At 64.1% G+C, this 56,611-nt stretch carries 51 protein-coding genes and 1 tRNA gene (1 of these 52 only partly in view); 28 read left to right on the top strand and 24 right to left on the bottom strand.

Annotation, left to right across the window (positions count from 1 at the left end):
* Positions 1–220, bottom strand: partial view of a response regulator gene (locus tag ASD45_RS17395; RefSeq protein WP_056912959.1) — the 5' portion only. Its footprint begins 161 nt before the window's first position; the window shows 220 of its 381 coding nt (coding positions 1–220); its start codon is at positions 218–220; its stop codon lies beyond the left edge, outside the window.
* Between the two features lie 153 nt (positions 221–373).
* Here ASD45_RS17395 and ASD45_RS17390 point away from each other — a divergent pair, with 153 nt between their 5' ends.
* The 3 genes from ASD45_RS17390 (at position 374) to ASD45_RS17380 (ending at position 2,526) form a co-directional block, all read left to right on the top strand.
* Positions 374–1,135: a Crp/Fnr family transcriptional regulator gene (locus ASD45_RS17390; RefSeq protein ID WP_056912958.1), complete on the top strand. Its 762-nt coding sequence runs from the start codon at positions 374–376 to the stop codon at positions 1,133–1,135.
* 93 nt (positions 1,136–1,228) lie between these two features.
* Positions 1,229–1,915, top strand: a complete 687-nt coding sequence (locus ASD45_RS17385; protein WP_056912957.1) for a YggS family pyridoxal phosphate-dependent enzyme — start codon at positions 1,229–1,231, stop codon at positions 1,913–1,915.
* Positions 1,912–2,526: a class I SAM-dependent methyltransferase gene (locus tag ASD45_RS17380; RefSeq protein WP_056912956.1), complete on the top strand. Its 615-nt coding sequence runs from the start codon at positions 1,912–1,914 to the stop codon at positions 2,524–2,526. Before ASD45_RS17385 ends, ASD45_RS17380 begins: the two co-directional genes overlap by 4 nt.
* Before the next feature lie 8 nt (positions 2,527–2,534).
* Here the strand turns inward: ASD45_RS17380 and ASD45_RS17375 are convergent, their stop codons facing one another.
* A complete protein-coding gene (locus ASD45_RS17375; RefSeq protein ID WP_244485515.1) occupies positions 2,535–4,484 on the bottom strand; it encodes an ATP-binding protein in 1,950 nt (649 codons plus the stop codon).
* Between the two features lie 157 nt (positions 4,485–4,641).
* On the bottom strand, positions 4,642–5,172 hold the full coding sequence (locus ASD45_RS17370; protein WP_082541079.1) for a L,D-transpeptidase family protein: 531 nt from the start codon (positions 5,170–5,172) through the stop codon (positions 4,642–4,644).
* 260 nt (positions 5,173–5,432) lie between these two features.
* Here ASD45_RS17370 and ASD45_RS17365 point away from each other — a divergent pair, with 260 nt between their 5' ends.
* Together ASD45_RS17365 and ASD45_RS17360 are read left to right on the top strand one after the other, a co-directional pair.
* Positions 5,433–6,119: a response regulator transcription factor gene (locus ASD45_RS17365; RefSeq protein WP_056912954.1), complete on the top strand. Its 687-nt coding sequence runs from the start codon at positions 5,433–5,435 to the stop codon at positions 6,117–6,119.
* A gap of 141 nt (positions 6,120–6,260) precedes the next feature.
* Positions 6,261–6,722: a Crp/Fnr family transcriptional regulator gene (locus tag ASD45_RS17360; RefSeq protein WP_056912953.1), complete on the top strand. Its 462-nt coding sequence runs from the start codon at positions 6,261–6,263 to the stop codon at positions 6,720–6,722.
* 6 nt (positions 6,723–6,728) lie between these two features.
* Here ASD45_RS17360 and xth read toward each other — a convergent pair whose 3' ends face one another.
* From xth to ASD45_RS17340, 4 genes are all read right to left on the bottom strand, one after another.
* Positions 6,729–7,547 carry an exodeoxyribonuclease III gene (xth, locus tag ASD45_RS17355; protein WP_056912952.1) on the bottom strand — a complete coding sequence of 273 codons (819 nt, stop codon included), beginning with the start codon at positions 7,545–7,547 and terminating at the stop codon, positions 6,729–6,731.
* Between the two features lie 118 nt (positions 7,548–7,665).
* Entirely contained in the window at positions 7,666–8,475 is an 810-nt protein-coding gene (locus ASD45_RS17350; protein WP_056912951.1) for an outer membrane lipoprotein carrier protein LolA, read from the bottom strand.
* Between the two features lie 179 nt (positions 8,476–8,654).
* Complete coding sequence (locus ASD45_RS17345) at positions 8,655–11,123, bottom strand: DNA translocase FtsK (RefSeq protein WP_056912950.1); 2,469 nt, start codon at positions 11,121–11,123, stop codon at positions 8,655–8,657.
* Between the two features lie 61 nt (positions 11,124–11,184).
* Positions 11,185–12,405: an aminotransferase class I/II-fold pyridoxal phosphate-dependent enzyme gene (locus ASD45_RS17340; RefSeq protein ID WP_156380963.1), complete on the bottom strand. Its 1,221-nt coding sequence runs from the start codon at positions 12,403–12,405 to the stop codon at positions 11,185–11,187.
* 428 nt (positions 12,406–12,833) lie between these two features.
* On the opposite strand from ASD45_RS17340, the gene ASD45_RS17335 reads away from it, so the two are divergent.
* Complete coding sequence (locus tag ASD45_RS17335; protein ID WP_056912949.1) at positions 12,834–13,250, top strand: DUF1236 domain-containing protein; 417 nt, start codon at positions 12,834–12,836, stop codon at positions 13,248–13,250.
* Between the two features lie 20 nt (positions 13,251–13,270).
* Positions 13,271–13,561: a hypothetical protein gene (locus ASD45_RS17330; RefSeq protein ID WP_056912948.1), complete on the top strand. Its 291-nt coding sequence runs from the start codon at positions 13,271–13,273 to the stop codon at positions 13,559–13,561.
* A 190-nt stretch (positions 13,562–13,751) separates the two neighbouring features.
* Here ASD45_RS17330 and ASD45_RS17325 read toward each other — a convergent pair whose 3' ends face one another.
* Together ASD45_RS17325 and ASD45_RS17320 are read right to left on the bottom strand one after the other, a co-directional pair.
* On the bottom strand, positions 13,752–14,597 hold the full coding sequence (locus ASD45_RS17325; RefSeq protein ID WP_056912947.1) for a methyltransferase domain-containing protein: 846 nt from the start codon (positions 14,595–14,597) through the stop codon (positions 13,752–13,754).
* 46 nt (positions 14,598–14,643) lie between these two features.
* Entirely contained in the window at positions 14,644–15,606 is a 963-nt protein-coding gene (locus ASD45_RS17320) for a tripartite tricarboxylate transporter substrate binding protein (protein ID WP_056912946.1), read from the bottom strand.
* 741 nt (positions 15,607–16,347) lie between these two features.
* Between ASD45_RS17320 and ASD45_RS17315 the strand changes: the two genes are divergently transcribed.
* The 12 genes from ASD45_RS17315 (at position 16,348) to ASD45_RS17260 (ending at position 28,533) form a co-directional block, all read left to right on the top strand.
* Positions 16,348–17,052 carry a GntR family transcriptional regulator gene (locus ASD45_RS17315; RefSeq protein ID WP_056912945.1) on the top strand — a complete coding sequence of 235 codons (705 nt, stop codon included), beginning with the start codon at positions 16,348–16,350 and terminating at the stop codon, positions 17,050–17,052.
* 417 nt (positions 17,053–17,469) lie between these two features.
* A complete protein-coding gene (locus tag ASD45_RS17310) occupies positions 17,470–18,651 on the top strand; it encodes an extracellular solute-binding protein (protein ID WP_056912944.1) in 1,182 nt (393 codons plus the stop codon).
* Between the two features lie 113 nt (positions 18,652–18,764).
* A complete protein-coding gene (locus ASD45_RS17305; RefSeq protein ID WP_056912943.1) occupies positions 18,765–19,826 on the top strand; it encodes an ABC transporter ATP-binding protein in 1,062 nt (353 codons plus the stop codon).
* Positions 19,826–20,728, top strand: a complete 903-nt coding sequence (locus tag ASD45_RS17300; RefSeq protein WP_244485513.1) for a sugar ABC transporter permease — start codon at positions 19,826–19,828, stop codon at positions 20,726–20,728. Before ASD45_RS17305 ends, ASD45_RS17300 begins: the two co-directional genes overlap by 1 nt.
* Positions 20,729–20,731: 3 nt before the next feature.
* Positions 20,732–21,589, top strand: a complete 858-nt coding sequence (locus ASD45_RS17295) for an ABC transporter permease (RefSeq protein WP_056912942.1) — start codon at positions 20,732–20,734, stop codon at positions 21,587–21,589.
* Positions 21,590–21,652: 63 nt separating this feature from the next.
* Complete coding sequence (gene hpaR / locus ASD45_RS17290) at positions 21,653–22,201, top strand: homoprotocatechuate degradation operon regulator HpaR (RefSeq protein ID WP_056912941.1); 549 nt, start codon at positions 21,653–21,655, stop codon at positions 22,199–22,201.
* A gap of 111 nt (positions 22,202–22,312) precedes the next feature.
* Positions 22,313–22,699, top strand: coding sequence for a 5-carboxymethyl-2-hydroxymuconate Delta-isomerase (locus ASD45_RS17285; protein ID WP_056912940.1), 387 nt, complete (start codon positions 22,313–22,315; stop codon positions 22,697–22,699).
* A 16-nt stretch (positions 22,700–22,715) separates the two neighbouring features.
* A complete protein-coding gene (hpaE, locus tag ASD45_RS17280; protein ID WP_056912939.1) occupies positions 22,716–24,233 on the top strand; it encodes a 5-carboxymethyl-2-hydroxymuconate semialdehyde dehydrogenase in 1,518 nt (505 codons plus the stop codon).
* 29 nt (positions 24,234–24,262) lie between these two features.
* Entirely contained in the window at positions 24,263–25,243 is a 981-nt protein-coding gene (hpaD, locus tag ASD45_RS17275; protein WP_056913572.1) for a 3,4-dihydroxyphenylacetate 2,3-dioxygenase, read from the top strand.
* A gap of 22 nt (positions 25,244–25,265) precedes the next feature.
* Entirely contained in the window at positions 25,266–26,129 is an 864-nt protein-coding gene (locus ASD45_RS17270) for a fumarylacetoacetate hydrolase family protein (protein ID WP_056912938.1), read from the top strand.
* A gap of 4 nt (positions 26,130–26,133) precedes the next feature.
* The gene (hpaH, locus tag ASD45_RS17265; RefSeq protein WP_056913571.1) at positions 26,134–26,937 is read left to right on the top strand and encodes a 2-oxo-hept-4-ene-1,7-dioate hydratase; all 804 of its coding nucleotides are present in this window, start codon (positions 26,134–26,136) and stop codon (positions 26,935–26,937) included.
* Positions 26,938–26,970: 33 nt separating this feature from the next.
* Positions 26,971–28,533 (top strand): 4-hydroxyphenylacetate 3-hydroxylase N-terminal domain-containing protein, encoded by a 1,563-nt coding sequence (locus tag ASD45_RS17260; RefSeq protein WP_056912937.1) that lies wholly within the window; start codon positions 26,971–26,973, stop codon positions 28,531–28,533.
* Positions 28,534–28,594: 61 nt separating this feature from the next.
* On the opposite strand, the gene ASD45_RS17255 is transcribed toward ASD45_RS17260, so the two are convergent.
* A complete protein-coding gene (locus ASD45_RS17255) occupies positions 28,595–29,065 on the bottom strand; it encodes a MarR family transcriptional regulator (RefSeq protein WP_056912936.1) in 471 nt (156 codons plus the stop codon).
* Between the two features lie 171 nt (positions 29,066–29,236).
* On the opposite strand from ASD45_RS17255, the gene ASD45_RS17250 reads away from it, so the two are divergent.
* The 6 genes from ASD45_RS17250 (at position 29,237) to ASD45_RS17225 (ending at position 37,826) form a co-directional block, all read left to right on the top strand.
* Positions 29,237–30,271, top strand: coding sequence for a TRAP transporter substrate-binding protein (locus ASD45_RS17250; protein ID WP_056912935.1), 1,035 nt, complete (start codon positions 29,237–29,239; stop codon positions 30,269–30,271).
* An 11-nt stretch (positions 30,272–30,282) separates the two neighbouring features.
* Positions 30,283–30,795 (top strand): TRAP transporter small permease, encoded by a 513-nt coding sequence (locus ASD45_RS17245; protein WP_200949734.1) that lies wholly within the window; start codon positions 30,283–30,285, stop codon positions 30,793–30,795.
* A 7-nt stretch (positions 30,796–30,802) separates the two neighbouring features.
* On the top strand, positions 30,803–32,104 hold the full coding sequence (locus ASD45_RS17240; protein ID WP_056913570.1) for a TRAP transporter large permease: 1,302 nt from the start codon (positions 30,803–30,805) through the stop codon (positions 32,102–32,104).
* Between the two features lie 51 nt (positions 32,105–32,155).
* The gene (locus ASD45_RS17235) at positions 32,156–34,300 is read left to right on the top strand and encodes an indolepyruvate ferredoxin oxidoreductase subunit alpha (protein WP_056912933.1); all 2,145 of its coding nucleotides are present in this window, start codon (positions 32,156–32,158) and stop codon (positions 34,298–34,300) included.
* The gene (locus ASD45_RS17230) at positions 34,297–35,814 is read left to right on the top strand and encodes an indolepyruvate oxidoreductase subunit beta family protein (RefSeq protein ID WP_082540999.1); all 1,518 of its coding nucleotides are present in this window, start codon (positions 34,297–34,299) and stop codon (positions 35,812–35,814) included. The genes ASD45_RS17235 and ASD45_RS17230 overlap by 4 nt, the downstream gene beginning before the upstream one ends.
* Before the next feature lie 269 nt (positions 35,815–36,083).
* Positions 36,084–37,826 (top strand): methyl-accepting chemotaxis protein, encoded by a 1,743-nt coding sequence (locus ASD45_RS17225; protein ID WP_056912932.1) that lies wholly within the window; start codon positions 36,084–36,086, stop codon positions 37,824–37,826.
* 172 nt (positions 37,827–37,998) lie between these two features.
* Here the strand turns inward: ASD45_RS17225 and ASD45_RS17220 are convergent, their stop codons facing one another.
* The 5 genes from ASD45_RS17220 to tesB all read right to left on the bottom strand — a co-directional run bounded on the left by ASD45_RS17220 (position 37,999) and on the right by tesB (position 42,724).
* Positions 37,999–39,174 (bottom strand): ammonium transporter, encoded by a 1,176-nt coding sequence (locus tag ASD45_RS17220; protein WP_244485559.1) that lies wholly within the window; start codon positions 39,172–39,174, stop codon positions 37,999–38,001.
* Between the two features lie 208 nt (positions 39,175–39,382).
* A complete protein-coding gene (locus ASD45_RS17215) occupies positions 39,383–39,721 on the bottom strand; it encodes a P-II family nitrogen regulator (RefSeq protein ID WP_056912930.1) in 339 nt (112 codons plus the stop codon).
* Between the two features lie 305 nt (positions 39,722–40,026).
* Positions 40,027–41,355: an ammonium transporter gene (locus tag ASD45_RS17210; protein WP_056912929.1), complete on the bottom strand. Its 1,329-nt coding sequence runs from the start codon at positions 41,353–41,355 to the stop codon at positions 40,027–40,029.
* A gap of 63 nt (positions 41,356–41,418) precedes the next feature.
* Positions 41,419–41,757 (bottom strand): P-II family nitrogen regulator, encoded by a 339-nt coding sequence (locus tag ASD45_RS17205; protein ID WP_056912928.1) that lies wholly within the window; start codon positions 41,755–41,757, stop codon positions 41,419–41,421.
* 97 nt (positions 41,758–41,854) lie between these two features.
* Entirely contained in the window at positions 41,855–42,724 is an 870-nt protein-coding gene (gene tesB / locus ASD45_RS17200) for an acyl-CoA thioesterase II (protein WP_056912927.1), read from the bottom strand.
* Positions 42,725–42,826: 102 nt separating this feature from the next.
* Here tesB and ASD45_RS17195 point away from each other — a divergent pair, with 102 nt between their 5' ends.
* The gene (locus tag ASD45_RS17195) at positions 42,827–44,059 is read left to right on the top strand and encodes a ubiquinone biosynthesis hydroxylase (RefSeq protein ID WP_056912926.1); all 1,233 of its coding nucleotides are present in this window, start codon (positions 42,827–42,829) and stop codon (positions 44,057–44,059) included.
* A gap of 65 nt (positions 44,060–44,124) precedes the next feature.
* Here the strand turns inward: ASD45_RS17195 and ASD45_RS17190 are convergent, their stop codons facing one another.
* The 5 genes from ASD45_RS17190 to ASD45_RS17170 form a co-directional block, all read right to left on the bottom strand.
* The gene (locus ASD45_RS17190) at positions 44,125–44,754 is read right to left on the bottom strand and encodes a glutathione S-transferase family protein (protein ID WP_056912925.1); all 630 of its coding nucleotides are present in this window, start codon (positions 44,752–44,754) and stop codon (positions 44,125–44,127) included.
* 128 nt (positions 44,755–44,882) lie between these two features.
* Positions 44,883–45,086 (bottom strand): Trm112 family protein, encoded by a 204-nt coding sequence (locus ASD45_RS17185; protein WP_056912924.1) that lies wholly within the window; start codon positions 45,084–45,086, stop codon positions 44,883–44,885.
* A gap of 54 nt (positions 45,087–45,140) precedes the next feature.
* Positions 45,141–45,809 carry an LON peptidase substrate-binding domain-containing protein gene (locus ASD45_RS17180; protein WP_056912923.1) on the bottom strand — a complete coding sequence of 223 codons (669 nt, stop codon included), beginning with the start codon at positions 45,807–45,809 and terminating at the stop codon, positions 45,141–45,143.
* A 56-nt stretch (positions 45,810–45,865) separates the two neighbouring features.
* On the bottom strand, positions 45,866–46,774 hold the full coding sequence (gene trxA / locus ASD45_RS17175) for a thioredoxin (RefSeq protein WP_056912922.1): 909 nt from the start codon (positions 46,772–46,774) through the stop codon (positions 45,866–45,868).
* Positions 46,775–46,874: 100 nt separating this feature from the next.
* On the bottom strand, positions 46,875–47,396 hold the full coding sequence (locus ASD45_RS17170) for a prolyl-tRNA synthetase associated domain-containing protein (RefSeq protein ID WP_056912921.1): 522 nt from the start codon (positions 47,394–47,396) through the stop codon (positions 46,875–46,877).
* 168 nt (positions 47,397–47,564) lie between these two features.
* On the opposite strand from ASD45_RS17170, the gene ASD45_RS17165 reads away from it, so the two are divergent.
* Positions 47,565–47,639, top strand: a tRNA-Gly gene (locus tag ASD45_RS17165).
* Between the two features lie 83 nt (positions 47,640–47,722).
* Here ASD45_RS17165 and ASD45_RS17160 read toward each other — a convergent pair.
* The 4 genes from ASD45_RS17160 to ASD45_RS17145 all read right to left on the bottom strand — a co-directional run bounded on the left by ASD45_RS17160 (position 47,723) and on the right by ASD45_RS17145 (position 51,383).
* Positions 47,723–48,313, bottom strand: coding sequence for a biotin transporter BioY (locus tag ASD45_RS17160; protein WP_056912920.1), 591 nt, complete (start codon positions 48,311–48,313; stop codon positions 47,723–47,725).
* A 70-nt stretch (positions 48,314–48,383) separates the two neighbouring features.
* On the bottom strand, positions 48,384–48,860 hold the full coding sequence (locus ASD45_RS17155) for a YbaK/EbsC family protein (protein ID WP_056912919.1): 477 nt from the start codon (positions 48,858–48,860) through the stop codon (positions 48,384–48,386).
* Positions 48,861–48,882: 22 nt separating this feature from the next.
* The gene (gene ggt / locus ASD45_RS17150) at positions 48,883–50,649 is read right to left on the bottom strand and encodes a gamma-glutamyltransferase (RefSeq protein ID WP_244485511.1); all 1,767 of its coding nucleotides are present in this window, start codon (positions 50,647–50,649) and stop codon (positions 48,883–48,885) included.
* Between the two features lie 92 nt (positions 50,650–50,741).
* Entirely contained in the window at positions 50,742–51,383 is a 642-nt protein-coding gene (locus ASD45_RS17145) for a peroxidase-related enzyme (protein ID WP_082540998.1), read from the bottom strand.
* Positions 51,384–51,680: 297 nt separating this feature from the next.
* Between ASD45_RS17145 and ASD45_RS17140 the strand changes: the two genes are divergently transcribed.
* The gene (locus ASD45_RS17140) at positions 51,681–56,492 is read left to right on the top strand and encodes an NAD-glutamate dehydrogenase (RefSeq protein ID WP_244485509.1); all 4,812 of its coding nucleotides are present in this window, start codon (positions 51,681–51,683) and stop codon (positions 56,490–56,492) included.
* The last annotated feature ends 119 nt before the right edge of the window (positions 56,493–56,611 follow it).

Raw genomic sequence — 56,611 nt, 5'->3', positions numbered from 1 at the left:
CCACGCTCGCGCTGGTGGTGCTGCCGAGGTGCCGATCGAGAACCGCGAAATCGAAATGGCCGCCATCGCGCAGAGTGTCGAGCGCCTGCTCGATGCGCGAGACGCTGACGATCTCGGCGCCGGCGCCCTGCAGCAGCTCCTCAAGGTCGAGTGCGATGAGGAATTCATCTTCAAGCACCAGGCCTCTTTTGCCGGCGAGCGGGTGGTCCGCGTCTGACACGATCGAATTAACCTCTGTTTCCGGAACGGAACCCGAGGCTTCTCCCACCAGTTATTGGCGCGGCGCATTTAAAAAAGACACACCGCCCCGGGTATTTGGCCGCGGCGTGGATTTGTCATGGCTGGTTTGCAGAAGACGTGCTGAAAGTTACTGATGATCGCCGTAAACGCGAAGCCTAACGGCTATGTCACGCCCTGCCAGCAGTGTCCGCTGCGGCGTTTGCCGTGCCTGCGCGAGTTCGCGCCGGACGAGCTCGAATTCGTCCAGCGGTTCAAGAGCGACGAGCTGCATTTCGAGGCGGGCGCCACCTTCCTGCGCGAGGGCTCGAAGAGCGACCACCTGTTCACCGTGCTGTCCGGCTGGGCCTTCCGCTACAAGGTGCTCGACGACGGCCGTCGCCAGATCCTCAACTTTGCGTTGCCAGCCGACATGGTCGGCCTGCAGGGCGCGGTCATGGACGAGATGGAGCATTCGGTCGAGGCGTTGACGCCGGTAAGGCTCTGCGTATTTCCGCGGGCGCGGCTTTACGAATTGTATTCGCAGTTTCCCACGCTGGCTTTCGATGTCACCTGGCTGGCGGCCCGCGAAGAGCAGCTCATCGACGAACATCTGGTGAGTGTCGGCAGGCGCACGGCGCTCGAACGCGTAGCCTATCTGCTGTTGTTTCTCTACGATCGCGCGGACGAACTGAAGCTGACGAAGGACGGCAAGATCCAGCTTCCCATCACCCAGCAGCATCTCGCCGATGCGCTCGGCCTGTCGCTCGTTCATACCAACAAGACGCTCAAACGCTTGCTGGTGACCAAGTCCATTCGCTGGCAGGCGCGGACCTTCGAAATGCTCGACCGCGCCGCGCTGGCCGATCTGGCGGGCGGCGATACGCCGCCGACACGCAAGCGGCGGCCGTTTATCTGAGATTTTGGCAGGGCTTGTCGGGGTGGCCGCACTTGGCTAGTCCAGACCGAACAGCGCAGTGGAGCGCCGGGGTTCTCGCCCCGGCGGCATCAGATGGATACGGCGGCATCCGGCCTCTCGCACGTCAGGGCTGACATCGCGCGCGCTTGCAGGGATGCGGCGCGCGACCCGGCCGGCGTCACGCTGGTCGCGGTGTCGAAGACTTTTCCGGCCGAGGCGATCGAGCCGGTGATCGAAGCCGGCCAGCGCGTGTTCGGCGAGAACCGCGTGCAGGAAGCCAAGGGCAAATGGCCGGCGCTGACCGAAAAATATTCCGGCATCGAGCTGCACCTGATCGGGCCGCTGCAATCGAACAAGGCCAGGGAAGCGGTGGCATTGTTCGACGCCATTCATTCGGTCGATCGCGCCAGCCTGTGCGAAGCGCTGGCCAGGGAAGTCGAGAAGCTCGGCAAGTCGCCGACTTTGTTCGTCCAGGTGAACACCGGCGCCGAGGCGCAAAAGGCCGGCGTGTTGCCGCAGGATGCCGATGCTTTCATCAAGGCCTGCAGCGCGACCTACGGCCTGACGATTTCCGGACTGATGTGCATTCCGCCGGTCGATGAGGCGCCGGCTCCGCATTTCGCGCTCACCGCCAAGATCGCGCAGCGCAACGGTTTGAAATTGCTGTCGATGGGCATGAGCGCCGACTTCGCCGATGCCATCGCACTCGGTGCAACGCATGTCCGCATCGGCAGCGCGATCTTCGGCACGCGGCCGCCATTCAAGGGAGCGGAAGCATGAGCAGCTCGCCCGAGTTCGAACGCTGGCAGCAGCGGTTCGCCGCGCCCGGCTATCTGTTCGGCACGGCGCCGAACGCGTTTCTCAAAGCCCACGCGCATTTGCTGCACAAAGGCCAGCGCGCGCTGTCGATTGCCGACGGCGAAGGCCGCAACGGCGTGTTTCTCGCCGAGCAGGGGCTCGATGTGCTGTCGCTCGATTTCTCGCCGGTGGCGCAGGAAAAAGCACGCAAGCTCGCCGCCGAACGCGGCGTGACGCTGCGCGTCGAGCAGGCGGACCTCACGACCTGGGCGTGGCCGGCCGCGCAATTCGACGTCGTCGTCGGCATTTTCTTTCAGTTCGCGACGCCGGCCGAACGCGTCCACATCTTCGCCGGCATCAAGCAGGCGCTGAAGCCGGGCGGCTTGCTGCTGCTCGAAGGCTATCGGCCCAAGCAGCTCGAGTACAAGACCGGCGGTCCGTCGAAGATCGAGAATCTCTATACGCGCGAATTGCTGGAAGCGGCTTTCGCCGACTTTGCCGCGATCGACATCCGCGAATACGACGCCGAGATCCAGGAAGGCGCCGGCCACGGCGGCATGTCGGCGCTGATCGATCTGGTCGGCCGGAAATAGCCGTCCGCTTAGCGGAAGCGCGACGGCAGGATCGGTTTGCCCGGCGTGCCGCTGCTGCCGCTGCCGAGACTCGAATCGAGCGGTTTCTTCAGAAGGCTCGAGCGCAGTCCTTCGCGCGGCGCCGCGGTCGGCGTCGCGGGAGGCGGCGGCGCGTAATTGGCGGCGGGCGCTGCCGGGCGCGCATATTGCGGCGGATAAGCCGCCGGCGAAGCCTGCGGCTGCGCCGGCTGCAGCGACGGCGAATCGAGCGGCGACGGCGTGTCGTCGTACATGTCGTCCGACATGCGATGGCTCATGCTGGCGTTGCGCCAGCGCTCGATCACCGACGTCAGGAAGTCGCGGTTGACGCTCAGGCCGGCGTCGGAGCGCGTCGAGCCCGAGGCTTCGCTGTTCGGCCGCTTCTCCGGCGGCAGTTCGAGGAAGCGCATGCGCGTCGGCAGCGCGACGCCGGCGCCGAAGGCGAACACTTCGCGGGTGCCGAGCGACGGGATGAAATCCAGCAGGCTCGCCGCCGCATCCGACACCGCGGAACGGATCAGCTTCTGGTCGCCTTCGCTCGACAGGCGCATGACGAACAAAGTCGAGCACTGCGAGATGATGGTGGTGTCGATTTCGGCCGGGCGCTGCGTGACCAGGCCGAGGAACACCCCGTATTTGCGGCCTTCCTTGGCGATGCGCGACAGCGCGCGTTTGGTCGGGCCGAAGCCGATCTTGCGGTCGGCCGGCGCGTAGCGGTGCGCCTCTTCGCAGACGAACAGCAGCGGCGCGGCGCCGTCGCTCCACAGGCCGAAGTCGAAGGCCATGCGGCACAGCACCGACACGACCGAGTCGACCACCTCGGCGGGGAAGCCGGCGAGCTGCATCACGGTCATCGGCTTGCCGTTCGGCGGCAGCCGGAACAGCGAGCCGATAATTTCCGCCATCGTGTCGCCGCCGATATTGGCGTTCTCGAACATGAAGGCGTAGCGCGGGTGATTGCGGAACGTCTGGATGCGGCCGATCAGCCGATTATAGACGAAGGCGCGCGACCGGTTTTCCAGCTTGCCCATGCGCTCATCGAGAACGCTGATCAGATCCTCGATGCGGTAAGGCACCGGCGTGTCGGCGGTGAAGCCGGCGTCGCGCGTTTCCTTCTTCTTGCTGAGCAGGCTGCCGCCGCTCGCAGCGGCGCTGCCGCCATTGCGAAGCTGCAGGTAGGCGCTCTTGGCCAGCGGGATCACCTCGGAGAGGATCTCGACTTCTTCCTCGACGCCGGGCCGGCCGCCGAAGAAAGCGTCGATCGTCTCCTCGAAATTGAAAAGCCAGAACGGCAGACGCAGGTTGCGCGGGTTCAGCACATTGGCCTTGTCGCCGAAGCAGCGGCCGTATTCGTTGTGCGGATCGACCAGAAAGATGCGCAGGTTTGGGCGCGTATCGAGAATCTTCTGCAGGATGATGGCGACGCCGCTCGATTTGCCGACGCCGGTGGTGCCGAGAATGGCGAAGTGGCGGCTGACCAGGCTGTCGATGTCGATGTGAACGCCGATCTTCGCGTTCTGCTGCAGGTCGCCGATATTGGCGTGATCGCCGTCCGCATTGCCGTAGACCTGGCGCAGCTCGCGTTCGGCCAGCATGGCGGCGGCATCGCCGATATTCGGATATTCGGTGACGCCGCGCTGAAAGCCCGGGGCGCCGCCGCCCGTCTTGATTTCACCGATGAGGTCGAGCTGCGCGATCTTGCGGAACGCGGCGCTGCCGGTGGCGCCGGGCACCGGTTGTTCGCCGACATCGGTGATCAGCGCGACGATGACGGCCTTGGCCGAGGTCAGCGCCATGAACTTGCCGACGGTCGGGATCTCGCCGCCCGGCGGACGCCCGGTCAGATCGACGCTCGCCTGCGAGCCGGTCACGGCAATGACGCGGCCGATCGTTGGCGAGGCGGCGGACATGGCGCCGGGAGTCGGGAGAACGCTGTCCATATCGGATCTCGACGCACTTCAACTGGGAAGGCCGACGGTTCGGCCGAAACAACGTGAATAACAAAGCATTATGTGGTGATTATTAACTCGGCAGGGCCCGCGGCGTTCGAGCGTCGCCATGCTTAAGGGAAAGTGACCCTGTCGAGGTCGTTAATACTTACTCAACCATGATGCGCGTCCGCGGCCCCACCCGCGTCAGCAGCCGGCGCAGGGCGCGGAGGTCGAGGCCGACGCAGCCGGCGGTCGGCGCGAACTGAGGTCGCGCAGCATGGATGAACACGGCGCTGCCGCGGCCGGCGATGCGCGGCCGCGTGTTGTGGTCGAGCTCGATGATGAAATCGTAGAGGTGATCGGCGCGGGCCAGCCGATCGGCCGCCGAGCCGGGCGGCACCTTCACGGGACGGTTGTAGTGCCGCGAGCCGGGGTCTTCGCACCAGCCGTCGTCGCTGCCGATGCGCCGCGACGGCAATTGCGTTGCCGGCCGTTGCTGGCGGTCGGCGCGCCACCATAGCCGCTTCAGCCTGAAAGTGCCGCGCGGCGTGCCGCCGTCGCCTTCGCGTTTATTTGCCTTGATGCCGCCGCGGCCGAGCGACACCGGCAGAGTGAAGGGCCCGGCGACCAGCCAGCCCTGGCGCGGATTGCCGGGGCGGTGGCGGACCACGAGACGGGTCAGCGTTTTGCTGCGCATGAGAGCCATTATGTCGCCGGAGCGTAGCCGAGATTCGGGCCTAAACGCCAGTTCTTGCTTGCCTTTTCTCGCCCGGATGTCTACGCCCCCGCCCCGGGCCGATCGGCCCGCCCGAGGTCCTGACGAGGAAAAGCCGGCGGCTCCGAATTTTCCAAAAGACCCCGTGCCGATAAGATGTCAGAACGTTCAAAGGCCGAAGCGGCGCGCTGACCCGGCGACGGGGGGCGTGGCCAAAGGGCGCGTCGAGGGATGTGCGAGCAATGGCGAGTAAGCGGACGATCCTCATCGTCGATGACGATACCGAACTGCGCGAGGCGCTGGTCGAGCAACTGGCGCTGCACGACGAGTTCGAAGCGATTTCCGCCGACAACGGCACCAAGGGCGTTCAGGTCGCCAAGAACGATCAGGTCGACCTGGTGCTGATGGATGTCGGCCTGCCGGATATCGACGGGCGCGAGGCGGTGAAGCTGCTGCGCAAGAGCGGCTTCAAGTCGCCGATCATCATGCTGACCGGGCACGACACCGACAGCGATACCATCCTTGGTCTCGAATCCGGCGCCAACGATTATGTCGTCAAGCCGTTCCGCTTCGCCGTGCTGCTGGCGCGCATCCGCGCGCAACTGCGTCAGCATGAAGCGAGCGAAGATGCGGTGTTCAACATCGGGCCCTACTCGTTCCGGCCGAGCTCCAAACTTCTGCTCAGCCCGAAAGGCAGCAAGGTGCGGCTGACGGAAAAGGAGACGGCGATCCTGCGTTATCTCTATCGCGCCGGACAGAAGCCGGTGTCGCGCGAGACGCTGCTGCAGGAAGTCTGGGGTTACAACTCCGGTGTCACGACGCATACGCTGGAGACGCACATTTACCGGCTGCGGCAGAAGGTCGAGAAGGATGCGGCGGTGCCGGCGATCCTGGTGACCGAGGCCGGCGGCTACAAGCTGGTGCCGTGAGCGCATTTCTCGACGTCATTCCGGGACGCGAGCGCAGCGAGCGGACCCGGAATCCGGACATAGACTCGGTCTGTTTGTCTGGATTCCGGGTTCGCGCTTTCAGCGCGCCCCGGAATGACAGCGAATGGATTTGCTGAGCGTATGTCCCTCGACGATGACATAGCTTTCTTCCGGCGGGTGCCGTTGTTTTCGGCGCTCGACAAGGAAGCGTTGCGCATCCTCGCCATCGGCGCCGAGACGCGAATAGTGCAGACAGGCTCCGTGCTGTTCTATGCCGGCGAACTGGCCGATGGCGGCTATCTGGTCGCCGAAGGCACGGTGCTGCTCGAGCCGGGCAGTTTCGCTGAAGGCAAGGATGTCAGGGTCGGCGTCGGCACGCTGATCGGCGAAATGGCGCTGCTCACCGATATGGTGTGGCAGGCAACCGCGATCGCCCAGGAGCCGGTGACAGTCTTGCGGCTGCCGCGCAGCCTGTTCCGCAAGATGCTGGAAGGCTATCCGGCTGCGGCGGTGGCGCTGCGCGATCTGATCGCCAAGAGGCTCAACTCGTTCCAGCGCGAACTGAGCACCGTGAAAAAGAAGATGGAAAAGGGCGGAAGCTGACCGCCGCTACATCTCCACTGTCGCCGTGACCGGCACGTGGTCGGACGGTTTTTCGTAGCCGCGGAAATCCTTGGCGATCTTGATCTTGGACACCTGTCCGGCGAGCGCGTCGGAGGTCCAGATATGATCGAGGCGACGGCCGCGATTGGACGTGAGCCAATTCTCCATCGCGCGGTAGCTCCACCACGTGAACAGCTTCTCCGGCTCGGGCGTGAGCACGCGCATGGAATCGATCCATTCGCCGGCTTTCCGGGCCGCGGTAAGCTTCTCGCATTCAATCGGCGTGTGCGACACCACCTTGAGCATTTGCTTGTGGCTCCACACGTCGTGCTCGAGCGGGGCGACGTTGAGGTCGCCGACGAGAATGGCGCGCTGGCCCTTGGCCGGGCGCAGTGACGGCAGCACGGTCATCTCGTCGAGGAAGTCGAGCTTGTGTTTGAATTTGACGTTGATCTCGGGATCCGGCTCGTCGCCGCCGGCCGGCACATAGAAATTATGCAGCGTCAGCGGATCCTTCAGCCCGGCGCGTTCGCCGAGCACAATCGAGATGTGACGGCAGTCGGTCTTGCCGCAGAAATTCTCGACGCTCCAGCTTTCGAACGGCAGGCGCGAGACGATGGCGACGCCGTGATAGCCCTTCTGCCCGCTCAAGGCGGTATATTCGTAACCGAGCCTGTGAAAGCGCTTGAGCGGAAAGGCGTCGTCCGGGCACTTGGTTTCCTGCAGGCACAGCACGTCGGGACGTGCGCTCTTCAGAAACTTGGCGACGAGGTCGATGCGGAGGCGGACGGAATTGATATTCCAGGTGGTGACTTTGAGGGCCATGGCGCCGCTAATTTAGGGGCGCGGCGCGGCTATTGCCACGGCAGGGCGGCATTTGTCCCCGGCGCCGTCACGCCAGGGGCGTCACGCTCCCTTTCGCTCGCGTCCCGGAACGAGCGGATTAGCGGTACCGCGTATAATCGATACGGAAGAGGCCCGGATCCGGCGTTTTCGTCGTGTCGAGGTTATAGACCGCGACGGTGGTGTCATATCCTTGCGGATCGGTGACGGTCCACTGCTTGAGCTGCATGTCCTTGGCATCGAACATGATCATTAGCCGGCTGGTGCCGACGATGCCGTTATGCTCCTCGACCACCGCGGTGACGAACACGTCGTCGGCATAAACCGCCTTCAGGTTGGCATCACGCACGAGATCGACACGGTTGGACAGCAGGAAGCGCAGCGGCGTTTGCGACAGAGGATAGACATCCTGCGTCGCCAGCTTGCGGTCGCGCACCACCACCGACTCGCCATCGGCGATCATTTCGATCGGACTCGGATCGTCGTATTCGAAGCGCACGCGACCCGGCTTCGACATATAGAACTCGCCTTCGGTCTTGCGACCGTCGGGGCCGACCTGGACGAAGCGGCCGGTCAGTTTCTGGGTATTGGAGAGATAGGCATTGATCTTGTCGATCAGCGCTTTCTGCTCGGGCGTCAGTTGCGACGACGCGCCTTGGGTCTTGCCGAGCAACCCGGCGAACGGATTGCTGATCGGACCCGGCGCCTGCGCCTGGGCGACAAGGGCGCTGGCCGGAATGTTCCGCGGCCTGGCAAAGGTGACGTCGTCCGCGGCCGCCATTTTGGTCGCCGGGGGCTTGGCATAGGGCCGCGACTTCGGCAGCGGCACGCTTTGCGCCAGCACCGGCGCAGCCGTCGACAGGGCCGCGATGGTCAGAATTACCGCTCGCAATGTTTGTGCACGCGCCATCAAGGTCTCTGCCTCGCGCTTTCCATGTCGGCCGCCCGATTGTGACTGAACTTAGGGGCTCGCTGTGGCTATTTCACGACCCCGGCGAATCGGGAGATCGTGGCTGATTCGGGTTAAACCGGAGCAACCGGCGTCGAACGGGCGGCCATTTGGCGGAGCGACGCCCGCCAGGTGAACGCTCAAAACCGGTCGCTGTTCGGGTCCTCCGGAATGAGAATCTCACGTTTTCCGGCGTGGTTGGCCTGCCCGATGATGCCTTCGTTTTCCATGCGCTCCATCAGCGAGGCGGCGCGGTTGTAGCCGATCTGCAGACGGCGCTGGATGTAGGAGGTCGAGGCCTTGCGGTCGCGCTTCACCACGGCGACGGCCTGGCTGTAGAGATCGCCGCCGCCATCCGCGCCCATGCTCGTATTGTCGAATACGGCACCGTCTTCGCCTTCCTCGAGTTCGTCCGAGGCGGTGACTTCTTCGAGATATTCCGGCGCGCCCTGCGACTTGAGATGGTTCACGATCTTTTCGACTTCGGCGTCCGAAACGAAAGGTCCGTGGACGCGGCTGATGCGGCCGCCGCCGGCCATGTACAGCATGTCGCCCTGGCCGAGCAGTTGCTCGGCGCCCATCTCGCCGAGAATGGTGCGCGAGTCGATCTTCGACGTGACCTGGAAGGATATGCGGGTCGGGAAGTTGGCTTTGATCGTGCCGGTGATGACGTCCACCGACGGACGTTGCGTGGCGAGAACGACGTGAATGCCGGCGGCGCGCGCCATCTGCGCCAGGCGCTGGATCGCGCCTTCGATGTCCTTGCCGGCGACCATCATCAGGTCGGCCATTTCGTCGACGATGACGACGATGAAAGGCAGCGGTTCGAGAGTGAGCTCTTCCTTCTCGTAGATCGCCTGGCCGGATTCCTTGTCGTAACCGGTCTGGACCGTACGCGTCAGCATCTCGCCCTTGGCCTTGGCTTCGGCGACGCGCTGGTTATAGCCGTCGATGTTGCGCACGCCGAGCTTGGCCATGTTCTTGTAGCGGCCTTCCATCTCGCGCACCGCCCATTTGAGCGCGACCACCGCCTTCTTCGGATCGGTGACGACCGGCGTCAGCAAATGCGGGATGCCGTCGTAGACGGAAAGTTCGAGCATCTTGGGATCGACCATGATCAGCCGGCACTGATCCGGCGTCAGCCGGTACAGCAACGACAGGATCATGGTGTTGATGGCAACCGATTTGCCCGAGCCGGTGGTGCCGGCGATGAGCAAATGCGGCATGCGCGCCAGATCGACGATGACGCTTTCGCCGCCGATGGTCTTGCCGAGGCAGAGCGGCAGCTTGGCCGAGGATTCGTTGTAATCCTTGGTCGAGAGCAGTTCGCGGAAATAGACCTTTTCGCGCACCGGGTTCGGCAGCTCGATGCCGATGGCGTTGCGGCCGGCGACCACCGCGACGCGCGCGGATACCGCGCTCATCGACCGGGCGATATCGTCGGCGAGGCCGATGACGCGCGAGGACTTGATGCCGGGGGCCGGCTCGAGTTCGTACAACGTGACGACCGGGCCGGGGCGCGCATTGACGATCTCGCCGCGCACGCCGAAATCGCCGAGCACGCTCTCCAGAGATTGCGCGGCGGCGTCGATGACCTCCTTCGGCATTGACGAGCGTTCGCCCGGCTTCTGCGCCGACAGCAGGTTGAGCGAAGGCAACTGGAAGCGGCCGTTGCGCTTCTTCGCCGGCGCGGTGGTGCGCTTGGCGCGCGGCGCTTCCTCTTCCTCCTCCTCGTCTTCTTCCTCGTATTCCTCTTCGTCTTCGGCGTGGCTGGGCGCCATGCTCGGTGCGACGACGCGGCCGAGCCCATCGAAACGCGGCTCCTGGCGAGGTCCTTTCGGCGCCACCGCCTTCGGCTCCAGCGAGCGCTTCACCTGGCCGTAGAGCCAGCGGCCGATGCGCGCCTTCCAGCTCAGCAGCGCGTGCACGATCATGCCGAGCATCGGCGAGGCGCGATCGGCTTCTTCGTCCTCGTCGGCGTCTTCCTCGGCGTCCTCGTCATAGGTCTTTTCGACGGCAGCAGCCTGGTCGGCGCGGCGTTTCCAGCCCACGCCGGCCGCGACGGCGACGGCGACGACGGCGGCGGCGGCGAACACACCCGCCACACCCACCAGCGGCAACCCGCCGAAGGCGCGGCCGAGGATGAGCGCCGGCAGAATCAGCATGGCATCGCCGCAGGCGCCGCCGAGACCGGTCGGCAACGGCCATGTACCAATGCGCGGAAGTGTCGAGGCAAAACCGGCAGCGAGAAATGCGGCGACGATCCAGATCAGCGTGCGCCAGCTCTCGCCCAGCGGCTTGTGCGACAACAGCCGCCAGCCGAGCAGCGCTTCCGGCAACAACAGCATCACACTGGCGAGGCCGAGCAGCTGCATCGCCAGATCGGAGAAGATCGCGCCCGGCAGACCAAGCAGATTGTTGATTGGTTTCTGAGTGGCGTGGCTGAGCGAGGGATCCTGCACCGACCAGGTCGCCAGCGCGATGGCGCCGAGCAGGGCGCAGATCAACAGCGTCAGGCCGCAGAGCTCGCGCAAGCGGCGGCGCAAAATGTCGCGGAAATGATCCGCGACAAACGCGACGACATCGAGGTTGCGGTCGGTGGCTGCCATTCTGCTCTCTATTGCCTCTTCACGTCACCCTTTTGAGCCAGCGCCGGTGAACAATTCATTGTCACCCCAGGACATCCACAATGCGATGAAGTGCTTCGGCGGTCGCCTCGGCATTCTGCACCATGGCGATCCGGATGAAGTTGGCGCCGGGGTTGGAGCCGTCCTTCTGCTCTCGCGCCAGATACTTGCCGGGAACGACCCGCACGCCAGCCTCGGCCCACAGTTTCTTGGTCGCGGCCTCGCTGCCGCCGTGCTTCGAGACATCGAGCCACAGGAAGAAGCCGCCGGCGGGGCGCTTGTAGCCATAGCGATCGCCGATGATCTGGTCGGCCAGGTCGAACTTGGCGTTGTACAGCTCGCGGTTCCGGACCACATGCGTCTCGTCGTTATAGGCGGCGATGGCGACATGCTGCAGCGGTACCGGCACCTGCGGCGCGGCGACATTGCGCAGTTCGAGGAAGGCGGCGAGGAAGTTCCGATCGCCGGCGACGAAGCCCATGCGCAGGCCGGGCAGGTTCGAACGCTTCGACAGCGAGTGGAAGACGATGGTGTTGGCGAAGCCCGCACCCGCGGCTTCCAGCATGCCGGCTGGCTTGTCCTTGGAATAAATCTCGCAATAGCACTCGTCGGCGAAGATCATGAAGCCGTAGCGCCGCGCCAGCGCCACCAGGCGCTCCAGATAGGTGCGATCCGCCACCGCGCCTTGCGGATTGGAGGGTGAGGCGAAATAGAAGGCGACGGTGCGCTTGAGCAGCGCGTCATCGAGCGCATCGAGGTCGGGCAGGAAGCCATGCTCGCGCGTGCACGGCAGATAGACCGGTTCGCATTCGGCGGCGGCCGCGCCCGCGGCATAGGCGGCGTAGAACGGATTGGGGATCAGGATCGCCGGCGGACCGACGCGGTTGCCGACATAACGCTTGGCGGCAATGGCGCCGAGAAACAGGCCCTCACGCGTGCCGCTCAGCACCAGCACTTCATGTTCCGGATCGACCGGCTTGGCCAGATCGTAACGGCGGCCGAGCCATTGCGCGACCGACTGCCGGAATTGTTCGGCGCCCTTGTTGGCCGGATAGCGGCCGAACTCGGCGACATGCTGGGCGAGCACCGGCCCGACGAAATCCGGAATAGCGTGTTGCGGTTCACCGACCGACAGGTTGATCGCCGGCTTGCCCGGAGCGATGCCCGCAATCAGATCGGTCAGCCGCACGAAGGGCGAGCGGCTGTTCTCGGCGGCCGCTGCGGCAGGACTGAGGGTTTCGCGCTGAGCCAACGTCATCGACATAACGAACACATTGCCGGGGAGGGTTAGGGCGCGATCACACCAGTTGCCGGCTTCCGGCAGTCGGGATCGCGCGGGGCACCCCGCGGCCAAAGGGTGAAGCACAATAGGAGGGGCGAGGTTAAGACCCGATTAACCATCGACGATTTCGCGAGGAGTTCATTGCCGCGCGTCGCATAACTTAAGTTGTTGATATATATCGAGTATTAGGTGTGCTCGTTCATTCCTTTCCGGCGCAATTGCGACCCGATCGTTCGCGCATATTCAGGTTGAGAACTTCGGCAAGCGACGAGAGTCGAGCTGCGTCGAGCCGATCAACGCCAGGTGCATTCTCGAAGATAGTCGTCGAGCCGGGAACTAATGAGGGCCCCGGGGGCTTGGTGATCGTCCAGCCTCAGACGGTTTGGATTTCCAAACAAAATGGAGCTGACATGCAAACCAAGATTCTTGGTTCGATCATTCTTATTGCTTCGCTGTCGATCCCGCTCACCGCACAAGCACAAGGCACCTTACGCGGCGCCGAACGCGGCGCGGCGCAGGGTAATCACGACGCCGGCCCGGTCGGCGCGGTAGTCGGCGGCGCACTCGGCGCTGTGGCTGGCACCGTTGGCGGTATTCTCGGCGTCGAGGACCGTCCGCGCTTTCGTACCTATGTCATGAACGAGCGGCACCCATCCTATCGCTACGAACGCGAGTTGGGCGTCGGCGCAGTGCTGCCCGAAACAGGTGTCGTCTACTACGACGTACCGGCCGAGTATCACGTGACCGGTTATCGCTACACCTACGTCAACGATCGCGCCGTGCTGGTCGACCCGCGAACGCGCACCGTTGTGCAGATCATAGAATAAGCCCTGAAAGGCATCATAACATGTTGAATATCATTAAAGCTGCGACCGTTGCGGCCGTCGCATTGACCGTCGTCGTCGCGTCCAACTCAGCGCAGGCGCGAGATGGCGAAATCGGCGCCGGCGTTATCGGCGGCATTGCGGCTGGCGCCATCGTCGGTTCGCAGATGAATAGGAATGACGGCTATCGCGACGACAATGGCTACCGCCGTTATCGTGGTCATGCCGGGTATCGCGACTGCCACACCGAGCGGCGCGAATTTGAAGATCGCTACGGCCGGCTTCATGTTCGTCGCGTTCGCGTCTGCGATTAAGTCTCGGATGGTCGACTAAGTCCGGCCGGCGGCGTGTTCATGCGCATGCCCGTCTGACGCTCGACATCTCTGCGAAACGGCCATTTGGCCCGTGCATCTAAGGAGGCCTCGCCGGAAACGGCGGGGCCTTTCGAAATTCGCCCCCCGGCAACAAGACGGCTCGATAACTTCCGGACCGAGGCGGCCGAAATCAGCGCTTCCAGCCGACGCCAACGAGGATCTGGGCCGGGAAAGTTCCTTTGTTGCCGACGACGAATTGCTTCATCGACGCCAACGCTGCGGCCTCCGCTTCAGCGCGATGCTCGTCAGGGACTTTATCCAGCGCGCGGCGAATGGCGGCTCCGCCGGCCTTCTGCGCCGTCCAGTAGTTGTCGAAATCATCGACGACAATGGTCGCGTCATGAAAATGAACTGTAACGTCGAAGAAACCAGCGCCTTTCATCGCGGCTTCGAGGGAGCCTGGCTCGGATAGCGCAAACGGTCCCCGCTCCGTGATCGGCGACGGCTCCCTGTGAAATTTGGTGAGCGCGGCGATCGGTCCGCCGAAATAGGGATTGCGATCGGCGGCGCCATGCATGGCCGCAACCAATCTTCCTCCGCGCCGCAGAACCCGAAACGTTTCCGTCAAGGCAAGACGTGCATTCGTGAAGTGGGGATATGCATAACGCGAAATGGCGGCATCGAATGTGTCGTCGGGGAAGCTGAGGTGTTCGGCTTCCATTTCCATGAATTCGGCATTGTCGGTGCCGAGTTCAGCGGCTCGTTTCCGTGCGGCGGCAATCATCGAGGGTGCGAAGTCAATGCCGGTCACCCGGCCGCCTGGCGAAATAGAGGGGACCGCTTCGAGGGCGGGGCTACCGGGACCGGTCCCCACGTCGAGAACCGTTTCGCCGCGTCGCAACTTGGCGATCTTGAGGACCTTTGCGGCAGCTTGCGCCGACAGATCCGCCAAGGCGCCGGTTGCCAGCTTGTCGTAGCGCTTGCCGGCCTCATCCCATTCCTGCCTGCGCTTCAGGCGATAGTCTTCGTCCGACATTTCCACGTCACGCACTCGCGTCGTTAAGTCCACCGATCTTCATGATTCAGAACTTGATGTTGGCGCCCTTGATAATCGGCTCCCACTTGGCGGCTTCATCGGTGATGTACTTCTTCGCCTCGGCCGGAGTGCTTTGACTGGCCTGGATGCCGTTGCTGCCGAGCACCTTGATCGCCGTTTCGGTCTTCAGATAATCATTAGTCGTCTTGTTGAGGCGGCTCACGATGTCGGCCGGCGTGCCACGCGGCACCAACAGCGTATAGAACACACTGGCTTCGAGAGCGGGGTATCCCGCCTCCGCCGTCGTCGGCACGTCGGGCAATCCCTCAAACCGCTTGCGGCTGCCGAGCGCAAGCGCTCTCAGCTTTCCTTCCTTCACCTGGGCGACGTAAGGCGCAATCGAGTCCATCGCGAGGTCGATCTGGCCGCCAATGAGATCAACGACGATCTCGCTGGAGCCCTTGTACTGGATGGTGCCGAACTTGAGCCCTTGCCGCGCCTTGATGAGTTCGCCGGTGATGTGGCCGAGCGAGCCGTTGCCGGGATAGCCGGCGTTGAGCTTGTCCGGATTGGCCTTGGCGTATTCGACCATCTCTTTCAGGGTCTTGAACGGCGCATCCGCGCGCGTCGCAATGATGATCGGCGCTGTTCCAAGTAGCGCGACGGGTTCGAAATCCTTGTCCGGATCGAACGCCATCTCCTTGTACATAAACTTGTTGTTGGCGGCGGGTCCGGTGGTCGCCATCAGCAGTGTATAGCCATCGGCTTGCGCATGGGCGACGGATGTCGCGCCGATGTTGCCGCCGGCACCGGGCCGATTGAAGACGACAACGGGCTGGCCGAGTTCGGTGCGGAAATGCTGCGCCAACGCGCGCGAGACGATGTCGACCGACGATCCGACGCCGAACGGTACGACGATCGTTACAGGGCGTGTCGGATAAGCCTGTTGTGCATCAGCGACGTTGCTGAAGCCCAGACACGCCATGACGGCCGCGAAGAAAATTCGCATGTTTCCATTCCCGTTTTTATTCAAAAATCTTTATCGACATATCGAGGCGATTTCGCCGCCGAGTCAAGCAATTGAAATTTCGCGTGCCCGTTCCGCCAACGTAAACGCTGACGTGATAACCACGTGAGATGCTAACACTGAAGCTCACCGCCAGCAGCATCGCGTCGCTCATTTCGCACGCCGAAAAAGTCGCGATAATGCAAGGCGCACCAAGGCTGCCTTGCCATCGTCAAACCTTCTGTGCGCAGGGTGTATCAAGAGATAGGACCGTCGCTGACGAAAGCGACGCGCGTGCTCGATGTACGACGCCTAATCTACATGGCGCGGTGTCGCGGTGATGATGCCCGTGTCATATGGCGAGCCGGTGCGCCGCGATCGACGCGAAGCTCGCTACTTCGCCGAGCAGACCATGGGAGACTGCGCCGGCGCTCCATTGAACCCGACAGCATGGCGACGCTGGTCGATGCGACCCTTGTGGACAGCGTTGCCCCGCAAGGTGTGTCGGCGAACCGACAAAGCGACTGTCGACGACGGTATCGCCGGATGCCTCTGATGAGCGGACTGTGGCGACGCGAACCGCACGGACCGTCCAAATTGATCGAACTCGTGGAGATAACGGCACTGGAGGCCAGCCCGGTGAGCAAACTCGGCTAGAACACGTTCTTCCATCCGTCTTTACAGCCTCTGAAATACTAATGTATCTGTTAGCCCACGAACCGGCATCAATAGGCGCCCGTTGCGATGGATCTGCGGCAAACCGAGACTACCTTGCCTGTCGACCGGCGGCTGTCGCTGCCGCAACAGGTCTATGCAGACATAAGACGGCGCATCGTGGCGCTGGAACTGCTGCCGAATACGCCGCTGTCACGGGCCGAACTGTCCGCGAATTATCAGATCAGCCAGACGCCGTTGCGCGAAGCGTTGCAGCGGCTCAGCGAAGAGGGTCTGGTCGCAACCTATCCGCAGTCGCGTACCGAAGTGCGGCGGATCGACGTCGCCGAGATCTTCGAAGCGCAGTTTCTGCGCACCGCCATCGAAGTCGAGGTCGTCGCCCGGCTTGCCGCAGATCCGCGCAATCCGGGGCTGTCGGCTGTCGAGGAAACGCACGATCAAATGGTGCGTTCGTGGGCACGCGAGCAATCGTTCGAGACTTTCTCCCAGCTCGACAAGCAATTTCACCGCGACCTCTACGCCGCTGCCGGCCTGTCGAACATCACGTTGCTGATCGATGCGCGCTGCGGCCAGCTCGATCGCATTCGCCGGCTCCACCTGCAATGGTCCAACGACCGCAAGCCGGACAAGGTGGTCAAGGATCACCAGGCGATCGTCGATGCCATCCGCCGCGGCGATGTCGAAGGCGCGCAGCGCGCCATGCGCGCGCACCTCGCGGGCACGGTCGGTCATCTCGACGACCTGCGCGCTCATTTTCCCGATTACTTCTGCTAGCGCGGACGACCTTTCCTGGCGCCGCGCGCGTGGGGCGCATTCAGTCGGCATCATCTATCGTCTAAGGCCCATTGGTTTGACATTGAAATATTAGTGTATTAGTTTTTTGAAAAATCCCGGAAAACCGGGTGATTGCCTGTTCGCTACGGAGCGAAGGTCGGGAGGGAGTGCGCGTGTTTCTCGCCGTAATATCATCTGACGTGAGCGCGGCTTTCGGGCGACGCCGGTCAGCTCCGACGCGCCCGTCCTCGAGTCCATCTCATCAATCGCACTTGCATCACCGCGCCCGGTAACGCGGCGATCGTCGCTGCGCGCCGCGCAGCGCGTCATCCTCGCGATACGAATGTGCCGAAACATCGCTGCTGCCGGGCCGGTTCGAGATGGTCCGGATACGAAACAAAAGGGAGGAAACATCAAATGACGTTCAAGATTTCACGCCGCGCTGTCGTCGGCGGCATCGCCGGCACCATGGCCATGGATCTGCGGGCCTTTGCGCAAAGCCTACCGATGCCGACTTCGCCTGTGACGCTCAACTTCGTCGATGTCGCCGGCAATCTGGCGCTGACGCAGAAGGCGATCGAGGCCTATCGCGACAAGAATCCGAAACTGGTGGCCAAGGTGAATTTCACCAAGGCTCCCGCGCCGGAACTGCCCGGCAAAATCAAGGCGCAGCAGGATGCCGGACGCGTCGATATCGACGGTGTGCTCACCGGCATCGATGCGCTGTCGGCCGGTCTCGACCAGAAGCTCTGGATTCCGATCGCGTCCGAGTATGCCGCCAAGTTGCCGAAGCTCGACGACATCTATCTCGATGGCGCGAAGAAGATGCAGGGGCTTGCCGCCAATAACGGCGTCTGCATCGTGTTCTGCCCCGCCGGCCCGGTCATGGAATACATGCCCGACAAAGTGAAGGAAGTGCCGAAGACCGCCGAAGAGGTGCTCGCCTGGGCCAAGGCCAATCCCAATCGCTTCATGTATGCCCGCCCGGCGAACTCGGGCCCCGGCCGTATCTTCATGATGGGCTTGCCCTACGTGCTCGGCGACAAGGATCCGTCCGATCCGATCAACGGCTGGGACAAGACCTGGGCCTATCTGAAGGAGCTCGGACAGTACGTCGAATATTATCCGGCCGGCACCGGCCCGGTGTTGAAGGAGCTGGGTGAAGGCTCACGCGACATGATCCCGTCGCAGATGGGCTGGGACATCAACCCGCGCGCCCTCGGCGTCGTGCCGAAGGAAGCCAAGGTGTTCTTCCTCAAAGGCTTCCACTGGATCCTCGACGCGCACTATCTGTGCATCCCCAAGGGCGTCTCCAACGACAAGCTCGCCGTGCTCCTTGATCTCCTGAACTACATGCTGAGTAAGGAAGCCCAGGCGACGACCTATGACGATGGCTACTTCTACCCGGGCCCCGCGGTGAAGGACGTGCCGCTCTCGATGGCGCCGGCGTCGAGCCAGGCCGTCATCAAGGAGTTTGGTCGTCCGGAATACGAAGCGGCGATCAAGGACAATCCGCAGGAGCTGCCGCTCACGCCGGACAAGCTGGTGAAGGCGTTTGCGCGCTGGGACGAGCAGATAGGCGCTCAGAAAAAGAAGTAACTGAAGACGAAGTAATCGGCATACTTGCTTCGGCGCTGAAGAGGGGACCGGCGGTCATCGCTGCCGGTCCCTTCGCGGCCGAAGCAATTTGCGCTCAAAGGATATGACCGACGATGTCTATCGCCGCCCGTGACTTCCGTGAGTTGCGCCTCGACGCAATGTGCCGCAACTTCGGCAGCCTCAACGCACTCAAGGGCGTTACGCTCAATGTGCGGCGCGGCGAATTCATCGCTTTGCTCGGACCTTCCGGCTGCGGCAAATCAACGGCGCTGAACTGCCTGGCCGGTCTGCTGACGCTGTCGGATGGCAGCATCTGGCTCGACAAGACGCGCATCGACGAACTGCGCCCGGAAGAGCGCGGCTTCGGCATGGTGTTTCAGAATTACGCACTGTTTCCGCATATGAGCGTGCGCAAGAATATCGGTTTCGGCCTCGCCATGCAGAACCGGTCGAAGGCCGAAATCGAGCGCAAGGTCGATGAGGCGCTGTCCATCGTTCGCCTGACGGATCAGGGCGATAAGCTGCCGGGCCAGCTTTCCGGCGGCCAGCAGCAGCGCGTCGCCATCGCGCGCGCTATTGTTATCGAACCGCCGCTGGTCCTGATGGACGAGCCGCTGTCCAACCTCGACGCCAAGCTTCGCCTCGAAATGCGCGCCGAAATTCGCCGCATCCACGAACTGATCGGCTCGGCCACGATTTACGTGACCCACGACCAGGAAGAGGCACTTTCGCTCGCCGACCGCATCGTCGTGATGCGTTCGGGCGAAGTGCGCCAGGTCGGCACACCGGAAGAACTATATGCGCGGCCGGCACATGCCGACGTCGCCGAGTTCATGGGCTATCGCAATCAGATCAAGACCCGCGTCAGCGGCGCTGTTTCGGCGATGACCGTCTCGATTGGCGGCGTCAGTCTGCCGGCAACGCCGGTCGAAGCGATGCGCGAAGGCGCTGCCATCGCCGCCATCCGCCCCTCCGATCTGCAGGTCACACCCGATGGCGCGATCGCGGTCGTCGTCGAATCGATCCAGTACCACGGCCAGGAGTTCTACTGCTCGGGCCGGACCAATGACGGGACCGAACTGTACTTCATCTCCAAGCACCGCATAACCAAGGGCGACACCGCGAAACTAAGCGCGGCGCCGAACCGCGTGCTGGTCTACGCCGGAGGGCAGTGATGAGCGAGCAAGCCCTGGGCACCGGCGCGCGTCCTGCAATGTCGCTGCGGACGCGACTCAAGCTTCACGAGATCGATGGCGTGACGCTGCTGGTGCTGCCCGCAGTATTGTTCGTCATCGCGCTGTTCATCTATCCGTTCGTTTACGGATTCGTGCTGTCGTTCCAGCCGAAAGCAGGGGACTGGCTGGCCAACTACCGTAAGTTTTTCTCAGACCCGTTCCTTTACGAAACCATCGCCAACACTTTCTGGCTCGCCATTCCGGCGACGCTGATCAATGTTCTGATCTCGATCCCGATCGCGTTGCGCGTGCGCCGGATGCATCATCGTCGTCTGCTGACGACCATCCTCGTCATCCCGATTACCCTGGGCACGGTGCTGATCGCCGAAGGCCTGCTGATCTATCTCGGCCCGCAGGGCTGGTTCAATCGAACGCTGATGCTGTTCGGCTTCGGTCAGGTCCGCCTGGTCCATAACTACACCGGCGTGATGCTGTCGCTGATCCTGTCCGGCTTTCCCTTCGCGTTCCTGCTGACTTTGTCCTACGTCACCGGTATCGACCCCTCGCTGGAGCAGGCGGCGTCCACGCTCGGCGCCAAGGCGCGCGCCCGGTTCCGCCTCATCCTGCTGCCGCTTTTGGCTCAGGGGTTGGCGATCAATATCTGCCTGTCCTTCGTGCAGACTTTCTCGGTATTCCCGTCGGCGGTGCTGCTTGGGGCACCCGCCGGCGCGACGCGCGTTATCTCAATCGCCGCCTATCAGGCGGCGTACGAGCAGTACGACACCTCGATGGCGTCGGCGATCGCCATGATCATGGGCTTCTGCCAGCTCGCGGTGGTTATCCTCATTCTGTCGGCCCGCAGCTTCTTCTATCGCGGCGCCGCCGGCGGCGGGAAAGGCTAGGTCATGGCTGTGAGAAACCCTTTCGCGCCGCAGACTCCAGGCGAGCGTCTCTGGGCCTTCGCCATGTGGGCCTTCATGATCTTTTTCATCGTCAACTTCGTGGCGATGGTGACGGCGGTCGTCGTCAATTCATTTGGCACGCGCTGGCTCAACGCCTGGCTTCCCGCCGCTTTTACGACGCGGTGGTACGTCTCGGCGTGGAATGAATTTCAGCTGCACGATGTGCTCATCGTCACCTTCGAAGTCGTCGGCGCCGTCGTGCTGTTGTCAGGCCTGCTCGGCGTACCGGCGGCCTACGCGCTGGCGCGGCGCAATTTTCCCGGCAAGCAACTCGTCATCCTGCTGTTCCTGCTGCCCATGCTGATTCCGCCGATCACTTTCGGCATCCCGCTCGCGACCGTGCTCTATCAGGCACATTTCGGCGGCAACCTGTCCGGCGTCATTCTCGCCAATCTTGTGCCGACGGTGCCGTTCGTGGTGCTGGTGATGATCCCGTTCATCGAGCAGATCGACCCGCGCATCGAATCGGCCGCGCGTGTCTTCGGCGCCGGCACTTTCCGGATCTTCATTCACATCCTGGTGCCGCTGCTGGCGCCCGGCATCCTCGCCGCGCTTCTGCTGGTGCTGGTGCGCACCATCGCGATGTTCGAACTGACGTTCTTCACCGCCGGCCCGGGCAGCCAGACCCTCGTCGTCGCGCTGTATTACGCAGTCTATGCCGCCGGCGTGCGTGCGGGACAATCGATCGACGCCATGGCGGTCATCTACATGTTGACCACCTTGGCCTGGCTGCTGATCGCGCTGCGCTTCGTCGACCCGACGCAGATCGTAACCCGGGCCAAGCGCGAGGCGGCGCACTGAGGATTGCCCGCCCCGCCGTCCCGGCCTATGGATGGGCGATCAACCGGGCGAGGCGGCTCAGGGATGGCGAAGACACAGGCCCAGATGCGCTTGCGCGAGTTCTCGCGGTCGCTGCCGATGTCCCTGCTCAAGGCGCGCGAGGCGGTGATGAGCCATTTCCGCCCGAGTCTCAATCACTTCGGCATCACCGAGCAGCAATGGCGGGTGCTGCGCGCGCTCACCGCGGTCGAAACCATCGAAATCATGGCGCTGGCGGAGCGTACCTTCCTGCTGCCGCCGTCGTTGTCGCGCATCCTCAAGGACCTGGACGAGCGCGGCCTGATCCTGCGGCGCACATCGGAAACCGATCTGCGGCGCGGGCTGGTCTCGATCAGCGCCCGCGGCCGTGACCTCATTGCCAAGGCCGGCGCCGACTCCGAGGCGATTTATCTCGAGATTACCGAGCGCTATGGGGCCGCCCGGCTGGAGCGCCTGCAAGACATGTTGCGCGACCTCGAGACCGCGCTCGCCGCGCCCATCGAATCCGGCGAGCTGCCACAGCGCGGCGGCAAAAAGGCCCGCGCGGCCGCCACCGGCCGCCGCAAGACGGCGAACGGCAAGCACGCGCCGTAAGCGGTGAACCGCGGCTGAGCGGCTTCGCCCGCCCGATGAGCAACCCGGTTGACTCCGGCCCGGCTTCGATTAGCTTAACATGTTAAGTAATAAAATACGGCGAGGAACGTCATGCCGCATTTGACGCTCGAATATTCGGCGAACCTGGAGGGCAGGGCCGACATCGCGGCTCTGTGCCGCGAACTGCACGCCGCCGTGATGGCGTCGGGCCTGTTCGAACTCGGCGCCGTGCGCGTCCGCGCTTTCGCCGCTCAGCACTACGCCATTGCCGATCTCGACCCGCGCAATTCCTTCATCGACATGTCGTTCCGCATCGGCGAGGGCCGCAGCGCCACCGACAGGAAGGCCGCCGGAGACAGGATCTTCGCCGCTGCCACCAAGCACTGCGCGGAGCTCCTCGCCGAACCGCATTTCGCGCTGTCGCTGGAGATCCGCGAGATCGATGCCGAACTGAGCTGGAAGAAGAACGCCATTCATCCGCGACTGCGTGGCAAGTGACGGCGGCCGAGCGATCATGAGCAAGCTCGAGACAAACTTGGCCAAGGCGAACGGTTATCTCGCACGTTTCCGCGAGGCCGGTGTGCTCAATCAGATCGGCGGCGAGGCCGTGCCGGCGGCAGACGGCACGACCTTCGAGACGATCTCGCCCATCGACTTGAAGCCGCTGGCCAAGGTCGCGCGCGGGAAGGCCGCAGATATCGACAAGGCAGCGAAAGCAGCCAAGCAGGCTTTTCCGGCCTGGGCCGCCTTGAGCAGCGACAAACGCAAGGCACTGTTGCACAAGATCGCCGACGCCATCGTCGCGCGCGCCGAAGAAATCGCCTTCGTCGAATGCATGGATACCGGCCAGGCGCTCAAGTTCATGTCAAAGGCGGCGCTGCGCGGCGCCGAGAACTTCCGCTTCTACGCTGACCGCGCGCCGGAAGCGCGCGACGGCAAGGCGCTGCGCATGGACGGCCAGCTCAATGTCACCAGCCGCGTTCCGATCGGGCCGGTCGGCATCATCACGCCGTGGAATACGCCGTTCATGCTGTCGACCTGGAAGATCGCGCCGGCGCTGGCGGCCGGCTGCACCGTCGTTCACAAGCCGGCCGAATTGTCGCCACTCACGGCGCGGCTGTTGGTCGAGATCGCCGAAGAAGCGGGCCTGCCGAAAGGCGTGTGGAATACCGTCAATGGCTTTGGCGAGGATGCCGGCAGGGCGCTGACCGAACATCCCGACATCAAGGCCATCGGTTTCGTCGGCGAAAGCCGAACGGGTTCGCTGATCATGAGCCAGGGCGCGGCGACGCTGAAGCGCGTGCATTTCGAACTCGGCGGCAAGAACCCGGTGATTGTCTTCGCTGACGCCGACCTCGAGCGCGCGGCCGATGCCGCCGTGTTCATGATCTACTCGCTCAACGGCGAGCGCTGCACATCGTCGTCGCGGCTGCTGGTCGAGCAGAGCATCTACGACAAATTCACGAGCCTGGTTGCCGAGAAGGCGAAGCGCATCAAGGTGGGCCATCCGCTCGATCCCGAGACGGTCATCGGTCCGCTGATCGATCCTCAGCACCAGCGCAAAGTGCTCGACTATCTCGATATCGGACGCCGCGAAGGCGCGACCGTCGCAGTCGGCGGCGGCAAGGTCGATGGGCCGGGCGGCGGCTGTTACGTGGCGCCGACATTGTTTACCGGCGCCAGCAACGGCATGCGTATCGCGCAGGAAGAGATCTTCGGGCCGGTGCTGACGGCGATACCGTTCAAGGACGAGGCCGATGCGCTCGCGCTCGCCAACGACGTGACTTACGGCCTGACCGCCTATCTCTGGACCTCGGATGTGACGCGCGCCCTGCGGTTCACCGACGCCCTCGAGGCCGGTATGATCTGGGTGAACTCGGAGAACGTCCGCCATCTGCCGACGCCGTTCGGCGGCACCAAAAGCTCCGGCATCGGCCGGGACGGCGGCGACTGGTCGTTCGATTTCTATATGGAAACCAAGAACGTCGCCTTCGCCACCACGAACCACGCGATCGCGAAACTCGGCGGTTGAAGACCCGCGGTTTGATCAAGGAGGGGAAAATGCCGCTGCCGAAACCGAACCTCTACCCGCCCTTCAATATCGTGCGCCTGTCGCACGTCGAATTCGTCGTCACCGATCTGGCGGTGTCGCGGGCCTTCTACGTCGATACGCTCGGCCTGCAGGTGACCTACGAGGACGACCAGACGATCACGCTGCGCGCCATGGAAGAGCGCGGCCATCACTGCATCGTGCTTCGCCGCGGCGAAAAGCCTGTCGCGAACAGCCTGTCGTTCAAGGTCTATGACGAGCGCGACCTGGACCGGGCCCATGACTGGTTCCAGGGTCAGCAGTTGCCGGTGGACTGGGTCGAGCGGCCCTGGCAGGGCCGCACCTTGCGCAGCCGCGATCCGATCGGCATTCCGCTCGAACTCTACGCTCACATGGACCGGCTGCCGCCGATTCACCAGAAGTACAAAATATATGCCGGCGTGAAGCCGCTGCGCATCGACCACTTCAACTGCTTCTCGACGAATGTCGATGACAGCGTCGCGTTCTACAATGCGATGGGCTTCCGCGTCACCGAATACACCGACGACGCCGAAACCGGACGGCTGTGGGCGGCGTGGATGCACCGCAAGGGCGGTGTACACGACATGGCCTTCACCAATGGCCGCGGGCCGCGCCTGCATCACACCGCGTTCTGGGTGCCGTCGCCGCTCAACATCATAGACCTGCTCGATCTGATGGCGACGACCGGCTACCTCAGCAATATCGAGCGCGGCCCGGGCCGCCACGGCATATCCAATGCCTTCTTCCTCTACATCCGCGATCCCGACGGGCACCGTATCGAGATCTACTGCTCGGATTATCAGACCGTCGATCCCGATCACGAACCGATTCGCTGGGATCTCAAGGACCCGCAGCGCCAGACCTTGTGGGGCGCGCCGGCGCCGCGGTCGTGGTTCGAGGAAGGCAGCTTCTTCGCCGGTGTCGAAGTGCGCGACGCCGAGCTGAAAGCGCAGCCGATCGTGGCGCCGTGACAGTGTTGCTGAGGACGGAATGATGACGCGGATCGCAAGCTTTACGACGGACGGCAAGCCCGGCTACGGCATCATCCGGGACGACGGCGTCGTTCATCTGTCGGCGCGCCAAGGCGCGCGCTGGCCGAGTCTGCGCGAGGTCGTCGAGGACGGCGCGCTCGCGCGTCTTGCCGATGAAGGCGGCAAGCTCGCCGCCGATCTGCCGCTCGCCGCGATCCGCTACGAGATTCCAATTCCGGCGCCGGAAAAGATCATCTGTGTCGGCGTCAACTTTCCCGACCGCAATGCCGAATATAAGGATGGCCAGGCGGCGCAGAGCAATCCGTCGCTGTTCGTGCGCTTTCCGCGCTCCTTCGTCGGTCACGACGCGCCGATCATCCGCCCGCCCGAGTCGCTCCAGCTCGATTACGAGGGCGAGATCGCCATCGTCATCGGCAAAGCGGGCCGCCGTATCGCGGAAGCGCAGGCGCTCGAGCACATCGCCGCGCTCACATTGTGCAACGAGGGCACGATCCGCGACTGGGTGCGCCACGCCAAGTTCAACGTCACGCAAGGCAAGAACTTCGACCGCACCGGCTCGATCGGCCCTTGGCTCATCCCCTATGCCGATGAAAGCCAGATCGCCGATATTGCGCTGGAGACGCGGGTCAACGGCGAGGTACGCCAGCACGACCGCACCAGCCGCATGATCTTCTCGTTCCGCAAGATCATCAACTACGTCTCGACCTTCACCACATTGGTGCCGGGCGACATTCTCGTCACCGGCACGCCGACCGGCGCCGGTGCGCGGTTCGATCCGCCGATCTGGCTCAAGCCTGGCGACGTCGTCGAAGTCGAGGCGGACGGCATCGGCCTGCTGCGCAACGCCATTGCGGATGAAGGATAGGCTCATGCTCGCAGCGAACCAGATCGAGGCGGCGGTCGAGCGGCTGGATACGGCGGAACGCACGCGCGTGCAGACCGGCCTCATTTCACTGGCTCACCCGGAAGCGACGATCGAGGACGCCTATGCCGTCCAGACCGCCTGGGTGAAGCGCAAGCTGGCGGGGGGGCGCCGCATCATCGGCTGGAAGATAGGTCTTACCTCCCGGGCCATGCAGTCCGCTCTCAATATCGACACGCCGGATTCGGGCGCGCTGTTCGACGACATGGCATTCGATGACGGCGTGACCATACCACCGGAGCGCTTCATCCAGCCGCGCATCGAGGCCGAGATTGCCTTCGTCATGAAATCGGCGCTGCACGGACCGGACGTGACCATCGCCGACGTGCTCAAGGCGACCGACTACGTGACGCCGGCGCTGGAAATTCTCGACACCCGCATTCACCGCGTCGATAAGACGAGCGGCAAAGCGCGCACCATCGTCGATACGATTTCCGACAACGCCGCCAATGCCGGCATCGTTACCGGCGGCACCGCCCTGCGGCCCGACGGTGTCGATCTGCGCTGGATGGGCGCCATCGTGTCGCGCAACGCCATCGTCGAGGAAACCGGGCTGGGCGCCGGCGTGCTCAATCATCCGGCGCGCGGCATCGTCTGGCTGGCGAACCGGCTGGCCGCCTATGGCGGCGCCATCGAAGCTGGCCAGATCGTACTTGCCGGCTCTTTCATCCGCCCGATCGAGGTGCGTCACGGCGACACCATCGTTGCCGACTATGGACCTTATGGAACTGTGAGCTGTCACTTCGCCTGAATTAAGTGGGCTTCCGGATAAGGAGGGCTGACCATGCGAGCCGAAGACTTCCGCGCCGATAAGACGAGGCCGTTCACCGGCGCCGAGTATCTCGAATCGCTGCGCGATGGCCGCGCGGTCTACATCAACGGCGAGCGCATCAAGGATGTCACCACGCACCCCGCCATGCGCAATTCCGCGCGCTCACTAGCGCGGCTCTACGATGCGCTGCACGATGAAAAGACCAGGGAGCGTCTGACCTCGCCGACCGACACCGGGTCGGGCGGCTATACGCACAAATATTTCCGCGTCGCCCATTCACCGGCCGATCTCGTCGCGCAACAAGGCGCCATCGCCGACTGGGCGCGCATGACCTATGGCTGGATGGGCCGCACCGCTGATTACAAAGCGGCGCTGATGAACACGCTCGGCGCCAATGCCGATTGGTATGGCCCGTTCAAGGACAATGCTCGCGCCTGGCACAAGCGCGCGCAGGAAGCCGTGCTGTTTATGAACCACGCCATCGTCAACCCGCCGATCGACCGTCACAAGCCGGCAGAGGCGGTGAAGGACGTGTTCGTGCACATCACCAAGGAGACCGACGCCGGCATCTATGTGTCGGGCGCCAAGGTGGTGGCGACCTCGTCGGCGCTGACGCATTACAATTTCCTGGCGCAGGGCTCGGCGACGGTGACCGACGATCCGTCTATGTCGGTCATGTTCATCGTGCCGATGAACGCGCCGAACCTGAAGATGTTCTGCCGCGTCTCCTACGAGCAGATGGCCAACACGGTCGGCCTGCCGTTCGACTATCCGCTATCGTCGCGCTTCGACGAGAACGACGCCATCCTGGTGCTCGACAATGTCTTCGTGCCCTGGGAGGACGTGCTGGTTCTGCGCGATGCGGCCAAGATCCTGTCGTTCCATCCCGCGTCCGGCTTCATGCACGGCTATTGTTTCCAGGGCTGCACGCGGCTCGCGGTGAAGATGGATTTCATCACCGGGCTGTTGGCCAAGGCGCTGCGCGCCACCGGCGGCGATGCGTTTCGCGGCAATCAGGCTATGCTCGGCGAGGTGATCGCCATCCGCCACCAGTTCTGGGCTTTCTCCAATGCGATGGCCTACAACCCGGTGCCGTGGGCGAGCGGCGCGGTGCTGCCCAATCTCGAAGCGGCGTTGTGCTACCGCACCTTCATGTCGGAGGCCTATCCCAAGGTCATCGACATCGTGCGCCGCGTCATCGCGTCCGGCCTCATTTATCTGCCGTCATCGGCCAGGGACTTCGGCAATCCCGAGATCGACCGCTATCTGGCGCAATATGTGCGCGGCTCGAACGACATGGGCCACATCGAGCGCATCAAGATCATGAAGCTGCTGTGGGACGCCACCGGCACCGAATTCGCCGGGCGTCACGCGCTCTACGAACTCAATTACGCCGGCGCGCCGGAAGAAGTGCGGTTGCAGGTGCTCAAGGGCGCGGAGCGCGGCGGCCGGCTCAAGGAGATGGAGGCGCTGGTCGACCGCTGCATGGCCGATTACGACGAGCACGGCTGGACCGGCGACACCTGGCTGCCGCCGCTCGACGCCACCAACGCCACCCGCAGCGCGGCCGAGTGACGTGCCGGTCGCCGCACCAACCGCTGCGGTGTGCGAGCCCTTGGCGCCACGGCGGCGAAGCCTATTCGATCTCCGCCGCAATGCGCTTCAGGATCGCGATAAACCGCTGCTTGTCGCGCGGCCCGATGAGGCGGTCGAGATTGCGCTCATGCTTGCGGGCGGCGCGCGTCATCAAGGCCAGGGTCTTGCGCCCGGCCGCCGACAGATTGAGGCGATAGGTTCGCCGGTCGCTATCGACGCGCTTGCGCTCGACCAGACCGCGCCGCACCAGATCCTCGACCACCGGCGTCAGGCTCGATTTGTCGCGACCGCTGGCGACGCTCAGCTTGGTCTGGCTGATATCCGCGTTGCGCGCGATCAGCATCAGCGTCGCGAAGCGGCCCGGGTTTTCGCCGATCGCGGCCGAATGCTGCGAGAAGGCTTCGAACGATGCTTCCTGCGCCACGCGCAGATTGAAGCCCACCCAGGTGGCCAGCGGACCGAAATCGATCGGCTTCACGGTGGCTTCGCCGTCGCGATCGCCGCGCTCCATTTTCTTTCCGCCGCTTTTCCGCACCGCGCTCGTCTCCAAGGGACCGACGGTGTCGCGCACCCGCCGGCAATTAGTTTGGTATCAAACTATCACTTTACAACGCTTCGGACATTCGGTTCAATGTCCGGAAAAGTTGGCGCTACAACCAACTGAACCACAGGGAGGTCTCTCATGAAGTCGCGTATTGCCGCTTGCGCATCCGCGCTCGCCGTCGCCGGTCTGCTCGGCGCGTCGGGCGCCGCTTTCGCTCAGGAAAAGACGTTCGATCTCAAGATCTCGCATTGGGTGCCGCCATCGCATCCGCTGCAGAAGTCGCTCGAAGAGTGGGGCGCCGACGTCGAAAAGGAATCCGGCGGAACCATTCATTACAAGGTTTATCCCGCGCAGCAGCTCGGCAAGGCCTTCGACCATTATGACATGGCGCGCGACGGCATTGCCGATCTCACTTACATCAATCCCGGCTATCAGCCCGGCCGTTTCCCGATCATCGCCGCCGGCGAACTGCCGTTCCTGATTGCCAACGGCAAGGGCGGCACGCAGGCGCTCGACGCCTGGTATCGCAAATACGCCGAGAAGGAGATGAAGGACGTCAAGTTCTGCCTCGCCTTCGTGCACGATCCAGGCACGTTTCACTCGAAGACCAAGAAGATCATGGTGCCCGAAGACATCAAGGGCATGAAGATCCGCCCGGCGCACGCCACCATGGCGACCTTCGTCACCCAGCTTGGCGGCACCAATGTGCAGTCGAGCGCGCCGGAAGTGCGCGACATCCTGGAAAAGGGCGTCGCCGACGCGGTGACCTTCCCGTGGGGCTCGATCCCGCTGTTCGGCATCGACAAGGTGACCAAGTATCACATGAACGTGCCGCTCTACGTCACCACCTTCGCGCTGGTGTTCAACAAGGACAAATACAACGCGATGTCCGCGAAGCAGAAGAAGGCGATCGACGACCACTGCACCAACGAATGGGCGTTGAAGGTCGCGAGCCCGTGGGCTGACTTCGAGCACGGCGGCATCGCCAAGCTCAAGGCGGAAGCCGGGCACGAGGTCTACGACATCTCCCCGGCCCAGCTCGCCGAGTGGAAAAAGGCGGCCGAACCGTTGCACAAGACGTGGGCGGATGGCGTCAAGAAAGCCGGCGGCGATCCCGATGCGATCATGAAGGATCTCAAGGCCGAGCTCACCAAATTCAAATCGGCCTACTGATGAACGGCGCGGTGGCACGCGGTCCGGTCGACCGCTTTATCGATGCCATCGAAGTGACGGCGGCGAGTTTTCTCGCCGTCGTCACGCTGCTCACTTTTGTCTCCGTTCTGCTGCGCTATTTTTTCGCCTGGGCGATTCCCGATTCCTACGACTTCACCCGGCTGCTGCTCGGCATTCTCATCTTCTGGGGCATCGCGGTCGCGGGCTATCGCGGCGATCATATCTCGGTCGATCTGTTGTGGAGCGCGTCGCCGCCATGGGCCAAACGCGTCATGGACGTGTTCGCCGCGCTTGTGACGCTCATCGCCATGGTCGCGCTGGCCTGGATGTTTGCCATCAAGGTGCTTGGCACTCGCGCCGACAACGTCGGCACGTTCGACCTGCGGCAGCCGGTGTGGATCTACTATTTCGTTGCGTGGATCGGGCTGGCCTCGTCGGTCATTTTGCTCGTTGCGCGCACGGTGCGCCTGGTGTTGTGGCCCGAGAAGCTCGCCCGGCCGAGCGAAATCCATTCAGTCGAGTGAATTGCTCATGAGCACCGACGCCGTCGCCGCCATCGGATTTGTCGCGCTGTTCGCGCTCATGATGCTCCGCGTACCGGTTGGCATCGCCATGGGCGCCGTGGGCGTGCTCGGGTTTGGCTACGTCGTCGGCGACATCGGCCCGGCGCTGAAGATCCTGGCGCAGTCGCCTATCCGCACCGCGACTGACGCGGAATTCGCCGTCATTCCGCTGTTCCTGCTGATGGGCGCTTTCGCCTCGTCGTCGGGCATGAGTCGCGAACTGTTTCGCGCCTCCAATACCTTTCTCGGCCATTTCCGCGGCGGTCTCGGCATCGCCACCATCGCCGCGTGCGGCGGCTTCGCCGCGATCTGCGGTTCATCGGTCGCCACCGCCGCGACCTTCTCGAAGGTGGCCTATCCGGAGATGCGGCAATACGGCTATCCGCAGAGCTTCGCCACCGGCGTGATCGCGGCCGGCGGTTCGCTCGGCATCATGATCCCGCCGTCGACGGTGTTCGCGGTTTACGGCCTGATCACGGAGCAGGACATTGGCAAGTTGTTCATTGCCGGTGTGGTGCCCGGCCTTCTCGCCATCGGCATGTACATCCTCACCATCAATATCATCGCGCTGGTGCGACCGGGTTTCCTGCCCAAGACGCCGCGGCATAGCTGGGCCGAGCGTATCGAGGCGCTGCGCGACATCTGGGCGGTGGTGCTGCTGTTCTTCTTCATCATCGGCGGGCTCTACGCCGGCATGTTCACCGCGACCGAAGCAGCTGGCATGGGCGCGGCCGGCGCTTTCATCATCGCTGTCGTTCGCCGCAAGCTGTCGCGCGAGGAATTCATGCGCAGCCTTATCGAGTCGCTGCGTACCAGCGCGTCGGTGTTCACGATCCTGATCGGCGCGTTGATCTTCGGCTACTTCCTCACCGTGACGCAGGTGCCGCAGCGCCTCACCGAATTCCTGACCGGCCTCGGCCTCGGACCCTACGGTGTGCTGGTGCTGATCATGCTGATGTATCTCGTCCTCGGCTGCATCATGGACGCGATGGCCATGATCATCTTGACGATTCCGATCGTGTTCCCGGTGATCAAGGCGCTCGGCTTCGACCCAATCTGGTTCGGCGTTATCATCGTCATGACGGTCGAGCTCGGGCTGATCCATCCGCCGGTCGGCATGAACGTCTTCGTCATCAAGAGCGTGATCAAGGACGTCAAGCTGTCGACCGTCTTCAAGGGCGTGCTGCCCTTCGTCGCAACGGACATCATCCGGCTGGCGATCCTGATTCTGTTCCCGATCCTGGCGACCTGGTTGCCCTCGCATATGTAGAGCAGCACATCGCGACGATCGGTGGTGAGACTGCGGCCGGGAGGCCACGATATGGAACGTTCATTCAAGAAAGAAGTCGAAGCGCTGAAACTGGGCGACGGCGACACCTTCCACGGCGAAGGCATCCTCGCCGTCACCAAGGCGCTGCTGCAATCCGGCGTGTCTTACGTCGGCGGCTATCAGGGCGCGCCGGTCTCGCACTTGCTGGACGTGCTGGTCGATGCCGAAGGCATCATGGCCGAGCTCGGCGTGCACCTTGAGACCTGCTCGAACGAAGCCAGCGCTGCGGCGATGCTGGGCGCTTCGATCAACTATCCGCTGCGCGGCGCAGTGACCTGGAAGTCCATCGTCGGCACCAATGTCGCCGCCGACGCGCTGTCGAACCTGTCGTCGCCCGGCGTCATCGGCGGCGCCATGATCATCCTCGGCGAGGATTATGGCGAGGGCGCCAGCGTCATTCAGGAGCGTTCCTATGCTTATGCGCTGAAGTCGTCGATGTGGCTGCTTGATCCGCGGCCCGACCTGCCGACCATCGTGCGCATGGTGGAGAAGGGCTTTGAGCTGTCGGAAGCCAGCCACGCGCCGGTGATGCTCGACCTGCGCATCCGCGCCTGCCACGTCACCGGAGAATTCGCCGCCAAGGACAACCGCAAGGGTGAGGTGTCTGGCCTCAACCGGCTGGCCGGTCCGCCGCGCTTCAACTATGAGCGGCTGGCGCATCCCCCGGTGATCTACGCGCAGGAGAAGCTGAAGATCGAACAGCGGCTGCCGGCCGCGCGCGCCTTCATTCGCGAGCACAAGCTCAACGAGAGCATTCCAGGTGATCTCGGCGATATCGGAATCATCGCCATGGGCGGGCTGACCAACAGCGTGCTGCGTGGGCTGGAACGGCTCGGGCTTGCCGACGTGTTCGGCGCCTCGCGCGTTCCGGTTCACGTGCTGAATGTTGCCTATCCGCTGGTGCCGGAAGAGGTTCGCGAATTCTGCGCCACCAAGCGCGCCGTGCTGGTGGTCGAGGAAGGTCACCCGGATTACATCGAGCAGGCCGTCAACGTTGAACTGCGTCGCGCCGACATCCAGACCAGGATCTACGGCAAGGGCGTGCTGCCGCAGGCCGGCGAATATTCCTCCGAAGTGCTGCTCGAGGGCTTGGCCGCCTTCCTGCAGGCCGCAAGACCGAACGGCGTCGATGCCGATGCGATCGCCGACAAGGCCCGCGCTGTCATCGCCCGCAAGGCCGCGACCGCACAGGCCATGGGCGTTGCATTGCCGCCGCGGCCGCCGACCTTCTGCACCGGCTGTCCGGAACGGCCGGTGTTCTCGGCCATCAAGCTGATGCAGCGCGAGATCGGGCCGGCCCACATCTCGGCGGACATCGGCTGTCATGCTTTCGCGACCTTTGCGCCGTTCTCGTTCGGCAATTCGATTCTCGGCTACGGCATGTCGCTGGCGAGCGCCGCGGCGGTCGGACCCAACATGGAGCGCCGGCCGATCGCGATCATGGGCGATGGCGGCTTTTGGCATAACGGTCTGATCACCGGCGTCGCTTCCAATCTGTTCAACAAGGGCGACGGCGTGCTCGTCGTTATGCAGAACGGCTACACCTCGGCGACCGGCCTGCAATACATGCCGTCGAGCAAGTCCAGCCGCACTGGCGCGGCGCCGGGCATGGACATCGAGCAAACCTTGCGTTCGATGGGCGTGAAGTGGATGCGCAAGGTGCGGACCTACAGCGTGGCGAAGATGGCGGCGACGCTTAAAGATGCAATGAAGAGCGCCGAGCACGGCCTCAAGGTCATCATCGCCGATGGCGAATGCCAGTTGGCGCGGCAGCGCCGCGTCCGCGCCGAGGATGCGGTCAAGCTCGAGCGCGGCGAGCGCGTCACCCGCACGCGCTACGGCGTCGATGACGCCATCTGCACCGGCGATCATTCTTGTATCCGTCTTTCCGGCTGCCCGTCGCTGACGGTGAAGCCGTCGCCAGATCCGCTGCGGACCGATCCGGTGGCGAGCGTCATCGACAGTTGCGTCGGCTGCGGCCTGTGCGGCGAGGTCGCGCACGCGGCGGTGCTGTGCCCTTCGTTCTACCGCGCCGAGATCGTGCGCAATGCCACATGGTGGGACCGCACGCTGTTCAGAGTGCGCCAGACGGTGATTGGCTGGCTCGGCGGCTATAACGGCGCGGCGACCGCATGACCGCCACCCGCCCAATCACCATGCTGATCGCCGCGCTGGGCGGCGAAGGCGGCGGCGTGCTCACCAACTGGATCGTCAGCGCCGCGGAAGCGGCCGGCTTTCCGGTGCAATCGACCTCGATCCCCGGCGTCGCACAGCGCACCGGCGCCACCACGTATTACATCGAAATCTTCCCCGAGCAGGCTTCGGCTCTGAACGGAAAGCGCCCGGTGCTGGCGCTGACGCCGGGCATCGGCGACATCGATATCGTGGTCGCGAGCGAGTTGCTCGAAGCCGGCCGCACCACGCTCAACGGCTTCGTCACGCCCGACCGCACCCATGTCATCGCCTCACTCAGCCGCTTCTTCACCATGGATGAAAAGACCGCCATGGGCGACGGCCGCTTTGACGACGATAAGCTGATTAAGCTGATCGAGGGTCAGGCGCGCGGCGCCTTCCTGTTCGATATGACCGGGCTGGCCCAACAGAACGGCGCCATGGTCAATGCCGTCATGCTCGGCGCCATCGCCGGCTCCGGCCGGCTGCCTATCAGCGCCGAGCAATTCGCCGCCGCCATCGGCCGCGAGGGCAAGGCCGGCGAGGCCAATCTGCGCGGCTTCCAGGCCGGGCTTGCCGCCGCACAGGCGCAGACCGGGAGGGGAAAAGCCGTTGCCGTCAAAAAGGGTGCGCCGGCGACCTTGGCCTCGCTCGAACAGCAAGCGTCGGCCGCCTATCCCGGCATCGCGCAACCGATTGTCGTTGAGGGCGTGCGCCGCTTGGTGCCGTATCAGAGCATCGCCTATGCCCAGCTCTACCTCGACCGTCTGAAGCCGGTTGCCGAGGCGGACCGGCGCAGCAGCGCCCAGGGTGCCCTGCTCAAGGAAGTAGCCCGGCATCTGGCGGTGCGGATGTCTTACGAGGACGTCGTGCGCGTGGCGCAGGAAAAGATCGCGCCGGAGCGCATGGCGCGTATTGCCCGCGAGGAATTGCGCGCCAAGGGCGAGCCCTATTCGGTGCACGATTTCCTCAAGCCCGGCATCGAGGAGTTGTGCCAGTTGCTGCCGCCGGTAATCGCCCGGCCGATTCTCCGCCTGGCCGAACGCAAAGGCTGGCTCGGCCGCATCCATTTCGGCATGGAAATCAATTCGACCTCGGTGACTGGCTATCTGCGCTTTCTCATGCTGGCCAAGCTCCGCGCCGTCCGGCCCTACGGCTATCGGTATGCCCAGGAGCAGGCGCAGATCGAATCGTGGCTTGGCTTGATCGCGGAGGCCGCGACACGCTCATCGGCGCTGGCGCTCGAAGTCGCCGAATGCGCACGGCTGATCAAGGGCTATGGCGATACCCATGCCCGCGGCTTGTCGAACTACGGCCGGATCGAGGAGGCGCTGATTCGTCCGGCGATCGCCGGGCGCATGCCGCTTGACCGCGCCATCGATGCCATCGCCTCGGCGCGCACGGCGGCACTGGTCGATCCGGAAGGCGAAAGCCTGGCCAAGTGCCTCATCGAGAGCGGCGCGGCGCAAGCGGCCTAGGATCCGGCACCTTCCGATCAAACAACAAGATCGTTCTGCGGAATCGCAGGTGGCAATCGACGGCCGGTCCCCACCAACGCACCGCACTGTTAATCCAGTTTGTCTATTCGCCAGCATTGGCCGATCAAACATTTATTTAACCGGAACCCATAACGTGGCGCTAACCGCGTCGCGGGCCGACCTCCGCTCAGATCGTGAGGTGACGGGCCGGTCCGGTGTTGTGCAAGGGGCACGATCAGGCGGCGGCGGGCCGTCAAGGGGCATTATTGATGCGAATCTTCTACGGATTACAGGCGCGCCTTTACGGCATCGTGGTCCTGGCGCTGGCCGGTCTCTTCGTTCTGGGGGCGGTTAACACCTACAAGGCCTCGGAAGGTCTGACCTTGCGCCGCCAGGCCGAGCTCAAGAATCTTGTCGAAGCGGCGTATGGCGCGGTGGCCGCGCAGTACGACCTCTTCAAAGCCGGCAAAATGACAGAAGAGCAGGCCAAGAAGGCCGCCGGCGATGCGCTGACCAGCATGCGCTTCCAGGGTGACAACTATTTCTTCGTCACCGGCATGGACAGCACCAACGTCCTCAACCCCGGCAATCCGAAGATGGTCGGGAAGGATATGAGCCAGTTCAAGGACGCGAGCGGCAGGTTCTTCGTGCAGGAAATGACGAAGATCGCCCGCGAGCAGGGCGAAGGCTTCGTCGACTATGACTGGGCCAAGCCCGGCACGGACAAGCCGATCGGCAAGACCTCATATATCAAGCTGTTCGCGCCGTGGGGCTGGATCGTCGGCACCGGCGTCTACAACGACGACATCGCGATCGACCGCGACAAGCTGCTGTCGGCCACCTTGTTGGTCGGCCTGATCATCGCCGTGATCACCGGCGGTCTCGCCTTCTTCGTGGCCCGCAACATCAACAGCCGGGTGTCACGCCTCGGTTCGCTCAGCACGATCGTCGAGGAGCTGTCGCGCGGCAATTTCGCGGTGAAACTGCCGGAAATCAGCGGCAACGACGAGATCGGCCGCATCACGACGGCGATCCGGGCGATGGTGGACCGTCTCGCCGGGACGATGCTCGCCATCACGCAGGCGAGCGGCGAAGTCACCAACGCCTCGGCCGAGATTTCGACGAGCACCACCGATCTGTCGCAGCGCACTGAAGAGCAGGCGGCCAGCCTCGAAGAGACCACGGCCGCCATGCAGGAACTGGCGCAGACGGTGAAGCGCAACGCCACCAACGCCCAGGAAGCCAACCGGTCCGCCGGTACGACCCGCGAAGTGGCGGATCGCGGCGGTCAGGTGGTCGTGCAGGCCGTGCAGGCGATGGCCAAGATCGAAGAATCGTCGCGCAAGATCTCCGACATCATCGGCGTCATCGACGAGATTGCGCGACAGACCAACCTTTTGGCGCTCAACGCGGCGGTGGAAGCCGCGCGCGCCGGCGAGGCCGGCCGCGGCTTCGCCGTGGTCGCTTCGGAAGTGCGCAGCCTGGCGCAGCGCTCTTCGCAGGCGGCCAAGGACATCACCGACCTCATCACGAATTCGAGCGGTCAGGTGAAGGATGGCGTCGACCTCGTGAATCGCGCCGGCGTTTCGCTCAATGAGATCGTCGAATCGATCAAGGGCATGACCACGGTCGTCGCCGAAATCGCCGAGGCGAGTTCGGAGCAGGCCACCGGTATCGAGGAAATCAACCGCGCGCTGGCGCAGATGGACGAGGCGATCCAGCAGAACTCCGCGCTGGTCGAAGAGAACTCGGCGACCGCCAAGACGCTCGAGCATCAGGCGCAGGCGATGGACGAACAGATTTCGTTCTTCCGCATCGAAGCCGGCGGGCAGCGGGCGGCTTCCGCGCCCGCCCGCGCCCCGATGGCGGCGCCCAAAGCGGCCGCGATTGCCAGACCGGTCGCGGTGAAAAAGCCGCAGAAGGCAATGCCGCAGCTCAAGCACGTCGCCTCCGGCGGCGGTGCGGCGGTCAAGCGTGCCGCTCCCGAGGCCGACGACTGGAAAGAGTTCTAGGTCGTCGCCTTAGCCGCCGCCTTTGGCGGCCGGCCCACGACACTCCTGAAAAAAGTGAGGCCCCCGGTTCTTGCGAACCGAGGGCCTCGACGGGAGGGACAGTGCCGGGTTTCCGCCCCTACCGCTGGCGCGAGGGAGACATGGACGTGAAGCCCACGTCTCCCGTTTCGTTTTACTGCACGGTCTCGCCGTGCAGCGTGATGTCGAGGCCTTCCTCTTCGCCCTGCTCGCTGGGACGCAGGCCGACCACCGCCTTGACGATGTAGAGGATGATCAGCGTCGCGATCGCGGTGTAGATGAGCGTGACGCCGACGCCGTAGATCTGCGTCATGACGCTGCCATCCTTGCCGAGCGGGTTGACCGCCGCATCGGCGAAGACGCCGGTGAGGATCGCGCCGATGATGCCGCCGACGCCGTGCACGCCGAAGGCGTCGAGCGAGTCGTCGTAGCCCAGCGCCTTCTTCACGTGGACCGCGGCGATGTAGCAGCCGACGCCGGCGATGATGCCGATGATCAGCGCGCCGGTCGGATTGACGAAGCCCGAGGCCGGGGTGATGGCAACGAGACCGGCAACCGCGCCGGAGACGATGCCGAGCACGCTCGGCTTCTTGGTGATGATCCACTCAGCGAACATCCAGGTCAGCGCCGCCGCGGCGGTGGCAACCTGGGTGTTGATCATGGCTGCACCGGCGAGCGCATTCGAAGCAACGGCCGAACCGGCGTTGAAGCCGAACCAGCCGACCCACAGCAGGGCGGCGCCGATATAGGCGTAGACCAGGTTGTAGGGCGCCATCGAAACGGTGCCGTAACCCTTGCGCTTGCCGAGGACGAGCGCGCAAACCAGACCGGCGACACCGGCGTTGATGTGCACCACAGTGCCGCCGGCGAAGTCGAGCACGCCAGCCGAACCGAGGAAGCCGCCGCCCCAGACCCAGTGCGCGATCGGGCAGTAGACGAACAGCAGCCACAGACCGATGAACCACATCAGCGCCGAGAACTTCATGCGGTCGGCAAACGCGCCGCAGATCAGCGCCGGGGTGATGATGGCGAAGGTCATCTGGAACATGATGAACACGGTCTCGGGAATCGTCGCCGCGAGCGAGTTCGTGGTTTCGGCACCGACGCCGGCGAGGAACAGCTTGGAGAAGCTGCCGAGGTAAGCGTTCGCGCTGCCTTCGGTGAAGGCGAGCGAGTAGCCGATGATCATCCACAGCACCGTCACCAAGCAGGTGATGGCGAAGGACTGCATCACGGTCGCGAGCACGTTCTTCTTGCGCACCATGCCGGCGTAGAACAGGCCGAGACCCGGGATGGTCATCATCAGAACGAGCGCGGTGGAGGTGAGCATCCAGGCGGTGTCACCGGTGTCGAGCTTCGGCGCGGCGGCTGCTGCGGCCGGCGCGGCAGCCGGAGCGGCCGGTGCCGCCGTCTGCGCGAAGGCGCCGTCGGCGACAATCAAGCCGACGGTCAGTGCGGCGAGCGCTAGCAGCCCCCCACTGGAGATTTTCTTGAACGTCATGGTCTAACTCCTGTCGGTAATGTTTGTGCGGGTTGCTTTACAGAGCCGCCGCGTCGGTCTCGCCGGTGCGGATACGCACGGCGCTGTCCAGCCCGAAGACGAAGATCTTTCCGTCGCCGATCTGTCCGGTCTTCGCAGCGCCGGTAATGGCGCCGATGACTTTGTCGACCTGATTGCTGGCGACTGCGACCTCCACTTTCACTTTCGGAAGGAAGCTCACCGCGTATTCCGCCCCACGGTAAATTTCCGTGTGACCCTTCTGCCGCCCGTAGCCCTTGACCTCGGTGACAGTCAGCCCCTGGACGCCAATCGACGTCAGGGCGTCGCGAACCTCGTCGAGCTTGAAAGGCTTGATGATGGCCATGACGATTTTCATGGATTCGATCCCCGCTTGAGCCCGTTTTGACTTCACGCAGTGCGGGCCGTTTCACTGAGCCGGGCCGCACGAAGCACGCTTCGCAGGCAAGACCGTGTGGGGATAATCAAACGCCGTGCCAGATCGCCGGACAATCGCTATCGTTTTGATTCAAAAGGACAAAGGCCTGTCGACCACGACGGCTCGCAGCATCCTGGTTCGGTGCCGCTTAATCGAGCATCATCCGGTCGCGCTGTTGCCTAAAAAATAGACGGTCGATGGAACCTGCAAATGACATAAAAGCGGGGGTCTTCCACAACGAGAGCTTACTGCAGTGCCTCGCCGTGCTGGCTGACATCGAGACCGATGATCTCGTCTTCGTGGCGGACGCGCAGCGGCACGAGGCCGCCGATCGCCTTAAGAATGATGAATGTCAGCCCGCCGGACCAGATGAGTGTGACGGCGACGCCGTAGAACTGCAGCAGTAACTGGTGGGCGTTGCCCTCGAGCAGGCCACGAACGCCGTTCGGCAAGTCAGGACTGGCCGACAGCGAGCCGACTGCGAACACGCCGACCATCAGCGTCCCGATCAGACCGCCGATACCATGGACGCCGAAGACATCGAGCGAGTCGTCGTAGCCGAGGCGCAGCTTCAATGAGGTACAGGCCCAGAAGCAGACGCCGCCGGCGATCACGCCGATCAGGATCCCCTGCATCGGCAGGACGAAGCCCGAGGCCGGCGTGATGGTGCCGAGCCCGGCGACGGCGCCGGAGATGATGCCGAGCACTGACGGCTTGCCGCGCGTCCACCATTCGATGGCCATCCAGGTGAAGGCGCCAGCGCTGGCGGCGAGATGCGTCGAGGTAATCGCCATCACGGCGCGGCCATTGGCGCCGAGCGCCGAGCCGCCGTTGAAGCCCATCCAGCCGACCCACAACAAACCCGTGCCGATCACCGCCAGCGAGAGATCGTGAGGCGCCAGGTTTTCCTCGCCATAGCCGCGACGCTTACCGACGACGAGCGCGGCGACGAGGCCGGCGGTGCCGGCACTGAGATGAACCACCAGGCCGCCGGCGAAATCAACGACGCCGGCCTGGCCGAGGAAGCCGCCGCCCCAGACCCAGTGCGCCAGCGGCACATAGACGAGAAACAGCCAGAACACGCCGAACAGCAGAAACGCCGAGAACCGCATGCGATCGGCGACCGACCCGGCGACCAGCGCCACCGTGATAACGGCGAAGGTCATCTGGTAGAGCATGAACAGGCTCTCCGGAATCGTCGGCGCGAAGGCGGAGACTCCGGACAGCGTCAGGCCATTGAGAAAGACGCGATCGATGTTGCCGATGAAGGCGCCGTTGCCTCCGAAGGTCAGGCTGTAGCCGGCGACCGCCCACAGGATCGACACCAGGAACGTCGCCGACATGCTTTGCGCCATGGTGGCGAGCACATTCTTCTTGCGCACCATGCCGGCGTAGAAGAGGGCGAGTCCCGGAATCGTCATCATCAGGACGAGGCCGCTGGCCGCGATCATCCAGGCCGTATCGGCCTTGTCGATCGGCGGTTCGGTGGTTTGAGCGAAGGCGGCTGGCGTAGCGAACGCAACGAAGAGGCACGCAGCCGCCATCGCGGCTGCGCGCGAGCGCAGTGTAGGCATGTCATGTCCCCCGGCAGGATTGACGTTATGTTTTAGGCGTTAGTTGGCTTCAGAATTGACCTTTTAGAGTGCGTCGAGATCGGTCTCGCCGGTGCGGATGCGCACCGCCTGATCGATCGGCATGACGAAAATCTTGCCGTCACCGATTTCTCCCGTGCGGGCGGCGCCGGTCAGCGCATCGATGACCTGTTCGATTTGTTCGCTGGCGACGCCGATTTCGATCCGCACCTTAGGCAGGAAGCTCACGGCATATTCGGCGCCGCGATAGATCTCCTTGTGGCCCTTCTGCCGGCCGTAGCCCTTCACCTCGGTCACGGTCATGCCGTGAATGCCGATGGCGTTCAGCGCCTCGCGGACGGCGTCAAGCTTGAAGGGCTTGATGATCGCGGTGACAAGTTTCATGCGGTTTCCCCTTGCGAAGTTATGCGCCCGGTCAAACGGGCGGGTTTTGTCGAATACTATCATTCCGGCGGCGGTCCGATAGACCCGCGCAGCGCACTCACGGCTCCCGGCGCAGGCGGACGAGACCTTCCTGGGTGACCGATGCCACCAGCGTGCCGTCCTGCTTGAAGATCAGGCCGCGCGAGAAACCGCGCGCGCCGTGAAGGTTCGGTGAGTCCTGGGCGTAGAGCAGCCACTCGTCGGCGCGGAACGGCCGGTGCAGCCACAACGCGTGATCGAGGCTCGCCGCCATGAATTCCTTTTCGAACAAGGTGCGGCCGTGGCGAACCAGCGCGGTGTCGAGCAGCCCCATGTCGGAGGAGTAGGCCAGCACGCATTGATGGATGGCCGGATCGTCCGGCAGCTTGTCGGTGGTCTTGAACCAGACATTGAAGCGGCCGTCGGCGAACTTCTTGCCGAGGTAGCGCTCGTATTCGACGGGCCGCAGTTCGATCGGCCGTTCGCGTTCATAGTAGCGACGTACCGGATCGGGCATGGTCGGCAGAACGCTCTTGCGCACTTCCGCCTCGCTCGGCAGCGATTCGGGCAGCGGCACGTCCGGCATCACGGCCTGATGCGAGAGTTGATCCGACTCGTCGGCGTGGAACGAGACCAGCATGGAAAAGATCGGATGGCCGTGCTGACGCGCCGTGACATGCCGCGTGGTGAAGCTCCTGCCATCGCGCATGCGATTGACGTCGTAGATGATCGGTACTTTGGGGTCGCCGGGCAGCAGGAAATAGGCGTGCATAGAATGCGGCGGCCGGGTCGGCTCGACGGTCCTTACCGCCGCAACCAGCGCCTGGCCGATGACCTGTCCGCCATAGACGCGCTGCCAGCCGGCCTTCGGCGAGTTACCGCGAAACAGGTTCACATCGAGCGTCTCGAGATCGAGGATGGCCAGCAGGTCGGCGACGGCAGAGGGCATGAGGTAGGGTCCGGGCGGGGCTCAAACGTCGACCCCAACCTGCTATGCTGTGCCGGGTTTGACAAGGAAGACCCCGGGACCGGGTCTGGAAAGCATCCGAACATGCCGAATTCGCAAGCAAATCGCGTGGATCTGATCATCGGCGGCGCCGGCTTCGCGGGCCTCGCCCTCGCCATTGCCCTGCGCCAGGCCTTGGGTGAGCGCTTTGCCATCACGGTGGCCGATCCGGCCCTGGCGCAGACGCCGTCGAAGGATCCGCGCTCGACCGCGATCGCCGCCGCAGCCCGCCGCCTGTTCGAGGCCATCGGCGTCTGGGACGCCGTGGCTGACGGCGCGCAGCCGATCCTCGACATGGTTGTCACCGATTCAAAACTCGACGACGCGGTGCGGCCGACCTTCCTGACCTTCGGTGGAGACGTCGAGGAGGGCGAACCGTTCGCCCACATGATCGAAAACCGGCATCTCATCGACGCCTTGGTCGCATGCGCGAAGGACGCGGGGATCGATCTGCGCGCCACCGCCGTCGCGAGTTTCGATACCGCACCCAACAGCGTGACGGCTTTGCTCGCCGATGGAAGCGAGATCAAAGCCAGACTTCTTGTCGGCGCCGACGGCGCGCGTTCGGCGATCCGCGAGCATGCCGGCATCGCCTTCCACGGCTGGAGCTACAATCAGTCCGGCATCGTCACCACGGTGGCACATGAGCGTCCGCATCATGGCTGCGCCGAAGAGCACTTCCTGCCGGCCGGACCGTTCGCCATCCTGCCGCTGACCGGCAATCGCGTATCGATCGTGTGGACGGAAGCGTCGCACGAAGCCGATCGCATCGTCGCGCTGCCGGATGAAGAATTTCACGCCGAGCTGGAAAAGCGCTTCGGCCTGCATCTCGGCGACATCAAGGTCGTCGGTCCGCGCCGCGCCTTCCCGCTTGGGCTTTACACGGCACGCTCGTTTATCGGCGAACGTCTGGCGCTGATCGGCGATGCTGCGCATGTCATCCATCCGATCGCGGGCCAGGGCCTCAATATGGGCCTGCGCGATGTCGCGGCGCTGGCCGAGGCCATCGCCGATGCAGCGCGGCTCGGCCTCGATATCGGCGGGCTGCAGGTGCTGGAGCGTTATCAGCGCTGGCGTCGCTTCGACACCATGACCATGGGCGTCGCCACCGACGGCCTCAACAAGCTGTTCTCCAACCACTCCGATGTGCTGCGGCTGGCGCGCGATGTCGGTCTCGGCATGGTCGAGCGCGTGCCGGCGCTCAAGCGCGTTTTCATCCGCGAGGCAGCCGGCATCACCGGCGACGTGCCGAAGCTGATGCGCGGGGAGATGGTTTAACTGCGGCTTTGGCCGCTTGACTCAGTCTGTCATCGGCCACGACAAGACTCAGGCTCGCCAAAATCTTACGACAGCGGCACGCTGCCGACCTGATCCTTGAACGCCGGACGCGATGAGACCGCGGCGTACCAGCGATCGAGGTTCGGCATTGCCGGGCGATCCGTCACGAGCTGAACGAAGCGATAGCACATGACGCCGACCGGGATGTCGCCGTAGGAGAAGGCCGGGCCGGCGACGTATTCGGTCTTGCCGAGCTGCGCGTCGAGGATCTTCATGGCATCGACGGTCTTGTCGCGGCCGGCCTTGATCGCGTTCATGTCGCGCTTTTCCGGCGGCGTGCGAATGAGGCCCCAGAACACCGGCGTGATGGCGGGGCCGACCACGGACAACTGCCAATCCATCCACTGGCTGGCGAGGCCGCGCGCATGCGGGTCCTTCGGCTCGAGCGCGCCGGTCTTGTCGTGCTTGCCGGCGAGGTAGCGCACGATCGAATTCGACTCCCACATCGTGAAGCCGTCTTCTTCCTCCAGCGTCGGCACCAGACCGTTCGGGTTCATCGCCAGATATTTCGGCTCGCGGGTCTGGCCGAAGGCGCCGCCGACATCGATGCGCTGATGCGCGAGGCCCAGTTCGCCGACGGCCCACATCGCCTTCTGCACGTTCGACGACGTGTTGCGGCCCCAGATCTTGATCATGTGCTTGCTCCCTATTTCGCGCCTTCATGCCCCGCGCAAACGGGGCATCGGTACGCTCTGTCCTTTTTAAATCGTACCGGCCGTGGTGCCGGGATCACCCGTGCCTATGATGACGGCCGCCGCGAGGTCTAATCCAACCGCCGCGCTTCTTCCGGCAGCATGATCGGAATGCCGTCACGGATCGGATAAGCGAGCTTGGCCTTGCGCGAGATCAGCTCGTTACGTGTCGAATCGTATTCGAGCGTGGTCTTGGTCAGCGGGCAGACCAGGATCTCGAGAAGCTTCGGATCGACGCTGTTGGCAGGGCGTTCGGTCGAGGGAATGGCGGACATGCGGAGGTTCCGGCGGAAGGTCTGGGGCCATTATACACGGCCCGCGAAAGGCCGCTATTGCAGCGGCGGCTCGCCTTCGATGTTCTTCTTGGCGAGTTCGATTTCGGTAATCGCGACCAGGAGTTCGGCGCGGGTCTTGAGGTCCGGAGCCTCCAGCAGCGCCTGCTTCTCGGCGGCGCCATAGGGCGACATCATCGACAGGCCGTTGACGAGCGCCTCGGTCGGCGCCTGGGCGATGTCGTTCCAGTCCGCCTGCATCTCGTTGGCGTTCATGAACGCGGTGAGGGCGCGCAGCAATGAATCGCGATCGACGTCATCCTCGCCCTTGCGGGCGATGAAGTCGTCAATGAACGGCATGTAATCGACGCGGCACTGGCGGTAGTCGGTGTTCACCGTGAGCTCTTCCTGGATTCGGAAGCGCGAGATGCCGGTGAGTTCGATGATGTAGCGGCCATCGCCGCTTTCGGCGAGCTGGGTGATGCGGCCGACGCAGCCGGTATGAAACAGAGCCGGCGGCTCGGCCTCTTGAATGCCGTCCGGCTGGATCATGCCGATGAGGCGGTGGCCGTCGCGCAGCGCGTCATCGACCATCGCGAGATAGCGCGGCTCGAAAATATTGAGCGGCAACTGGCCGCGCGGCAACAGCAGAGCACCGGCCAGCGGAAACACCGGAAGGATGGCCGGAAGATCGCTGGGTCCGCGATATCGCGCGTTGATGGGCATACAACCTTCTCGGCGCTGACGATGCCACTGCGCACGGGCTCACAGGCCCGCGCGGCTCACGAGAACAGTAACGATGACAGCTTCTTGCGGCCTTCGAGCGTCGCCGGATCGGTGGCGCCCCAGGCTTCGAACAACTGAACGAGCTGCTTGCGCGCGCCGTCGTCATTCCACTTGCGATCTTTCTTGACGATGGCCAGCAACTGGTCGGCCGCCTCCAGGCGCTTGCCCGCGGCGTTGAGCGCGGCGGCGAGATCGGACCGCGCCTGATGGTCGAGCGGATTGGCGTCCACCTTCTTCTGCAGTTCGTCGGCCGGGCCGGCGGCTTCCGCCTGCATCGCCAGATCCAGCGCAGCGCGCGCGGCGGCGACCGCAGCGTCGTTCTGCTTGGCCTCGGGGATCATGGCGAGGGTCTTCTTGGCCTGCTCGAAATTGCCGGTGGCGACATAGCAGCGCGCCAGACCGGCGAGCGCGACGATATTGGATGAATCCTGCGCGAGGAGCTGTGCGTAGATATCCGCCGCGGCGGCGGCATCGCCTTCCGCCAGCGCCGTCTCCGCTGCCTTCAGCAGGTCTTCGCCTTCATCCTCGATCTTGCCCTTGGTGAGACGCTCGAGGAACGCAACGACTTGCGCCTCCGGCAGCGCGCCCATGAAGCCATCGACTGGCTGGCCGTTGACGAAGGCGATCACGGCCGGAATCGACTGGATGCCCATCTGCCCCGGAACCTCAGGGTTCTTGTCGATGTCCATCTTGGCAAGCTTGACCTTGCCCTTGGCGTTCTTGACGACCTTCTCGAGCACCGGCGTAAGCTGTTTGCACGGGCCGCACCAGGGGGCCCAGAAATCGACCAGCACCGGCTGGGTCTTGGACGCCTCGATGACGTCCTTCATGAAAGTCTGCGTGGTCACATCCCGGATCACGCCGTCGGCCGCTGCCGTATCGCCACCCATATCCAGCATCGCCATAGGAAACCTCGTTGCGGTGCGCCCGGCTTAGCCCGGTTTTTCGCCCATGAATACCGCAAATTAGATGGGTATCCGGGCGCTTTTTTGCAATTCCGCGGTTCTAGGTGTCGCCGCCGGCGCCGGCCAGTCCCGAGACCCGCTCGATTCGCGGCGGATGGCCGGTGGCCTCGAGGAATTTGACCAGATCGGCACGCGCCACCGAGGTGGACATGGTGTTGGTCAGCGGATGGGCGTTGATGATGGCGTGCTCCATCAGCGCCGCATCCAGCACCACGGTAACCCGGGCCTCGCGGTCGTTGATGACGCCAAAGGGCGTCACCGAGCCCGGCGCGACGCCGAGGAGTTCCTTCAGCAGTTCGGTCGAGCCGAAGGAAAAGCGCCCCGTCGCGCCGAGGACGCGGTGCAGGCCCTTGAGGTCGATCACGGCGTCTTCCAGCGCGGTGACTAGGTAAACCGCCTGCTTTTTGTCGCGCAGGAACAGGTTTTTGGTGTGTCCGCCGGGGATTTTGCCGCGCAGCGCCTGGCTCTGTTCGACCGTGAACAGCGGTGGATGGGTCACGGTGGGATGGGCGATGCCGAGGCTGTCGAGATAGGCGAAAAGCTGGTCGGGGGTGGTGGTCATCGGACGGGCCGGACAGGCGGGGTTAGGGGAGTTTTTGCCACGCCGGGCGGCGGGGCCGGGGCGGCCATTAATGGCCGATTTTCTCCCATTGCAAAGCCCGGCTGCATTTGGCATAGGGACGGCTCTTGGCGGCCGGTAAAGCCCTTATCGGCCAACTATCTGACGGATGCGGGTGTAGCTCAGGGGTAGAGCACGACCTTGCCAAGGTCGGGGTCGAGGGTTCGAATCCCTTCGCCCGCTCCAGTCGGATCAAGCCGCAGAGGCTGGAACGAAAAAAGGCCGGAGCATCGCTCAGGCCTTTTCGTTTCTAACGCTGAGTTCGTGGCTCAGCGCCACCGCTTCAGCGGCGAGCGGGCGATCAGCACCGCGAGGCCGGCGCCGAAGCCGACCTTGACCAGCGACGACAGCAGGAACGGCATGACGCCGAGGGCAAAGGCCTTCTCCACGCCGATGAGATGCGCCAGCCAGGCGTAGCCCATCGCCAGCATGATCAGCGTGCCGACGACATTGACCAGCCCGGCGCGCAGGAAGGTCTCGCCGTAACCGCGCTCGGCGAGCCAGCCGGACACATAGGCGGCGGCGCAGAAGCCGACGATATAACCGCCGGTCGGGCCCATCAGATAAGCGAGCCCGGTGCCGCGTGCCGGCGAGTTGGCGAACACCGGCAGACCCATCAGGCCTTCGAGCACGTAAGCGGTGACGACGATGAAGCCGAGCCGCGAGCCCAGCGTCATGCCGATGAGGATGACGGCCATCGTCTGCATGGTCATCGGCACCGGCCAGAACGGAATCTGGGTGCGCGCCGATGCGGTCAGCAGCAGCGACCCGATCACGACCGCGGCGAAGCCCATCAGCAGACGGGTGCGCAGGTCGTCCTTGGCCACCGCGGCCGAGGCGTTCTTGAACAGACGCTTCATGGGTATCCCTTTCGTTGAAACGGTCGCCCTTTGGTAGCCCATCGCGAGCCCCCGGAAAAGGTGGCTGGGTTCACCCTTCCCGGACGTCGGCCACCGTGCCGCCGGTCATGCGGGCGATTTCCGCCCCGGTGCTGCGGAAAACGTGGCGCGGCGAGCCGGCCGCCGCCCAAACGGCGTCGAGCGCCATCAGGTCCTGATCGATGAAAATGCGCGGCGCGGTCTGGTGGCCGACCGGAGCGACGCCGCCAATGGCAAAGCCGGTGACGTCGCGCACCCAGCGGCCGTCGGCCGGCTTCACCGGCTGGCCGAGCAGGGCGGCGATCTTGGTCGTATCGACGCGGTTGGCGCCGGAGGTGATGACCAGCACCACCTGTTCGCCGGCGCGCAGCACGATGGATTTTGCGATCTGCGCCACGGTGCAGCCGACCGCGTTGGCGGCGTCCAGCGCGGTGCGCGTGCCGTCGGGGAAAACCGCGATGGTGTCGTCGTGGTTGGCGGCAGTGAGCGCCGTGCGCACACGCTCGACCGAGGGCGTTGTTTCATTCATCGTGCAATGTCCCGATTGTCTCTCAGTAGCCGGCGGCCAGTGCGCCACGCGTGCGCGTGTCGGCGGCTCCGACATAATGTTGCGGTTCGAATTCGGTCTTCGGCAGCACCGCGATCGAGTTGGCCGAGGTGTGCGGATCGGTCGGCACCAGTTTATGGCCGCGCGCGGCGAGCGCGTCCAGCACCGCCGGTGCAAAGCCGTTCTCGACATAGGTCTGGTCCGGCAACCACTGATGATGGATGCGCGGCGCGCTCACCGCCTGCGCGATCGACATCTTGAAGTCGATGACGTTGGTGATGATCTGCAGCACCGCGGTGATGATGCGGCTGCCGCCGGGCGAGCCGGTGACGATGAACGGCCTGCCGTCCTTCAAGACGATGGTCGGCGTCATCGACGACAGCGGCCGCTTGTTCGGTCCCGGCAGATTGGCGGCGAAGCCGACGAGGCCGTAGGCGTTCGACGCGCCAGCCTTGGCGGTGAAATCGTCGAGCTCGTTGTTGAGCAGCACGCCGGTGCCGTCGGCGATCAGGCCGAGGCCGTAGGAGAAGTTGAGCGTATAGGTGTTCGACACCGCGTTGCCGTCGCGGTCGATGACCGAGAAGTGCGTGGTGTTCTGGCCTTCGAAATCGGCGGGCTTGCCGGCTTTGATCTGCGACGAGGGCGTCGCCTTGTCGGTGATGCTGGCGCGCAGCATGGCGGCGTATTTCTTCGAGATCAGTCCGGCGATCGGCATCTTCACCGAATCCGGATCGCCCATGTAGACCGCGCGATCGGCATAAGCGCGCTTCATCGCCTCGATGAAATAATGCAGCGCCTCGTCGTTGCGACCGATCTTGCCGAGGTCGTAGCCCTCGAGGATGTTGAGCATCTCGATCAGGTGCACGCCGCCGGACGACGGCGGCGGCATCGACACGATGTCATAGCCGCGATAGCTGCCCTGTATCACCGGGCGTTCGATGGCGCGATAGTTGGCGAGATCGTCGGCGGTCATGATGCCGCCGGCGCTTTGCACCGCGGCGGCGATGTTCCTGGCGACATCGCCGCGATAGAAGCCGTCGGGGCCCTTGTCGGCAATCTTCTTCAGCGTGTCGGCGAGGTCGAACTGGATCAGCCGGTCGCCGGCCTCCAGCGGCTGGTTGCCGTTCTTGAGCAAGATCGACGCCGATGACCGCCAGCGCGCGAGTTTCTTCGCGGCGTCGGGCAGCGAGTCGGCGGTGTCGTCCTGCACCTGGAAGCCGGCTTCGGCGAGGCGAATGGCCGGCTGCAGCAGATCGCTCAGCGACAGTTTGCCCGAGCCGTATTTCTGCGCGGCCATAGCGAGCCCGGCCACCGTGCCCGGCACGCCGACGGCGAGCCCTGAGTCGCGCGACTTCACCGGATCGGGATTGCCCTGCGCGTCGAGGAACATGGTTGGTGTTGCGGCGGCGGGCGCAGTCTCGCGATAGTCGATCGAGGTGTTCCTGTTGTCCTTGGCGAGATGAATGACCATGAAGCCGCCGCCGCCAAGATTGCCGGCGCGCGGATAGGTCACGGCCATGGCGAAACCGACTGCCACCGCGGCATCGACGGCATTGCCGCCGCGATCGAGCACCTCGACGCCGATGCGCGCGGCGGTGCGCTCCTGCGCCACCACCATGCCGTTGTCGCCGATGATGCCGCGCGCGGGTGGGAACGATTTCTGCGAGGTCGCGAGCTGCGGCGTCGATTGCGCCAGCGCCAGCGAGGCGCTGAGCAGGAGGGCGAGGGTCGATGCGATGAAGCGCTTGAACATGGCCTTGATCTTACCCATTCGTCCCCGCGCAAGCGGGACCCAGCTCTTTTATTACAATTAGGTTCTCGCTTGCGCGGGAACGAACGGAGGTTGGAGCAACGCCCTCAAGTCTACCGCGCCTGCCCGTGATACACCGTGTTCGGCCGCATGTCGGTGGCTGCCGCGACCCGGTTCGACATGTTGAAGAAGCCGGTGATCGCGGCAATGTCCCAGATGTCGCGCCCGGAGAAGCCGGCTGCTCGCAGCGCCTCGCGGTCTTGCTCCTCGACCTCGGCTGGCGTCACCGTCAGCTTGACGGCGAAGTCGAGCATGGCGCGCTGGCGTGGATCGAGCCGCGCGGCGCGATAATTCATCACGATCTGCTCGCCGAGCAGCGGATTGCCGGAATACTGCCGCACTGCGGCGCCGTGCGCCGTGAGACAGTAATAGCACCGGTTCTGCGACGACACCGCGACCGCGATCATCTCGCGCTCGAGCTTGGACAGCCCGCTCGGCGCCAGCATCAGGTCGTTGTACATGGCCGCAAAGGCTTCGAGCTTGGCGCTGTCGAAGGCGTAGGCCGCGAGTACGTTGGGAATGAAGCCGAGCTTGTCCTGACATTTCTGGAAATACGCCGTCATCGCCGGCGACAACTGCCCGGGCGGCAGGTCGAGCGCGATCACCGGGCTATCGTCGGGCGTTGGAGCCTGCGTCTTCGCGCGGGCCGGCTTGGCCGCCGCTTTGCCGGATTTCCTGCTCACCAGTTTGGCCATGGCTCCACCCAAAAATTTTCTTCGTCACCCGATGGCCCAAGCTACACCGCTTTGCGGTGACGCGATACGCGCGCTTGCGCCAGTTTCTTTCATCTTATCAAGCCGTTGAAGGAATGCACCGGCAATCTCATCGAGCGGTCACGGTGCCGTCACCATTGCTGTGTTGCTCTCGACCTGACGGTCGGGAAGGTGAAAACTGCCATCAGCCTCGATCGACTCGCCGGATGCATATCGCTGCCATGAGCGGTCCCTGCTCCGGATATGGCGTGCTGCTGCTCCTACCCCAAGAGGTCCCCCGTGCTCGATAAATTGGCGCAAACCAATCAGGCCAACGCCGAACAGGCCGCCGCGCAGGCGATCATCGGTCAGGCTGACAAGGCGCTCGCGGGTCGCCATGCGGGGGTCCCGGGGGATTTCGCCGCCCAGATGTTCGGGCGCGTCGTTCCGGAGGACATTGTGCGCTACAGCGCCGCCGAAATGGCGCTGCTCGCCGAGCGCGCCTGGCAGTTCATGGCCGAGCGGCCGCCGGCGACGCCGAAAGTGCGCTGCGAGACGGTGACGCTCGACGAGGCCGGCGGCCACAAGACCATCACCGTCGTCGAGATCGTCAATGACGACATGCCGTTCCTCGTCGATTCCGTAACGAATGAATTCGCCGATCGCCGGCTCGACGTCCGCTTCGTCGCCCATCCGGTTTTCAACGTGCAGCGCGACAACGGCAAGCTCGTCTCCTTCGACGGGGACGCCCGCGAAAGCTTCATCCACATTCACGTCGCGCCGATGGCCGATGCGGCACAGCGCGCCGATCTCGCCGCCGCGCTCGAGCAGATCCTTGCGCAGGTCCGCGTCGCCGTCGCTGACTGGCGGCCGATGCTGGAGCGGGTCAACGCCATCGTCAGCAACCTCAAGACCAATCCGCCGCCGCTGCCGGTGGACGAGATCGGCGAAGGCATCCATTTCCTGCAATGGCTGCTCGACGATCACTTCACCTTCCTCGGCCTGCGCGATTACGTCAGCAGCGGCAACGGACTCGACCCCGACTTCGGCTCCAGCCTCGGCATCATGCGCGATACCGGCATGCGCGTGTTGAAACGCGGCGACCAGCACCTCGAATTCACGCCGGAAATCATGGAGTTTCTCAATGAGCCGCGGCCGCTGATCATCGCCAAGGCCAACGTGCACTCGCGCGTGCACCGCCGCACCTATCTCGATTACGTCGGCGTCAAGAAATATGACGCCGAGGGCAATCTGATCGGCGAGCATCGCATCATCGGTCTGTTCACGTCGTCGGCCTACACGCGCGCGCCGCGCAACATTCCCTATGTCCGGCGCAAGATCGCGGCGATCGAGCAGCGCGCCGGCTTCGCGCCGAACAGCCATTCCGCCAAGGCGCTGGCCAATGTGCTCGAACACTATCCGCGCGACGAGCTGTTCCAGGTCGATGAAGAAACGCTGTACGAATTCGCCATCGCCATCATGCAGCTCGACGAACGGCCGCGCGTGCGCGTGCTGGCGCGGCGCGATCGCTTCGACCGTTTCATCTCCGCAATGGTCTATGTGCCGCGCGAGCGCTACGACAGCGCGCTACGCGTCAAGATCGGCGACTACCTGGCGCAGGCTTTCAACGGCCGCGTCTCCGCGTTCTATCCGTTCTTCCCCGAAGGGCCGCTGGTCCGCGTCCACTTCATCATCGGCCGTTCCGGCGGCGAAGCAAAGCCGATCGCGCGCGATACGCTGGAGCGCGACGTCGCCAACATCGTGCGCAGCTGGCGCGACACCCTGGCCGAGGAGCTGCATGGCGGCTATGGCCCGGACAAGGCACATGAACTGTTCGAGCGCTACGGCGCCGCGTTCTCGGCCGGCTTCCAGGACACCTATGCGCCGTCGGTTGCGGCGGCCGATGTCCGTGTCGTCGAGCAGTTGACCGAGCAGCGCCCGCTCGGCGTCGATTTCCACCGCCGTGACAGCGAAGGCAAGCAGGCCGTCGGCCTCAAGGTGTGGAGCCATGCGCGGCCGCTGCCGCTGTCGGAGCGCGTTCCAGTCCTGGAAAACATGGGTTTCCGCGTCGTCGACGAGCGCACTTACGACATCAAGCCGGCGGGCAGGTCGGAGGTCTGGTTCCACGACATGCTGCTGGAGCGGGCCGACGGCGCCCCGATCGACCTCGAGCAGAACAAGGCCACGCTCGAAGCCGCGTTCCTCAACATCATGCGCGGCATCGCAGAGAACGACGGCTACAACGCGCTGACGCTGACCGCCGGCGCCGGCTGGCGCGACGTCGCCTTGCTCCGCACGCTGTCGCGCTATCTGCGCCAGATTCGCACGCCCTATTCTCAGGACTACATGTGGGCGACCTTGGTGAAGCATTCGGCCGTCGCCGCCGACGTCGTCGAGTTGTTCTACGCCCGCTTCGACCCGCGCGGCGAAACCGCGGACTTGCGCGAAGCCAGCCAGAAGATGATCGCGGCGCGCATCGAGGAGGAGCTGGAGAAAGTCGATAGCCTCGACGAAGATCGCATCCTGCGCGTCTTCGTCAACGCGGTGCAGGCGGCGATCCGCACCAACTTCTTCCAGACCGACAAGAACGGTCAGCTCAAGCCGCTGATCGCGATCAAGTTCGAAAGCGGCAAGATTACCGAAATGCCGCTGCCGCGTCCGCTCTACGAAATCTTCGTCTATTCGCCGCGCGTTGAGGGCATCCATATGCGCTTCGGCAAGGTGGCGCGCGGCGGCATCCGCTGGTCGGACCGGCCGCAGGACTTCCGCACCGAGATCCTCGGTCTGGTGAAGGCGCAGCAGGTCAAGAACGCCGTCATCGTGCCGGTCGGCGCCAAGGGCGGCTTCGTGCCGAAGCAGATGCCGAAAAACCCGACGCGCGACCAGTTCATGGCCGAGGGCATCGCCACCTACAAACTGTTCATCACGTCGCTGCTCGAGATCACCGACAATTACGCCGCGGACGGCAGCATCATCCCGCCGGACAACGTGGTGCGCCATGAGGGTGACGATCCCTATCTGGTGGTCGCCGCCGACAAGGGGACGGCGACGTTCTCCGATATCGCCAACGGCATCGCGGTCGAGCAGGGCTACTGGCTCGGCGATGCCTTCGCTTCCGGTGGTTCGGCCGGCTACGACCACAAGGTCATGGGCATCACGGCGCGCGGCGCCTGGGAATCGGTGAAGCGTCACTTCCGCGAGATGGATATCAACATCCACGAGACGCCGTTCACCGTGATCGGCGTCGGCGACATGTCGGGCGACGTGTTCGGCAACGGCATGCTGCGCGAGAACACCATCAAGCTGGTGGCGGCCTTCGATCACCGCGACATCTTCATCGACCCGGACCCCGATCCGAAGGAGAGCTTCCTCGAACGCCAGCGGCTGTTCGAATTGCCACGGTCGAGCTGGCAGGACTACGACAAGGCGCTTCTGTCGAAGGGCGGCGGCATCTATCCGCGTTCGTCGAAGGAAATCCGCCTGTCGCCGGAGGCGCAGAAGCTGATCGGCGTCGGCGACAGCGTGACGCCGCAGGCGCTGATGAAGGCGATCCTGAAGATGCACGCCGACCTGCTGTTCTTCGGCGGCATCGGCACCTATGTGCGCGCCTCGAGCGAGAACGACGAGGCGGCCGGCGATCGGGCCAACGATCCGATCCGCATCACCGGCTCCGACCTGAATGTGAAAGTGGTCGGCGAGGGCGCCAATCTCGGCATGACGCAGCGCGGCCGCATCGAGGCGGCGCTCAATGGCGTGCGGCTCAACACCGACGCCATCGACAACTCGGCAGGCGTCAACACCTCGGACGTCGAGGTCAATATCAAGATCGCCTATTCGTCCCTGGTGCGCGCCGGCACGCTGACGATCGACCAGCGCAACGCCGAACTGATCGAGATGACCGATGAGGTGGGCCGACTGGCGCTGCGCAACAACTACCAGCAGACCTTGGCGATCTCGCTGGCGCATCGGCGCGGGCTCGAGGATCTCGGCTTCCAGCAGCGCCTGATGCAGACGCTGGAGCAGCATGGCCTGCTCGACCGCGCCGTCGAATATCTGCCCGACGAGATGGCGCTCGCCGACCGGCGCAAACGCAATCTGCCGCTGACGCGGCCGGAACTGGCGGTGCTGCTGGCTTACGCCAAGCTGACGCTTTATTCGGAGCTGCTCGATTCCACCGTGCCGGACGATCCCTATCTCGGCCGCGAGATCAACCGCTATTTCCCGCAGGAAATGACGTCGCGGCATCCCGAGGCGTTGCAATCGCATCGCCTGCGTCGCGAGATCATCGCGACCCAACTCACCAACTCGATGATCAATCGCGGCGGCTCGACGCTGATCGTGCGCATTGCCGACCAGACCGGTGCCACCGCCGCGTCGATCGCCGCAGCCTTCGCCGCCGTGCGCAACAGCTACGACATGGTCGAATTGAACGGCGAGATCGACTCGCTCGACAACAAGGTCACGGGCGATACGCAATTGTCGCTCTACGCCGCCGTGCAGGGCCTGCTGCTCGACCGGCTGGTCTGGTTCCTGCGCAACGTCGATCTCAAGCTCGGCCTCGACACCGTCGTCGCGCATTACCGTGAGGGCATCGCCCAGGTCGAGGCGGCGCTCGACACGGCTTTGTCGAAACAGTCGGCCGCGGCGCGCACGGCTCGCATTGCCGAGCTGACGCGCGACGGCGTCCCGGAAAGTCTGGCGCGGCGCATCGCCAATCTGGCCTTCACCAAGGCGGCGCCGGATATCGTGCTGGTGGCGGATCGCGCCGGCAAACCGGTGGCCGAAGTGACGGCGACTTATTTCGCCACCGAAGCCTTCTTCCAGCTCGACAAGGTGGCGCACGCGGTGCCGAGCATCGTGGTGTCGGATTACTTCGACCGTCTCGCGCTCGATCGTGCCGTCGATCAGATCGGCGATGCCGAGCGGCGGCTGACCTCGGCCATGGTCGGCAACGGGCACGCCGGCGCCGAGGCAGTCGAGGCCTGGCTCGCACCGCGCCGCGGCGAGGTCGAGCGCATCCGCGCCGCAATCCACGAGATTGCCGGCTCCGGCTTGACCTTGTCGAAGCTGTCGGTGGCGGCCAGCCTGCTGGGCGACCTGGCGCGAGACTAGGGCTTCGAGAAGTGTGGTCCCCCGCGAAGCGGGGACCCATACCCGGTGGACCTCTTGATCGCCCGGCAACAACGTCGTCTTGACATCATTCCCAGTTTAGGACTATATGCTATCCGTCC

The organism is Pseudolabrys sp. Root1462 (assembly GCF_001426945.1).
Classification (GTDB): domain Bacteria; phylum Pseudomonadota; class Alphaproteobacteria; order Rhizobiales; family Xanthobacteraceae; genus Pseudolabrys.
The sequence above is the reverse complement of the archived record's forward strand: the minus strand, read 5'-3'. Positions and strand labels throughout refer to the sequence as shown.

Excerpts from the sequence above, each read along its gene's own strand:
- ASD45_RS17390 (WP_056912958.1), top strand. The coding sequence starts at position 374 with ATGATCGCCGTAAACGCGAAGCCTAACGGCTATGTCACGCCCTGCCAG.
- ASD45_RS17385 (WP_056912957.1), top strand. The coding sequence starts at position 1,229 with ATGGATACGGCGGCATCCGGCCTCTCGCACGTCAGGGCTGACATCGCG.
- ASD45_RS17380 (WP_056912956.1), top strand. The coding sequence starts at position 1,912 with ATGAGCAGCTCGCCCGAGTTCGAACGCTGGCAGCAGCGGTTCGCCGCG.
- ASD45_RS17375 (WP_244485515.1), bottom strand. The coding sequence starts at position 4,484 with ATGGACAGCGTTCTCCCGACTCCCGGCGCCATGTCCGCCGCCTCGCCA.
- ASD45_RS17370 (WP_082541079.1), bottom strand. The coding sequence starts at position 5,172 with ATGCGCAGCAAAACGCTGACCCGTCTCGTGGTCCGCCACCGCCCCGGC.
- ASD45_RS17365 (WP_056912954.1), top strand. The coding sequence starts at position 5,433 with ATGGCGAGTAAGCGGACGATCCTCATCGTCGATGACGATACCGAACTG.
- ASD45_RS17360 (WP_056912953.1), top strand. The coding sequence starts at position 6,261 with ATGTCCCTCGACGATGACATAGCTTTCTTCCGGCGGGTGCCGTTGTTT.
- xth (WP_056912952.1), bottom strand. The coding sequence starts at position 7,547 with ATGGCCCTCAAAGTCACCACCTGGAATATCAATTCCGTCCGCCTCCGC.
- ASD45_RS17350 (WP_056912951.1), bottom strand. The coding sequence starts at position 8,475 with ATGGCGCGTGCACAAACATTGCGAGCGGTAATTCTGACCATCGCGGCC.
- ASD45_RS17345 (WP_056912950.1), bottom strand. The coding sequence starts at position 11,123 with ATGGCAGCCACCGACCGCAACCTCGATGTCGTCGCGTTTGTCGCGGAT.
- ASD45_RS17340 (WP_156380963.1), bottom strand. The coding sequence starts at position 12,405 with ATGTCGATGACGTTGGCTCAGCGCGAAACCCTCAGTCCTGCCGCAGCG.
- ASD45_RS17335 (WP_056912949.1), top strand. The coding sequence starts at position 12,834 with ATGCAAACCAAGATTCTTGGTTCGATCATTCTTATTGCTTCGCTGTCG.
- ASD45_RS17330 (WP_056912948.1), top strand. The coding sequence starts at position 13,271 with ATGTTGAATATCATTAAAGCTGCGACCGTTGCGGCCGTCGCATTGACC.
- ASD45_RS17325 (WP_056912947.1), bottom strand. The coding sequence starts at position 14,597 with ATGTCGGACGAAGACTATCGCCTGAAGCGCAGGCAGGAATGGGATGAG.
- ASD45_RS17320 (WP_056912946.1), bottom strand. The coding sequence starts at position 15,606 with ATGCGAATTTTCTTCGCGGCCGTCATGGCGTGTCTGGGCTTCAGCAAC.
- ASD45_RS17315 (WP_056912945.1), top strand. The coding sequence starts at position 16,348 with ATGGATCTGCGGCAAACCGAGACTACCTTGCCTGTCGACCGGCGGCTG.
- ASD45_RS17310 (WP_056912944.1), top strand. The coding sequence starts at position 17,470 with ATGACGTTCAAGATTTCACGCCGCGCTGTCGTCGGCGGCATCGCCGGC.
- ASD45_RS17305 (WP_056912943.1), top strand. The coding sequence starts at position 18,765 with ATGTCTATCGCCGCCCGTGACTTCCGTGAGTTGCGCCTCGACGCAATG.
- ASD45_RS17300 (WP_244485513.1), top strand. The coding sequence starts at position 19,826 with ATGAGCGAGCAAGCCCTGGGCACCGGCGCGCGTCCTGCAATGTCGCTG.
- ASD45_RS17295 (WP_056912942.1), top strand. The coding sequence starts at position 20,732 with ATGGCTGTGAGAAACCCTTTCGCGCCGCAGACTCCAGGCGAGCGTCTC.
- hpaR (WP_056912941.1), top strand. The coding sequence starts at position 21,653 with ATGGCGAAGACACAGGCCCAGATGCGCTTGCGCGAGTTCTCGCGGTCG.
- ASD45_RS17285 (WP_056912940.1), top strand. The coding sequence starts at position 22,313 with ATGCCGCATTTGACGCTCGAATATTCGGCGAACCTGGAGGGCAGGGCC.
- hpaE (WP_056912939.1), top strand. The coding sequence starts at position 22,716 with ATGAGCAAGCTCGAGACAAACTTGGCCAAGGCGAACGGTTATCTCGCA.
- hpaD (WP_056913572.1), top strand. The coding sequence starts at position 24,263 with ATGCCGCTGCCGAAACCGAACCTCTACCCGCCCTTCAATATCGTGCGC.
- ASD45_RS17270 (WP_056912938.1), top strand. The coding sequence starts at position 25,266 with ATGACGCGGATCGCAAGCTTTACGACGGACGGCAAGCCCGGCTACGGC.
- hpaH (WP_056913571.1), top strand. The coding sequence starts at position 26,134 with ATGCTCGCAGCGAACCAGATCGAGGCGGCGGTCGAGCGGCTGGATACG.
- ASD45_RS17260 (WP_056912937.1), top strand. The coding sequence starts at position 26,971 with ATGCGAGCCGAAGACTTCCGCGCCGATAAGACGAGGCCGTTCACCGGC.
- ASD45_RS17255 (WP_056912936.1), bottom strand. The coding sequence starts at position 29,065 with ATGGAGCGCGGCGATCGCGACGGCGAAGCCACCGTGAAGCCGATCGAT.
- ASD45_RS17250 (WP_056912935.1), top strand. The coding sequence starts at position 29,237 with ATGAAGTCGCGTATTGCCGCTTGCGCATCCGCGCTCGCCGTCGCCGGT.
- ASD45_RS17240 (WP_056913570.1), top strand. The coding sequence starts at position 30,803 with ATGAGCACCGACGCCGTCGCCGCCATCGGATTTGTCGCGCTGTTCGCG.
- ASD45_RS17235 (WP_056912933.1), top strand. The coding sequence starts at position 32,156 with ATGGAACGTTCATTCAAGAAAGAAGTCGAAGCGCTGAAACTGGGCGAC.
- ASD45_RS17230 (WP_082540999.1), top strand. The coding sequence starts at position 34,297 with ATGACCGCCACCCGCCCAATCACCATGCTGATCGCCGCGCTGGGCGGC.
- ASD45_RS17225 (WP_056912932.1), top strand. The coding sequence starts at position 36,084 with ATGCGAATCTTCTACGGATTACAGGCGCGCCTTTACGGCATCGTGGTC.
- ASD45_RS17220 (WP_244485559.1), bottom strand. The coding sequence starts at position 39,174 with ATGCTCACCTCCACCGCGCTCGTTCTGATGATGACCATCCCGGGTCTC.
- ASD45_RS17215 (WP_056912930.1), bottom strand. The coding sequence starts at position 39,721 with ATGAAAATCGTCATGGCCATCATCAAGCCTTTCAAGCTCGACGAGGTT.
- ASD45_RS17210 (WP_056912929.1), bottom strand. The coding sequence starts at position 41,355 with ATGCCTACACTGCGCTCGCGCGCAGCCGCGATGGCGGCTGCGTGCCTC.
- ASD45_RS17205 (WP_056912928.1), bottom strand. The coding sequence starts at position 41,757 with ATGAAACTTGTCACCGCGATCATCAAGCCCTTCAAGCTTGACGCCGTC.
- tesB (WP_056912927.1), bottom strand. The coding sequence starts at position 42,724 with ATGCCCTCTGCCGTCGCCGACCTGCTGGCCATCCTCGATCTCGAGACG.
- ASD45_RS17195 (WP_056912926.1), top strand. The coding sequence starts at position 42,827 with ATGCCGAATTCGCAAGCAAATCGCGTGGATCTGATCATCGGCGGCGCC.
- ASD45_RS17190 (WP_056912925.1), bottom strand. The coding sequence starts at position 44,754 with ATGATCAAGATCTGGGGCCGCAACACGTCGTCGAACGTGCAGAAGGCG.
- ASD45_RS17185 (WP_056912924.1), bottom strand. The coding sequence starts at position 45,086 with ATGTCCGCCATTCCCTCGACCGAACGCCCTGCCAACAGCGTCGATCCG.
- ASD45_RS17180 (WP_056912923.1), bottom strand. The coding sequence starts at position 45,809 with ATGCCCATCAACGCGCGATATCGCGGACCCAGCGATCTTCCGGCCATC.
- trxA (WP_056912922.1), bottom strand. The coding sequence starts at position 46,774 with ATGGCGATGCTGGATATGGGTGGCGATACGGCAGCGGCCGACGGCGTG.
- ASD45_RS17170 (WP_056912921.1), bottom strand. The coding sequence starts at position 47,396 with ATGACCACCACCCCCGACCAGCTTTTCGCCTATCTCGACAGCCTCGGC.
- ASD45_RS17160 (WP_056912920.1), bottom strand. The coding sequence starts at position 48,313 with ATGAAGCGTCTGTTCAAGAACGCCTCGGCCGCGGTGGCCAAGGACGAC.
- ASD45_RS17155 (WP_056912919.1), bottom strand. The coding sequence starts at position 48,860 with ATGAATGAAACAACGCCCTCGGTCGAGCGTGTGCGCACGGCGCTCACT.
- ggt (WP_244485511.1), bottom strand. The coding sequence starts at position 50,649 with ATGGGTAAGATCAAGGCCATGTTCAAGCGCTTCATCGCATCGACCCTC.
- ASD45_RS17145 (WP_082540998.1), bottom strand. The coding sequence starts at position 51,383 with ATGGCCAAACTGGTGAGCAGGAAATCCGGCAAAGCGGCGGCCAAGCCG.